Annotated in this window: 52 protein-coding genes and 1 tRNA gene (2 of these 53 only partly in view); 37 read left to right on the forward strand and 16 right to left on the reverse strand. The window is 71.3% G+C overall.

The window, feature by feature from the left end:
- On the reverse strand, positions 1–282 hold the 5' portion of the coding sequence (locus ACIBCJ_RS30670; protein ID WP_362104366.1) for a gluconokinase. Its footprint begins 246 nt before the window's first position; 282 of the gene's 528 nt are visible here — the first part of the coding sequence; its start codon is at positions 280–282; its stop codon lies off the left edge, out of view.
- A 137-nt stretch (positions 283–419) separates the two neighbouring features.
- On the opposite strand from ACIBCJ_RS30670, the gene ACIBCJ_RS30675 reads away from it, so the two are divergent.
- On the forward strand, positions 420–1,121 hold the full coding sequence (locus tag ACIBCJ_RS30675; RefSeq protein ID WP_362104368.1) for a FadR/GntR family transcriptional regulator: 702 nt from the start codon (positions 420–422) through the stop codon (positions 1,119–1,121).
- Between the two features lie 20 nt (positions 1,122–1,141).
- Here the strand turns inward: ACIBCJ_RS30675 and ACIBCJ_RS30680 are convergent, their stop codons facing one another.
- Together ACIBCJ_RS30680 and ACIBCJ_RS30685 are read right to left on the reverse strand one after the other, a co-directional pair.
- Complete coding sequence (locus ACIBCJ_RS30680) at positions 1,142–1,513, reverse strand: YchJ family metal-binding protein (RefSeq protein ID WP_365980626.1); 372 nt, start codon at positions 1,511–1,513, stop codon at positions 1,142–1,144.
- A 92-nt stretch (positions 1,514–1,605) separates the two neighbouring features.
- Positions 1,606–1,693, reverse strand: a tRNA-Leu gene (locus ACIBCJ_RS30685).
- Between the two features lie 173 nt (positions 1,694–1,866).
- Between ACIBCJ_RS30685 and ACIBCJ_RS30690 the strand changes: the two genes are divergently transcribed.
- From ACIBCJ_RS30690 to ACIBCJ_RS30700, 3 genes are all read left to right on the forward strand, one after another.
- A complete protein-coding gene (locus tag ACIBCJ_RS30690; protein WP_365980625.1) occupies positions 1,867–3,192 on the forward strand; it encodes a M20/M25/M40 family metallo-hydrolase in 1,326 nt (441 codons plus the stop codon).
- Between the two features lie 130 nt (positions 3,193–3,322).
- Complete coding sequence (gene chpH / locus ACIBCJ_RS30695; protein ID WP_003977150.1) at positions 3,323–3,556, forward strand: chaplin ChpH; 234 nt, start codon at positions 3,323–3,325, stop codon at positions 3,554–3,556.
- 178 nt (positions 3,557–3,734) lie between these two features.
- A complete protein-coding gene (locus ACIBCJ_RS30700; protein WP_365980624.1) occupies positions 3,735–4,613 on the forward strand; it encodes a chaplin family protein in 879 nt (292 codons plus the stop codon).
- A 95-nt stretch (positions 4,614–4,708) separates the two neighbouring features.
- On the opposite strand, the gene ACIBCJ_RS30705 is transcribed toward ACIBCJ_RS30700, so the two are convergent.
- Positions 4,709–4,897, reverse strand: coding sequence for a DUF5703 family protein (locus ACIBCJ_RS30705; RefSeq protein WP_007388288.1), 189 nt, complete (start codon positions 4,895–4,897; stop codon positions 4,709–4,711).
- 47 nt (positions 4,898–4,944) lie between these two features.
- Between ACIBCJ_RS30705 and ACIBCJ_RS30710 the strand changes: the two genes are divergently transcribed.
- Positions 4,945–5,688 (forward strand): hypothetical protein, encoded by a 744-nt coding sequence (locus tag ACIBCJ_RS30710; RefSeq protein WP_365980623.1) that lies wholly within the window; start codon positions 4,945–4,947, stop codon positions 5,686–5,688.
- 370 nt (positions 5,689–6,058) lie between these two features.
- On the opposite strand, the gene ACIBCJ_RS30715 is transcribed toward ACIBCJ_RS30710, so the two are convergent.
- Positions 6,059–8,377, reverse strand: a complete 2,319-nt coding sequence (locus ACIBCJ_RS30715) for a helix-hairpin-helix domain-containing protein (RefSeq protein WP_365980622.1) — start codon at positions 8,375–8,377, stop codon at positions 6,059–6,061.
- Positions 8,374–9,360: an aldo/keto reductase gene (locus tag ACIBCJ_RS30720; RefSeq protein WP_362104381.1), complete on the reverse strand. Its 987-nt coding sequence runs from the start codon at positions 9,358–9,360 to the stop codon at positions 8,374–8,376. Before ACIBCJ_RS30720 ends, ACIBCJ_RS30715 begins: the two co-directional genes overlap by 4 nt.
- 113 nt (positions 9,361–9,473) lie before the next feature.
- Here ACIBCJ_RS30720 and ACIBCJ_RS30725 point away from each other — a divergent pair, with 113 nt between their 5' ends.
- Both ACIBCJ_RS30725 and ACIBCJ_RS30730 read left to right on the forward strand, forming a co-directional pair.
- The gene (locus ACIBCJ_RS30725) at positions 9,474–10,529 is read left to right on the forward strand and encodes an LLM class F420-dependent oxidoreductase (protein ID WP_365980621.1); all 1,056 of its coding nucleotides are present in this window, start codon (positions 9,474–9,476) and stop codon (positions 10,527–10,529) included.
- Between the two features lie 234 nt (positions 10,530–10,763).
- The gene (locus ACIBCJ_RS30730) at positions 10,764–11,552 is read left to right on the forward strand and encodes a ferritin-like domain-containing protein (RefSeq protein WP_362104386.1); all 789 of its coding nucleotides are present in this window, start codon (positions 10,764–10,766) and stop codon (positions 11,550–11,552) included.
- Positions 11,553–11,564: 12 nt separating this feature from the next.
- Here the strand turns inward: ACIBCJ_RS30730 and corA are convergent, their stop codons facing one another.
- Positions 11,565–12,560, reverse strand: a complete 996-nt coding sequence (corA, locus tag ACIBCJ_RS30735; protein WP_362104388.1) for a magnesium/cobalt transporter CorA — start codon at positions 12,558–12,560, stop codon at positions 11,565–11,567.
- Positions 12,561–12,621: 61 nt separating this feature from the next.
- On the opposite strand from corA, the gene ACIBCJ_RS30740 reads away from it, so the two are divergent.
- The 4 genes from ACIBCJ_RS30740 (at position 12,622) to mshC (ending at position 16,110) form a co-directional block, all read left to right on the forward strand.
- A complete protein-coding gene (locus tag ACIBCJ_RS30740; RefSeq protein ID WP_362507226.1) occupies positions 12,622–13,308 on the forward strand; it encodes a histidine phosphatase family protein in 687 nt (228 codons plus the stop codon).
- Positions 13,309–13,393: 85 nt separating this feature from the next.
- Positions 13,394–13,984, forward strand: coding sequence for a DUF3090 domain-containing protein (locus ACIBCJ_RS30745; RefSeq protein WP_007447870.1), 591 nt, complete (start codon positions 13,394–13,396; stop codon positions 13,982–13,984).
- The gene (locus ACIBCJ_RS30750) at positions 13,948–14,778 is read left to right on the forward strand and encodes an SCO1664 family protein (RefSeq protein WP_365980620.1); all 831 of its coding nucleotides are present in this window, start codon (positions 13,948–13,950) and stop codon (positions 14,776–14,778) included. The genes ACIBCJ_RS30745 and ACIBCJ_RS30750 overlap by 37 nt, the downstream gene beginning before the upstream one ends.
- 102 nt (positions 14,779–14,880) lie before the next feature.
- Positions 14,881–16,110 (forward strand): cysteine--1-D-myo-inosityl 2-amino-2-deoxy-alpha-D-glucopyranoside ligase, encoded by a 1,230-nt coding sequence (mshC, locus tag ACIBCJ_RS30755; RefSeq protein WP_362507232.1) that lies wholly within the window; start codon positions 14,881–14,883, stop codon positions 16,108–16,110.
- A 67-nt stretch (positions 16,111–16,177) separates the two neighbouring features.
- Here mshC and parJ read toward each other — a convergent pair whose 3' ends face one another.
- The 5 genes from parJ to ACIBCJ_RS30780 all read right to left on the reverse strand — a co-directional run bounded on the left by parJ (position 16,178) and on the right by ACIBCJ_RS30780 (position 22,492).
- Entirely contained in the window at positions 16,178–17,185 is a 1,008-nt protein-coding gene (parJ, locus tag ACIBCJ_RS30760; protein WP_133887987.1) for a filament polymerization regulator ParJ, read from the reverse strand.
- A gap of 150 nt (positions 17,186–17,335) precedes the next feature.
- The gene (locus ACIBCJ_RS30765) at positions 17,336–18,952 is read right to left on the reverse strand and encodes a glycerol-3-phosphate dehydrogenase/oxidase (RefSeq protein ID WP_362104398.1); all 1,617 of its coding nucleotides are present in this window, start codon (positions 18,950–18,952) and stop codon (positions 17,336–17,338) included.
- Between the two features lie 8 nt (positions 18,953–18,960).
- Positions 18,961–20,520 (reverse strand): glycerol kinase GlpK, encoded by a 1,560-nt coding sequence (glpK, locus tag ACIBCJ_RS30770; protein ID WP_393525028.1) that lies wholly within the window; start codon positions 20,518–20,520, stop codon positions 18,961–18,963.
- An 84-nt stretch (positions 20,521–20,604) separates the two neighbouring features.
- Positions 20,605–21,399 (reverse strand): MIP/aquaporin family protein, encoded by a 795-nt coding sequence (locus tag ACIBCJ_RS30775; protein WP_362104400.1) that lies wholly within the window; start codon positions 21,397–21,399, stop codon positions 20,605–20,607.
- Positions 21,400–21,727: 328 nt separating this feature from the next.
- The gene (locus tag ACIBCJ_RS30780) at positions 21,728–22,492 is read right to left on the reverse strand and encodes an IclR family transcriptional regulator (RefSeq protein ID WP_133887990.1); all 765 of its coding nucleotides are present in this window, start codon (positions 22,490–22,492) and stop codon (positions 21,728–21,730) included.
- 578 nt (positions 22,493–23,070) lie between these two features.
- Between ACIBCJ_RS30780 and metH the strand changes: the two genes are divergently transcribed.
- The 3 genes from metH (at position 23,071) to ACIBCJ_RS30795 (ending at position 29,491) form a co-directional block, all read left to right on the forward strand.
- Positions 23,071–26,583, forward strand: coding sequence for a methionine synthase (gene metH, locus ACIBCJ_RS30785; protein WP_365980619.1), 3,513 nt, complete (start codon positions 23,071–23,073; stop codon positions 26,581–26,583).
- 127 nt (positions 26,584–26,710) lie between these two features.
- Positions 26,711–27,412 carry an HAD family phosphatase gene (locus ACIBCJ_RS30790; RefSeq protein ID WP_362097403.1) on the forward strand — a complete coding sequence of 234 codons (702 nt, stop codon included), beginning with the start codon at positions 26,711–26,713 and terminating at the stop codon, positions 27,410–27,412.
- A 477-nt stretch (positions 27,413–27,889) separates the two neighbouring features.
- Positions 27,890–29,491 carry an ABC transporter substrate-binding protein gene (locus tag ACIBCJ_RS30795; RefSeq protein WP_362097400.1) on the forward strand — a complete coding sequence of 534 codons (1,602 nt, stop codon included), beginning with the start codon at positions 27,890–27,892 and terminating at the stop codon, positions 29,489–29,491.
- An 89-nt stretch (positions 29,492–29,580) separates the two neighbouring features.
- Here ACIBCJ_RS30795 and ACIBCJ_RS30800 read toward each other — a convergent pair whose 3' ends face one another.
- A complete protein-coding gene (locus ACIBCJ_RS30800) occupies positions 29,581–30,252 on the reverse strand; it encodes a response regulator transcription factor (RefSeq protein WP_007447882.1) in 672 nt (223 codons plus the stop codon).
- 22 nt (positions 30,253–30,274) lie between these two features.
- A complete protein-coding gene (locus ACIBCJ_RS30805; protein WP_365980618.1) occupies positions 30,275–31,267 on the reverse strand; it encodes a RecB family exonuclease in 993 nt (330 codons plus the stop codon).
- A gap of 173 nt (positions 31,268–31,440) precedes the next feature.
- Between ACIBCJ_RS30805 and ACIBCJ_RS30810 the strand changes: the two genes are divergently transcribed.
- From ACIBCJ_RS30810 to ACIBCJ_RS30820, 3 genes are all read left to right on the forward strand, one after another.
- Complete coding sequence (locus tag ACIBCJ_RS30810) at positions 31,441–33,270, forward strand: site-2 protease family protein (protein ID WP_365980617.1); 1,830 nt, start codon at positions 31,441–31,443, stop codon at positions 33,268–33,270.
- 58 nt (positions 33,271–33,328) lie between these two features.
- Positions 33,329–34,231: a tRNA (adenine-N1)-methyltransferase gene (locus ACIBCJ_RS30815; protein WP_030404677.1), complete on the forward strand. Its 903-nt coding sequence runs from the start codon at positions 33,329–33,331 to the stop codon at positions 34,229–34,231.
- Between the two features lie 310 nt (positions 34,232–34,541).
- Positions 34,542–35,132, forward strand: a complete 591-nt coding sequence (locus tag ACIBCJ_RS30820; RefSeq protein ID WP_362097389.1) for a hypothetical protein — start codon at positions 34,542–34,544, stop codon at positions 35,130–35,132.
- Positions 35,133–35,206: 74 nt separating this feature from the next.
- Here ACIBCJ_RS30820 and ACIBCJ_RS30825 read toward each other — a convergent pair whose 3' ends face one another.
- Positions 35,207–35,512, reverse strand: coding sequence for a ferredoxin (locus ACIBCJ_RS30825; RefSeq protein WP_133888219.1), 306 nt, complete (start codon positions 35,510–35,512; stop codon positions 35,207–35,209).
- A 246-nt stretch (positions 35,513–35,758) separates the two neighbouring features.
- Here ACIBCJ_RS30825 and arc point away from each other — a divergent pair, with 246 nt between their 5' ends.
- The 6 genes from arc (at position 35,759) to prcA (ending at position 41,920) form a co-directional block, all read left to right on the forward strand.
- Positions 35,759–37,525, forward strand: a complete 1,767-nt coding sequence (gene arc, locus ACIBCJ_RS30830) for a proteasome ATPase (protein WP_007447848.1) — start codon at positions 35,759–35,761, stop codon at positions 37,523–37,525.
- A gap of 231 nt (positions 37,526–37,756) precedes the next feature.
- The gene (dop, locus tag ACIBCJ_RS30835) at positions 37,757–39,268 is read left to right on the forward strand and encodes a depupylase/deamidase Dop (protein WP_362097384.1); all 1,512 of its coding nucleotides are present in this window, start codon (positions 37,757–37,759) and stop codon (positions 39,266–39,268) included.
- A 177-nt stretch (positions 39,269–39,445) separates the two neighbouring features.
- A complete protein-coding gene (locus ACIBCJ_RS30840) occupies positions 39,446–39,664 on the forward strand; it encodes a ubiquitin-like protein Pup (protein ID WP_043374843.1) in 219 nt (72 codons plus the stop codon).
- Positions 39,665–39,703: 39 nt separating this feature from the next.
- Positions 39,704–40,297, forward strand: coding sequence for an endonuclease VII domain-containing protein (locus ACIBCJ_RS30845; RefSeq protein WP_399283876.1), 594 nt, complete (start codon positions 39,704–39,706; stop codon positions 40,295–40,297).
- A complete protein-coding gene (gene prcB, locus ACIBCJ_RS30850; protein ID WP_362097380.1) occupies positions 40,249–41,094 on the forward strand; it encodes a proteasome subunit beta in 846 nt (281 codons plus the stop codon). The genes ACIBCJ_RS30845 and prcB overlap by 49 nt, the downstream gene beginning before the upstream one ends.
- 61 nt (positions 41,095–41,155) lie before the next feature.
- Entirely contained in the window at positions 41,156–41,920 is a 765-nt protein-coding gene (prcA, locus tag ACIBCJ_RS30855) for a proteasome subunit alpha (RefSeq protein WP_362097377.1), read from the forward strand.
- Between the two features lie 14 nt (positions 41,921–41,934).
- Here the strand turns inward: prcA and ACIBCJ_RS30860 are convergent, their stop codons facing one another.
- Entirely contained in the window at positions 41,935–42,945 is a 1,011-nt protein-coding gene (locus ACIBCJ_RS30860) for a LacI family DNA-binding transcriptional regulator (RefSeq protein ID WP_365980616.1), read from the reverse strand.
- A gap of 104 nt (positions 42,946–43,049) precedes the next feature.
- On the opposite strand from ACIBCJ_RS30860, the gene ACIBCJ_RS30865 reads away from it, so the two are divergent.
- From ACIBCJ_RS30865 to ACIBCJ_RS30930, 14 genes are all read left to right on the forward strand, one after another.
- Positions 43,050–44,309 carry an MFS transporter gene (locus ACIBCJ_RS30865; RefSeq protein WP_365980615.1) on the forward strand — a complete coding sequence of 420 codons (1,260 nt, stop codon included), beginning with the start codon at positions 43,050–43,052 and terminating at the stop codon, positions 44,307–44,309.
- 9 nt (positions 44,310–44,318) lie between these two features.
- Complete coding sequence (pafA, locus tag ACIBCJ_RS30870) at positions 44,319–45,680, forward strand: Pup--protein ligase (RefSeq protein WP_133888002.1); 1,362 nt, start codon at positions 44,319–44,321, stop codon at positions 45,678–45,680.
- 163 nt (positions 45,681–45,843) lie between these two features.
- Positions 45,844–46,848, forward strand: a complete 1,005-nt coding sequence (locus ACIBCJ_RS30875) for an FKBP-type peptidyl-prolyl cis-trans isomerase (RefSeq protein ID WP_365980614.1) — start codon at positions 45,844–45,846, stop codon at positions 46,846–46,848.
- Positions 46,849–46,906: 58 nt separating this feature from the next.
- Positions 46,907–47,278, forward strand: coding sequence for an FKBP-type peptidyl-prolyl cis-trans isomerase (locus tag ACIBCJ_RS30880; protein WP_362097364.1), 372 nt, complete (start codon positions 46,907–46,909; stop codon positions 47,276–47,278).
- 137 nt (positions 47,279–47,415) lie between these two features.
- A complete protein-coding gene (locus ACIBCJ_RS30885) occupies positions 47,416–48,369 on the forward strand; it encodes a WYL domain-containing protein (RefSeq protein WP_362097361.1) in 954 nt (317 codons plus the stop codon).
- A gap of 18 nt (positions 48,370–48,387) precedes the next feature.
- Complete coding sequence (locus ACIBCJ_RS30890; RefSeq protein WP_362097358.1) at positions 48,388–49,458, forward strand: WYL domain-containing protein; 1,071 nt, start codon at positions 48,388–48,390, stop codon at positions 49,456–49,458.
- Complete coding sequence (locus ACIBCJ_RS30895; protein WP_399283883.1) at positions 49,455–49,811, forward strand: hypothetical protein; 357 nt, start codon at positions 49,455–49,457, stop codon at positions 49,809–49,811. The genes ACIBCJ_RS30890 and ACIBCJ_RS30895 overlap by 4 nt, the downstream gene beginning before the upstream one ends.
- A gap of 10 nt (positions 49,812–49,821) precedes the next feature.
- Positions 49,822–50,016 (forward strand): hypothetical protein, encoded by a 195-nt coding sequence (locus ACIBCJ_RS30900; protein WP_133888006.1) that lies wholly within the window; start codon positions 49,822–49,824, stop codon positions 50,014–50,016.
- Between the two features lie 277 nt (positions 50,017–50,293).
- Positions 50,294–50,581, forward strand: coding sequence for a Sec-independent protein translocase subunit TatA (gene tatA, locus ACIBCJ_RS30905; RefSeq protein WP_102930518.1), 288 nt, complete (start codon positions 50,294–50,296; stop codon positions 50,579–50,581).
- A 47-nt stretch (positions 50,582–50,628) separates the two neighbouring features.
- Entirely contained in the window at positions 50,629–51,579 is a 951-nt protein-coding gene (gene tatC / locus ACIBCJ_RS30910) for a twin-arginine translocase subunit TatC (RefSeq protein ID WP_362097354.1), read from the forward strand.
- 67 nt (positions 51,580–51,646) lie between these two features.
- Positions 51,647–54,499: a DEAD/DEAH box helicase gene (locus ACIBCJ_RS30915; protein WP_365980612.1), complete on the forward strand. Its 2,853-nt coding sequence runs from the start codon at positions 51,647–51,649 to the stop codon at positions 54,497–54,499.
- Between the two features lie 369 nt (positions 54,500–54,868).
- Positions 54,869–56,497 carry an ATP-binding protein gene (locus ACIBCJ_RS30920; RefSeq protein ID WP_365980611.1) on the forward strand — a complete coding sequence of 543 codons (1,629 nt, stop codon included), beginning with the start codon at positions 54,869–54,871 and terminating at the stop codon, positions 56,495–56,497.
- Positions 56,498–56,523: 26 nt separating this feature from the next.
- On the forward strand, positions 56,524–56,901 hold the full coding sequence (locus ACIBCJ_RS30925; protein ID WP_167308645.1) for a roadblock/LC7 domain-containing protein: 378 nt from the start codon (positions 56,524–56,526) through the stop codon (positions 56,899–56,901).
- Positions 56,898–57,134, forward strand: partial view of a DUF742 domain-containing protein gene (locus tag ACIBCJ_RS30930; protein ID WP_362511016.1) — the 5' portion only. 198 nt of this gene lie beyond the right edge of the window; the window shows 237 of its 435 coding nt (coding positions 1–237); its start codon is at positions 56,898–56,900; its stop codon lies beyond the right edge, outside the window. Before ACIBCJ_RS30925 ends, ACIBCJ_RS30930 begins: the two co-directional genes overlap by 4 nt.

The following is a 57,134-nucleotide window of genomic DNA, read 5'->3' on the forward strand; positions in this document are numbered from 1 at the left end:
CCGGTCGCGGTACGACCGCTTCAGCGCCGAACTGCTCACCACCCCACCGAGCCCGGCCCGCCCGTGCGCCCAGCCGCCGATGGCGTCGAGCCAGGGCCACCGGTCCTCGTCGGTGAGGGGGGTACCGGCCGTCATCTTGGTGATGTTGGCCGGCGGGTGGAAGTCGTCGCCCTCGGCATAGGGAACGCCGAGCCGGGCCGCGAGCAGGGGACCGATGGTGGTCTTCCCGGTGCCCGCTACGCCCATGACCACGACGACATGGGGGGTGTGCAGTTGCTGCATCGCACTCTCGCTGTCTGCTGTCTTCGTCGACACGTGATGTCGACGCAACTGAAACCCATTAGGTACGACGAATTCAAGAGTCTGTGACATATAAGTCTGACTTTTTGATCCCGTGACGCGCCCCGTACGCTGAGTGCATGAGCACACCGGGCCGGGGGCTGCACGGCCGCGTACTGGACACCCTCGGCCCCGCGATCACAGCGGGCGCATACCCCGCCGGGAGCGTTCTGCGCACCGACGAGCTGGCGCAGCGCTTCGAGGTGTCGCGTTCCGTGATGCGGGAGGCGGTCCGGGTGCTGGAATCCATGCACCTCGTCGAGTCACGCCGCCGGGTGGGCGTCACCGTCCTGCCCGAGTGCGAGTGGAACGTCTACGACCCGCAGGTCATCCGCTGGCGGCTGGCCGGGTCCGAGCGCCCCCGGCAGCTGCGCTCGCTGACCGTGCTGAGGTCGGCCGTGGAACCGGTGGCAGCGGGCCTGGCGGCCCGCCTCGCCACGCCGGAGCAGTGCGCCGAGCTGACCGAGTGCGCGCTCGGCATGGTCGCCAACTCGCGCGGTCACCGGCTGGAGGAGTACCTCTTCCACGACGTGGCCTTCCACCGCGTCATCCTCACCGCCTCCGGCAACGAGATGTTCGCCCGCCTCGGCGGCGTCGTCGCCGAGGTGCTGGCCGGCCGCACCCACCACGACGTGATGTTCGAGGACCCCGACCCGGCCGCCGTCACCCTGCACGTCCGGGTCGCCGAGGCGGTCCGCGCCCGTGACGCGGAGCGGGCGGAGCTGCTGACCCGGGAGATCACCGAGGGCGCGCTGCAGGAGCTGGACATCCTGGCGCCGTAGGGCGCCGGGACGCGGAGGTGTCAGTCGAGGAACTCCCCGTCCACGTACACCCACGCCCCGTCCACGCGCTCGAAGCGGCTCCGCTCGTGCAGCGAGCCACCCCGGTAGGACGCCCGGAACGTCACCGTCCCGGTGGCGTGGAAGGCGGAGCCGTCGGCCGTGCCCAGGATCTCCAGACCGGTCCACCGCATGCCCGGATCCAGGTCGAGCCGCGCCGGCCGCGTCCGCGGGTGCCAGGTCCGCAGCAGGTACTCGGCATCGCCCTTCACGAAGGCGCTGTAGCGCGAGCGCATCAGGGCCTCGGCCGTCGGGGCGGCTGCTCCGGCGTGGAAACGGCCGCAGCACTTCGCGTACGGCTCGGGCCGCCCGCAGGGGCAGGAAGGCGTGGTCATGACGGCCATTGTGCCCGTCCGCCGGAGCGGCCCCGGCACCGGGAAACCCGCACCGGAAAAGCAGAAGACCCCTGCTCGGCAGGGGTCTCAGCTGGTGTCCGAGGGGGGACTTGAACCCCCACGCCCGATAAAGGGCACTAGCACCTCAAGCTAGCGCGTCTGCCATTCCGCCACCCGGACAAGGTGTCTGTCGTGCGGGTGTTTCCCCGCGGCGACGACATAAACATTACCAGGCTTTCCGGGGTGGCCGATCACCCCCTCCTTGGGCCCGGGCGGTCCAGGGAGGAGGATGAGGGGGACCCACCAGCAGTGACATCGGCACTGACATCGGCAGTGACAGCGGGAGGAACCACGTGAGCGACTCGGGCACGGCCAGGAGCGTCACCGGCGAGGACGAGGTCGTCGACCTCTGCCGCGAGCTGATCCGGATCGACACCAGCAACTACGGCGACCACTCGGGGCCGGGCGAGCGCAAGGCCGCCGAGTACGTCGCCGAGAAGCTCGCCGAGGTGGGACTCGAACCGAAGATCTTCGAGTCCCGCCCCGGACGCGCCTCCACGGTGGCCCGGATCGAGGGCGAGGACCCGTCCAGGCCCGCGCTGCTCATCCACGGCCACACCGACGTCGTCCCGGCCAACGCGGACGACTGGACCCACCACCCCTTCTCCGGGGAGGTCGCCGACGGGTGCGTGTGGGGGCGCGGCGCCGTCGACATGAAGGACATGGACGCCATGACCCTCGCGGTCGTCCGCGACCGGCTGCGCAGCGGGCGCAAGCCCCCGCGGGACATCGTGCTGGCCTTCCTCGCCGACGAGGAGGCCGGCGGCACGTACGGCGCCCGTCACCTCGTCGACAACCACCCCGACCTCTTCGAGGGCGTCACCGAGGCGATCAGCGAGGTGGGCGGCTTCTCGTTCACCGTGAACGAGCAGCGCCGCCTGTACCTCATCCAGACCGCCGAAAAGGGCATCCACTGGATGAAGCTGACCGTGGCCGGCACCGCGGGACACGGGTCGATGATCCACCGCGACAACGCCATCACCGAGCTGTCGGAGGCCGTCGCACGCCTCGGCCGGCACAAGTTCCCCGTCCGCGTCACCAAGACGACCCGGGCCTTCCTCGACGAACTGGGCGACGCGCTCGGCACCGAGCTGGACCCGGAGGACATGGAGGGGACGATCGCCAGGCTCGGCGGCATCGCCAAGCTCATCGGCGCGACCCTGAGCAACACCGCCAACCCGACCCAGCTCGGCGCGGGGTACAAGGTCAACGTGATCCCCGGTGAGGCCACCGCGCACATCGACGGGCGCTATCTGCCCGGGTACGAGGAGGAGTTCCTCGCCGACCTCGACCGCATCCTCGGACCGCACGTGCGGCGCGAGGACGTGCACGCCAACAAGGCCGTCGAGACCACCTTCGACGGAGCGCTGGTCGATGCGATGCAGTCCGCGCTGGTGGCGGAGGACCCGGCCGCGAAGGCGATCCCCTACATGCTCTCCGGCGGCACCGACGCCAAGTCCTTCGACGACCTGGGCATCCGGGGCTTCGGCTTCGCACCGCTCAAGCTGCCGCCGGAGCTGGACTTCGCGGGCATGTTCCACGGGGTCGACGAGCGGGTGCCGGTCGACGGACTCCAGTTCGGCGTGCGGGTGCTCGACCGCTTCATCGACGCGTCCTGAATCGCCCGCGTGTACGGCGGGTGACCGGGACGAGTGAATGCGCTCATAAGCTCGTAGCCTCATTACTCCCTCCTCGTTACAGCTAATGCGATCGGCAATACGGGATCGCGTTTGCCAACTAGGAGGAACAATGCTCAAGAAGGTCGTCGCCGCTGCGGCAGCCACCGGTGGTCTGGTTCTCGCGGGCGCGGGCATGGCCGTCGCCGACTCCGGTGCGCAGGGTGCCGCCGTGCACTCGCCCGGCGTCCTTTCCGGCAACGTCGTTCAGGTTCCCGTGCACGTGCCGGTGAACGTCTGCGGCAACACGATCTCCGTGATCGGTCTGCTGAACCCCGCCTTCGGCAACGTCTGCATCAACAAGTGACGTTGTGCCTCGCCCCGTGAGGATCTGATTCCGTCGGCCCCGGAGTGCACGCCATGCGCTCCGGGGCCGACGGCCTTTCGGGGGACATGCGAGGCGAAAGGACGACGGCAGCGCCGGTATTCCGGCACGCTCGGCATGCGCGGTACCACGGGACCAGGACAAGGCAGGTATTCAGGAAATGCGACAGGTCACCCGCAAGGGCCTGATGACGATGGCGGCGGCCACCGGCGTGATCGCCGCCGCCGGCGGCGCCGCCCACGCGGACTCCGGCGCGTACGGCGGTAGTTCGGGTTCGCCCGGCGTACTGTCCGGCAACACGGTGCAGGCCCCGGTGCACGTGCCGGTGAACGTCTGCGGCAACACGGTGGACGTGGTCGGCGTCCTCAACCCGGCGATGGGCAACAAGTGCGCCAACAAGGGCGGCGGTGCCCACGGCGGGCACGGCGGCTCCGGCGGTTACGGCGACTCCGGGAGCTACGGGGGGTCGCACGGCGGCTCGCACGGAGGCGCCCACGCCGGCGGTCACGCGACGGACTCGCCGGGTGTCGGCTCCGGCAACCACGTCCAGGTGCCGGTCGACGTGCCGGTGAACGTGTGCGGCAACAGCGTGAACGTCGTGGGCGCCCTCAGCCCGGCCCTGGGCAACGACTGCGACAACAAGGGCGGACGCGGCGGCCACTCGACGCCGCCCGGTGGCCACGAGACTCCTCCCGGCGACCACGAGACGCCCCCGGGAGACCATGAGACGCCTCCGGGCGACCACGAGACGCCTCCCGGAGACAACGAGACGCCTCCCGGTGAGCCGGACAACCCCGGCAACCCCGGTACGCCGGACCACCCCGGCACCCCGGGCAACCCGTCCGGTCCGGACGGTGGGACGCCGGGCGGCCCCACGGACGGCGACCAGCCGGGCGGCCGGACCGTCACCCACCCCCGCGACGACGCGGCGCTCGCCGAGACCGGCAGCGATCTGCCGCTGGGCCTCGCCCTGCCGGTGGGTGCCGGCGCGCTGCTCGCGGGCACGGTGCTCTACCGCAAGGCGCGTGCCGCGGCCTGAGACGGGCGCACCGGTACACGCAGCGGGCTCCGCACACCGGCGGGGCCCGCTGCGTGTCCGCCTCCGTCACTCGCGCCCGGCCGGGCCCGGCCACCTCACCAGGTGGCGCGCACCTGGCGGATGATCCGGCGCCGCAACCGCACCTTGCGGCTGCCGTCACGCAGCAGGGTCAGGCGGTACAGCTCCCAGTGTCCGTACTCGGCATGGTCCGTCAGCTGGCGTGTCGCCTCCTTGCGGGTGACCCCGCGCGGTAGGTACACATCGACAAATTCGTATTCCGGCATCGAATCTATTGTGCGGGCTGGGGCCCGGTACGGATAGCGTCTGCACTATGTCTGATGCTGCGCAGCCCACCGCTGCCGAGGTACGCGCCGCCGCCGAGGCGGTCAAGACCGCGCTCGACCGCCACCTTGCCGCGGTCGAACGCCGGTCGGGAGAGGAAGACCCGGCCGTCTACGACGCGTTCAACGAGCTGGCCGCGGCCGCGGAGGCGTACGACGAACTGCTCTACGACCGGTACGACGAGGTCACCCCCTTCGAGATCCCCGGCGAGGACACGCTGCCGCCGTACACGGGCCCCGAGGAACCGAGCGCCCTGAGCGTCCTGATCCGCCGCGACTACGCCGTGGCGGAGCCGCAGCGGCTGATGGCCCAGGCCAGAAGGGTGGAGGCGGCGGACGACGAAGCGCCGGACGTGGAGACGTCGGGCACGGTGCACGGAGCCCTGGGGCTCCTCTTCGGTGAGTTCGAGCCGGACGAGATCGCCTCCCGGCACAAGGAGTTCGGGCTGGAGGAGGGCGACTCCACGCTCTGGGTGACGGCCGCCGACGAGAGCGCCGAGCCCGGAGAGTGGCTGGAGGCACCCTTCGAGCAGGTCGACCCGCAGCGGGTGGTCTGCCGCTTCGACGTCAGCGCGGTGTTCGACGAGGAGTTCGACGACGACCTCGACGACGAGGACGAGGACGGGGACGCCCTGGCCGAACTGGACGAGGACCTCGACACGGACCCGGACGAGGACCTCGACACGGACCCGGACGACGAGGGCGAACCGGTGCGGCTGGAGGCGGACCGCTGAGCGGTGCGAGCGCGCCGCACCGGCCGGCCTGACGGCCGCGGAGGCGTTCACGGCGGCGGTCACGGGACACCCGGCGACCGCCGCCGTCGTCTGCGTCGGAGGCACCCGCGCCGGCCGCCCAGCCGCGCGCGACACCGCCGGCCGTCGGCCGCGTGCCGGGACCAACCATCACGCTCCGGGCAGAGCCCAGCGGACGCAGCCGCCGCAGCGGTCGATCGGGTGAGCGGGACGGACTGTCCCGGCCGTCCGGTCTGCTGACGCCCGCCGCGTGAGCAGACCGGACGGCGTCTCCAAGCCGACCCCGGCCCCCCCCGCGGCCCGAGGCGGTGGGCCCGGCGGCGGGGCGGTGCCCCGGGGCCGGAGGGCCGGGTCAGTCGGTGGAGGGGACCTGGGGCCTGAGCAGCACCGGCAGGCGGGTCGTGCGTGGCTTGGCCGGGACCTCCGCCACGGCCCGGGGAAGCGCCTGCTCCACGCCCTGCACCACGGACAGGTGCCGGGCGGCGCGGCCGAAGGCGGTGTAGATCCAGGGACGGCTGAGGGCCGGCACAGCGTCGCCGGGCAGCACCACGACCACCGCGGGCCAGCGTCCGCCGAGCGCCTGGTGCGCGGTCAGCGCCCAGCCGTGCCGCACGGTCCCCTCCACCCGGTCCCGGGGGACGACCACGGTGGTCCCCGCGCACGACAGGTGCAGTCCGTCGGCGTCGGCCTGCACCACCCGGCCCGGCAGCACCCGGCCCGGGGCGGGGGTGTGGACGACACGGTCGCCGGGATCGAAGCCGCCGAAGCGACCCGGGCCCGGGTGCAGCCGCTCCTTCAGCGCCGCGTTGAGCACCCGGGTGCCCGCCGCACCGCCGTGGCCCGGCGTGATCACCTGGGTGTCCTCGGCCGGGACGCCGATCGCGCGCGGCACCGAGTCCACCACGAGCTGGACGGTGCGGTGCACGGCCTCGCCCGGGTCACGCACCGGAACGATGACGATCTCCTTGCCGGGCGCCTCCACCTGGCCCAGCTCACCGATGCCGACGCCGGAGACCAGCTCGCCGAGCGGACCCGGGTCCGGGCGCCGCGAGGCGACCTGGGGGCACACCCGTGCCGCCAGCAGGTCCGCGAAGACCCGCCCGGGGCCCACGGACCAGAGCACCGCCGGGTCACCGGCCAGCACCAGCCGGGCCCCGTCCGGCAGCGACTCCGCGAGCAGGGCACCCGCCTCGACGTCGAGCTGCGGTGCGTCGAGCACGACGAGCAGGTCGAGGTCCAGGGCCCCGTCGGTGTCCCGCCCCGGTCCCTCGGCGCCGGTCAGCAGCCCGGTCAGGGTGACGGCGCCGGGGAAGGGCGCGGACGGTGTCGCGGAGGCCGGCACGGACGACGGGTCGCCGAGCAGGGCGGCGAAGCGGTCGCGGCCCAGCGGACCCGGCGCGGCGGCCCAGGCGCGCAGCCCCAGGGAGTGTGCCGCGTGCAGCAGGGCGGCGGGCTCGGCCAGGGACGCCTCGCCACCGGTGTGCAGGACCAGCCCGTGACCCGCGACGGCGCGGATCAGCTCGGCGGCGGAACCCTGCGCGGACGCGGCGGCCTGCTCCCAGTCCGCGGCGGAACCGTCCTGCTTGGGCGTCGAACTGACCAGGCGGGCCAGTCCGTCCGCGAGACTCTCCTCGGCCAGCGTGTACCGCTCGAGACCGATCAGCACCCGGACGGGCCGCTCCTCGTCCGCACCGCCCGCCCCGTCTTCTCCGTCCGTGCCCTCCGCCCCGCCCGCCGCGCGCTCCGGGCGGGCGCCGGGCTCGTCTAGGGCGTCCTGGAAGGCGAGCGCCTCGCCCTCGGCGAGCGTGCTCTGCACCGCCGCGTCGGGGTCGGGAACGCCCCGCTGGGCGAGCGTGGCGGTGAGCCGCGGCAGCTCCAGCGCCGTGTGCCCGGCCAGGGCCGCCTGGTCCAGGAGCCAGACGGTGACGGCACGGCCGCGCCGCTCGTCGTCCGGGCCGCACTCCGCGCCCAGCAGCGCGCGGGCGAACCCGTCGGCCTGCTCGGGCCGCACTCCGCCGACCCGGAGCAGCTGCCAGGGGTCGGCGCGCAGCGTCTCCTCGGCGCCCTCACCGAGGAGCGCGGCGGTCTGCGGGGCGAGCGCTTCGGGGGCGCCGCCCTCGGCGAGCACACGCCGCACCGACTGCACCGTCTCCGGCGCGGGCCCCACGGGCCCGGCGGACGCGACGGCCGGCTCGGCGGGCTCCAGCCGGGGCCGTCGTACCGGCTCGGGCGCGGGGCGGCGCGCGGGCTCCGGGGCACCGAAGACCGCGGCCGCCGGCTTCTCACCGCTCTCCACGGCGCGTACGGCGGCGAGCAGGTCGGCCGCCGTCCCGCTCAGCTTCCCCCCGGCCTCGATCGGTCCCTGCTTCTCGGCCTTCCGCCGCTCGATCCGCTCCCGCTCGACGCGCTGCGCGGCCAGCTCGGCCTCGACCTCGGACACCTGCCCGGAACCCTCGTCGCCGTCCCCGGCGGCCGCCTCGCTGCCCTCCCCGACGTCCGCCCCGGGGCCCGCGGATTCCTCCGGCTGCCCGCCGGAGGCGGCCCCGGCCTCCGCCGGGCCGCCCGGCTCGGACGCGTCCGGCGCGGAGGCCTCCACCGTGCCCGGGGTCTCCGGCCCGGTCCCCACGGCGTCCGCGGTGTCCTTCGAGGCGGGCTCGGGCTCCGTGCTCACAGCGTGCTCCAGTCGTGATCGGGATAGCGGTGCACGGGCGCCGACACGTCGTCGAGCGCCCGGCAGATCTCGTCAGGAAGACTAAGGGTCTCCACTGACAACGCCGCCGTGAGCTGCTGCGCGTTGCGCGGGCCGATGATCGGGGCGACCACCCCGGGCCGGTCGCGGACCCAGGCCAGTGCCACCTGGAGCGGGGTCACCGCGAGTCCGTCCGCCGCCGTCGCCACCGCGTCGACGATGTGCCCGGCCGTGTCGTCGAGGTAGGGCTCGACGAACCGGGCCAGATGGTCCGAGGCGCCCCGTGAGCCCTGCGGCGTGGCGTCCTTGCGGTACTTGCCCGTGAGCACCCCGCGGCCCAGCGGGGACGACGGCAGCAGGCCGATGCCCAGGTCCAGGGCGGCCGGCAGCACCTCCCGCTCCACGCCCCGCTGGAGCAGCGAGTACTCCATCTGGGTGCTCGCCACCCGGTTGCGCACGCCCGGCGCCGCCAGCTGCCAGGTGGCCGCCTTGGCCAGCTGCCAGCCGCAGAAGTTGGAGACCCCCGCGTAGCGCGCCCGGCCGCTGCTGACCGCCACGTCGAGGGCGTGCAGCGTCTCCTCCAGCGGGGTGTCCGGGTCGTAGGCGTGCAGGTGCCACACGTCGACGTGGTCCGTGCCCAGGCGGGCCAGGGAGGCGTCCAGCGCGGAGAGCAGATGGGCGCGTGAACCGTCGAACCGGCGGTCGGGATCCGGAACGCTGCCGGCCTTCGTCGAGATCACCAGGTCCCGGCGCGGCACCAGGCCCTCCATCAGCCGTCCGAGCAGGTACTCCGACTCGCCGTCGCCGTACACGTCCGCCGTGTCGACGAGGGTCCCGCCCGCTTCCCAGAACGTCTTCAAGAGGTCCGCGGCGTCGTGCTCGTCCGTGTCCCGGCCCCAGGTCAGGGTGCCGAGACCGATGCGGGACACGCGCAGGCCGGTGCGGCCGAGATGCCTCTGCTCCATGAACGCCGACATTACTGGCCACGGCTTGCCCTGTGGGGGCCTGTGGACAACCGAATTCCGCGCGCTAAGGTCGGGGCACCAGCCACGTTACTGATCGGTAAGGGGAATCGGCCATGCAGCTCGGGATCAACCTCGGCTACTGGGGTGCCGGAATGGACGCGGACAACCTGGCCGTCGCCCAGGAGGCCGACCGGCTCGGATACGCCGTGTGCTGGGCCGCCGAGGCCTACGGCTCCGACGCGGCCACCGTACTGACCTGGGTCGCCGCCCAGACCGAGCGCATCGACGTGGGCTCGGCCATCTTCCAGATCCCCGCCCGCCAGCCCGCCATGACCGCCATGACGGCCGCCACCCTGGACTCCCTCTCCAAGGGCCGCTTCCGCCTCGGACTCGGCGTGTCGGGCCCGCAGGTCTCCGAGGGCTGGTACGGCGTCAAGTTCGACAAGCCCCTCGCCCGCACCCGCGAGTACGTCGACATCGTGCGCAAGGCGATGACCAGGGAGCGGCTCTCCTACGAGGGACAGCACTGGACGCTGCCGCTGCCCGGCGGCCCCGGCAAGCCGATCAAGCTGACCGTGCACCCGCAGCGCGAGCACATCCCGCTGTACATCGCCGCGATCGGCCCGAAGAACCTGGAGCAGACCGGCGAGATCGCCGACGGCGCCCTCCTCATCTTCCCCTCCGCCGAGCACCTGGAGGAGACCGCCGTCAAGCACCTGCGCGCCGGGCGCGAGAAGGCCGGCAAGACCCTCGACGGTTTCGACGTCTGTCCGACGGTGCCGCTCGCCCTCGGCGACGACAAGGACGTCACCGCCCTCGCCGACACCTTCCGCCCGTACACCGCGCTCTACGTCGGCGGCATGGGCAGCCGCAAGCAGAACTTCTACAACCAGCTCGCGGGGCGGATGGGCTACGAGCGGGAGGCCGCCGACATTCAGGACAAGTACCTGTCCGGCGACAAGGCGGGCGCCGCCGCGGCCGTGCCGCACGACCTGATCGACCAGACGACGCTGCTCGGCTCCGTCGACCGCATCGCCGACCGGATGAAGGCCTACGCCGCGGCCGGCGTCACCACCCTGACCCTCGCCCCCGCCGGCTTCACCCTGGACGAGCGGCTCGCCGCGCTGCGCGCCGGCACCGACGCCTTGGAGCGCGCCGGACTGGCGTAGCGCCGCGGGAAGGTTCTGCGGCCGTGGTGGGGGCTCGGGGGTCTTCCCCGCCACGGCCGTCACGAGGAACAACGCGCCCGGGCGCGCGGGGTTACGCCCCCTCGTGTGCCCGGCGTCCTTCGTTCGGCGGAGTCCGCCGCCGCACCTGTTGCCGGGCACCCTCTCCCGCATTTGACTCGGCCTCGCGGAGTGTGCGGAACCCGCGGACCACGCAGCGGCAGAGAGGTGCCCCCGATGCTTTCGGCGAAGAGCCTTTTCCAGGAGATCCTCGACAACGACGAGTCGTTCCGTCTCTTCTGCTCCATCGCGGCCAGCGGCGAGTCCCAGGGCGGCTGGGAGAACGCGCGCATCGCGGCGCTGGTGCCGGAGAGCGAACGCGCCCTCGCCCCCAAGATCACCCGGCACGGGGCTGACGAGGACAAGCACGGCCGGATCTTCAACGCCCTGCTGAAGAAGCGCGGCCTCGAACCCGTCGAGGTACCGCCGGACACCGACTACACGATGCTCCTGGAACGCCACGGCATCGGCCTCGCCCACGACAAGCTCAAGGCCGACCGGCCCCTCACCGTGCGGGACGTCATCACCTACCTCGCCCACAGCAGGGTCACCGAGCAGCGCGCCGCCGAGCAGATGGCGATGCTCGTGAAGTACTTCGCCGACCACCCCGACCTCGGCCGGGCGGTCCGGATGATCTCCGCCGACGAGGACAACCACCTCGCCTACTCCCACGAGGAGCTGCTCCGTTTCGCCGCCGCCGGGCACGGCCCGTACATCCGGCGGACGCTGCGCGAGTGCGCGCACGCCGAGATCCGCGTCCACCGCGACGTCAGCCTCGCCGTCATGGCCCGCATGGGACGGCTGCTGGGCTGGTCGCGCGCCAGGTCGGCGCTGCTCGCGGCTGGCATCCACGCGGTGTACGCGGCCGAGCGGGCGGCCGGCTGGCGGCGCATGGTGACCCTGCGGACGCCCGAACGGCGCGACGCGCTCGGCGGACCCGCCGCCGCGGCCCCCGAGATCGCCTGAGGGTCCCGGGCCCTACAGCCAGCCGCGGCGCTTGAACTGCCGGTACAGCAGTACCTCCAGGACGGCCATCACCACGATCACCGCCGGGTAGCCCCACACCCAGTGCAGCTCCGGCATGTGGTCGAAGTTCATGCCGTAGATCCCCGCGAGCATCGTGGGGACCGCCGCCATGGCCGCCCACGCCGAGATCTTCCGCATGTCGTCGTTCTGCCGGACGCCGGTCTGCGCCAGATGCGCCGACAGGATGTCCGAGACCAGCCGGTCCAGGCTCTCCACCGACTCGTTCACGCGCGTGAGGTGGTCGCTGACGTCCCGGAAGAACGGCCGCGCCTTGTCGTTCACGAACGGCACCCCGCCGCCGTACGTCCCCGTACCGGCCAGCCGGGACAGCGGCGGCGCGAGCGGGCCGGTCGCCCGGCGGAACTCCAGCACCTGCCGCTTGAAGTTGTAGATCCGCGACGCCGTGTGCCGGGAGCCGCCGCCGTCCGGCGAGAACACCTCCGCCTCCAGCTCCTCCAGGTCCGTCTGGAGCTCCACGGCCACGTCCAGGTAGTGGTCGACGGTCGCGTCCGCGATCGCGTAGAGCACCGCGGTGGGGCCCTTGCCGAGGAGTTCCGGCTCGTGCTCCAGCCGCTGCCGCACCGCCTTCAACGGAGCACCCTCGCCGTGCCGGACGACGACCGCGAAGCCGTCCCCCAGGAAGATCATGAGTTCACCGCTGGAGACGGTGTCGCTGTCCGGCTCGTACACCACCGGCTTCAGGACCGCGAACAGCGAGTCGTCGTACACCTCCAGCTTGGGCCGCTGGTGCGCCTTGAGGGCGTCCTCCACGGCCAGCGGGTGCAGCGCGAACTCCTGGCTGACCAGGTCGAACTCCTCCTCCGTCGGCTCGTGCAGCCCTATCCACACGAAGCCGCCGGCGTCCCGCGCCTCACCGAGCGCGTCGGAGAGGTCCTCGGGCCCGTCCGTGCGGTGCCCGTCCCGGTAGATGGCACAGTCGACGATCACCGGACCCATTCTCCCCTCGCCCCGGCGCCCCTGCGCCGCGCCGTACGCCTACCCTGGCCGCATGCCCACGCTGATCCTCGTTAGGCACGGACGTTCCACCGCCAACACCGAGGGGCTCCTCGCCGGCTGGACGCCCGGCGTCGCCCTCGACGAACGCGGCGCCCGGCAGGCCGCCGCACTGCCCGGACGGCTCGCCGGCCTGCCGCTCTCCGAGATCGTCACCAGCCCGCTGCAGCGCTGCCAGGAGACCCTCCGGCCGCTGCTCGACGCCCGGCCCGGACTGCGGGCACACACCGACGAACGGATCGGGGAGTGCCACTACGGCGACTGGTCCGGCCGCAAGCTCGCCGAACTCAAGGACGAGCCCCTGATGGAGGTGGTGCAGACGCACCCCTCCGCGGCCGCCTTCCCCGGCGGCGAGTCGATGCGCGCCATGCAGACCCGAGCCGCCGAGGCGGTACGCGAGTGGAACGCGCGCGTGGAACGCGACCACGGGCCCGACGCCGTCTACCTCATGTGCTCCCACGGCGACATCATCAAGTCCCTCGTCGCCGAGGCGCTCGGCCTCCACCTCGACCTCTTCCAGCGGATCTCCGTCGAGCCCTGCTCCGTCACCGTCATCCGCTACACCCGGCTGCGCCCGTACCTCGTCCGCCTCGGCGACACCGGCGACTTCGCCTCCCTGGCGCCGCGCGAGGAGCCGTCCGGTGACGAAGCCCCGGTCGGGGGTGGTGCGGGCGCACCGTGATCGTCCGCCGCAGTAGGGTGAACCGGTCGCGGCAGTGTCCCCGATCCCGATCTTCCGCTTTCCCCGACTCCCATGGAGACAGGACGTGTCCCGTCAGGTGTTCCTCTACGACCAACCGGAACGTTTCGTGGCCGGTACGGTCGGGCTGCCCGGGCGCCGTACGTTCTTCCTCCAGGCCACCGCGGGCTCCCGGGTGACCAGCGTGGCCCTGGAGAAGACCCAGGTCGCTGCCCTCGCCGAGCGCATGGACGAGCTCCTGGACGAAGTCGTACGGCGCAGCGGCGGCAGCACCGTCGTCCCCGCCACCGCACCCACCGGGCCCGCCGACACGGCGCCGCTGGACACCCCCGTCGAGGAGGAGTTCCGCGTCGGCACCATGGCGCTGGCCTGGGACGGCGAGGACCAGCGCATGATCGTCGAGGCGCAGGCCCTGGTGGAGCTGGACGCCGAGTCCGAGGAGGACCTGGCCGAGGCCGAGGAGCGGCTCCTCCAGGACGAGGAGAACGGCCCGCCGATGCTCCGGGTCCGCCTCACCGGCGCGCAGGCCAGGGCCTTCGCCAAGCGCGCCCTCGACGTCGTCAACGCCGGGCGGCCGCCGTGCCCGCTGTGCAGCCTCCCGCTCGACCCGGAAGGACACGTATGTCCGCGCCAGAACGGATACCGCCGCGGAGCGTGACCACCGACGCGGCGGCGGCCGAGCTGCTCGCCCGGGGCGAGCTGACCGTGCGCGGACGCATCCCCGACGCGTCCAACGCGGCGCTGTACTGCACCGTGACCCACCAGGGGCGCGAGGCGGCATGCGTCTACAAGCCCGTCGCGGGCGAGCGTCCGCTGTGGGACTTCCCCGACGGCACCCTCGCCCAGCGCGAGGTCGCCGCGTACGCGGTGTCCGAGGCCACCGGCTGGGGCCTCGTCCCGCCCACCGTGCTGCGCGACGGCCCGTACGGCGAGGGCATGGTCCAGCTGTGGATCGAGGCGGTGCCGGACACGGAACTGCTCGCCCTGGTGGACCAGGAAGAGGCCGGCCCCGGCTGGAAGGGGATCGCCCTCGCCGAGGTCGGCGAGGGCCGCACCGCCCTGCTCGTGCACGCCGACGACGAACGGCTGCGCCGGCTCGCCGTCCTGGACGCCGTCATCAACAACGCCGACCGCAAGGGCGGCCACCTGCTGCCCGCGGCGGGGGAGCGGCTCTACGGCATCGACCACGGGGTCACCTTCAACGCCGAGAACAAGCTCCGCACGCTGCTGTGGGGCTGGGCGGGCGAGCCGCTCACCGCGGAGGCGCTGGCGGTGCTCGACGCGCTGGGTCAGGCACTGAAGGACGGCGGCGCCCTGGCCGCCCGGCTCACCGCCCTCATCACCGCCGCCGAGCTCGACGCCACCCGCGCGCGGGTCGAGGCACTGCTGGTCTCCGGCAAGCACCCCGAACCGAGCGGCGAGTGGCCGGCCATCCCCTGGCCGCCCGTGTAACCGCCCGGAGGCACACCGGCCGCTCCCGCGCAAGAACGCCTTACCGGCCATCCGGCCCGGTCCGGTTCGTGGACGGAACATCCGTCCGGTTAGGCTCATGACATGCATGCCTGGCCCGCTTCCGAGGTCCCCGCCCTGCCTGGTCAGGGCCGCGACCTGAGGATCCACGACACCGCGACCGGCGGCCCGGTCACCCTCGACCCCGGTCCCGTCGCCCGTATCTACGTCTGCGGCATCACGCCGTACGACGCCACCCACATGGGGCACGCGGCGACCTACAACGCGTTCGACCTCGTGCAGCGCGTGTGGCTCGACACCAAGCGGCAGGTCCAGTACGTCCAGAACGTCACCGACGTGGACGACCCGCTCCTGGAGCGGGCCGTGCGCGACGGGGTCGACTGGACCGCCCTCGCCGAGCAGGAGACCGCCCTGTTCCGCGAGGACATGACGGCACTGCGGATGCTGCCGCCGCAGCACTACATAGGTGCCGTCGAGGCCATACCGGGCATCGTCCCGCTCGTCGAGCGGCTGCGCGACGCCGGCGCGGCCTACGAGCTGGAGGGCGACACCTACTTCTCCGTCGAGGCGGACCCCCACTTCGGCAGCGTCTCCCACCTCGACGCAGCGGCGATGCGGCTGCTCTCCGCCGAGCGCGGCGGCGACCCCGACCGGCCCGGCAAGAAGAACCCGCTCGACCCGATGCTGTGGATGGCCGCCCGCGAGGGCGAGCCCAGCTGGGACGGCGGCACGCTCGGCCGCGGGCGCCCCGGCTGGCACATCGAGTGCGTGGCCATCGCCCTCGACCACCTCGGCATGGGCTTCGACGTCCAGGGCGGCGGCTCCGACCTCGCCTTCCCGCACCACGAGATGGGCGCCTCGCACGCCCAGGCCCTCACCGGCGAGTTCCCCATGGCCAAGGCGTACGTGCACGCCGGCATGGTCGGTCTCGGCGGCGAGAAGATGTCCAAGTCCAAGGGGAACCTGGTCTTCGTCTCCCAGCTCCGCCGCGAGGGCGTCGACCCGGCCGCCATCCGGCTCACGCTCCTCGCCCACCACTACCGCTCCGACTGGGAGTGGACCGACCAGGTCCTCGAGGACGCCGTCGCCCGCCTCGACCGCTGGCGCGCCGCCGTCTCCCGCCCCGACGGCCCGCCCGCCGAGGCCCTCGTCGAGCAGATCCGCGAGGCCCTCGCGAACGACCTGGACTCCCCGGCCGCCCTGGACGCGGTCGACCGCTGGGCCGCACTCCAGCAGGAGACCGGCGGCACGGACACCGGCGCGCCGGGCGTGGTCTCCCGCGCGGTGGACGCCCTCCTGGGCGTGGCGCTGTAAGGCTCTCCCCACCGACCACTGAGGGGCGCTCCCACCGGGAAGCGCCCCTCATCACGTTCGGCGGCTCTCAGTCCTCCGACGACTCCTCGTCGTCCCCGCCCGCCTTCGGCGGCTTCGGCGGCCGCGTCCGCCCACCCGGGTTGTCCCGCAGGAACGGCGCCCCGGACGGCCCGTCGCCCCCGTCCGCCGTGGCATGCCCGCCCGGACTCCCGGGTCCGGGACCTCCCGGCCCCGCCCCGTCCCGCCGCCGCAGGTACCGCTCGAACTCCCGCGCGATCGCCTCGCCCGACGCCTCCGGCAGCTCCGCCGTGTCCCGGGCCTCCTCCAGCGACTGCACGTACTCGGCGACCTCGGTGTCCTCCGCGGCCAGCTGGTCCACGCCCACCTGCCAGGCACGCGCGTCCTCGGCCAGCTCGCCCAGCGGGACCCGCACGCCGATCAGGTCCTCCAGCCGGTTCAGCAGTGCCAGCGTGGCCTTCGGGTTCGGCGGCTGCGACACGTAGTGCGGCACGGCCGCCCACAGCGACACGGCCGGCACCCCCGCGTGCGCGCACGCCTCCTGGAGGATGCCGACGATGCCCGTCGGCCCCTCGTACTTGGTCTCCTCCAGGTCCATGCGCCGGGCCAGGTCCGCGTCCGACGTGGTCCCGCTGATCGGGACCGGCCGGGTGTGCGGCGTGTCGCCCAGCAGGGCGCCCAGGACGACCACCAGCTCGACGCCCAGCTCGTGGGCGAAGCCGAGCAGCTCGTTGCAGAACGAGCGCCAGCGCATGGACGGTTCGATGCCCCGGACGAGCACCAGGTCGCGCGGCTTGTCGCCGCCGACCCGGACCACCGAGAGCCTGGTCGTCGGCCAGGTGACCTTGCGGACACCGTCCTCGATGAACACCGTGGGACGGTTGACCTGGAAGTCGTAGTAGTCCTCGGCGTCCAGCGCCGCGAACACCTCGCCCTTCCACTCCTTGTCGAGATGCGCGACCGCCGTGGAGGCGGCGTCACCGGCATCGTTCCAGCCCTCGAACGCGGCCACCATGACCGGGTCGACCAGCTCGGGAACCCCCTCGAGCTCGATCACCCAGCGCCTCCTTCCGACGTGCCCTCGCGTACCCCCCAACCTTACGGCGTGCCGAGGGGCCGCCCGCAGCCCCTTCGTACGGGGCAGTGAACGGATCACTGCCCCGTACCCGGTGTGCGGACACCCACCGCCCGCCGTCGGAACGCGGGGCTACTTCTTGTCGAGCACGTCCTGGACCTGCGCGCGGACCTCGTCCGTGGCCAGGCCCCGGATCGTCAGCGTCGTACGGCGGCGCAGCACGTCGTCCGCCGTCTCGGCCCACTCGTTGTCCCGGGCCCACACGACCTGCGCCCAGATCTCCGGGGCGTCCGGGTGGACGCGCTGCGCCAGCTCCGGGCTCTCGTTGGCGAGCCGGGCGATGTCGAAGGCGAGCGAGCCGTAGTGCGTGGCCAGGTGCCTGGCGGTGTCGGCAGCCATGCGCGGGCCGGGCGCCGAGCCGTCCACCAGCAGCCGGTGGGCCACCGCGCGCGGGTTGGCCACGCCGGGCAGCGGCAGCTTCTTCGGCAGCGACGCGATGGGCTCGAAGCCGTCGCCGAGCGGGTGGCCGGGCAGCGCCTCCAGCTTCTTCATCACCGTACGGCCGATGTGGCGGAAGGTGGTCCACTTGCCGCCCGCGACGGACAGCATCCCGCCCCGGCCCTCGGTGACGACCGTCTCGCGCTTGGCCTTCGCCGTGTCGCCGGGACCACCCGGCAGCACGCGCAGACCCGCGAAGGAGTACGTGATCAGGTCGCGGTCCAGCTGCTGGTCGCGGATGGAGAACGCGGCCTCGTCGAGTATCTGGGCCACGTCCTTGTCGTTGACCGCGACGTCCGCCGGGTCGCCCTCGAACTCCTCGTCGGTGGTACCGAGCAGCAGCATGTCCTCCCAGGGGAGGGCGAAGGTGATCCGGTACTTGTCGATCGGGGTGGCCAGCGCCGCCTTCCAGGGCGCGGTGCGCTTGAGCACCAGGTGCGCGCCCTTGGACAGGCGGATGGACGGGGCGGCGGCCGGGTCCTCCATGCGGCGCAGGTGGTCGACCCACGGGCCGGTCGCGTTGAGCACCAGGCGCGCGTTCACCCCGAACTCGTCGCCGGACAGCCGGTCCTTCAGCTCGGCGCCGGTGACCCGGCCGCCGGTGAAGCGCAGCCCGGTGACCTCGGCGTGGTTGAGGACCACGGCGCCGGAGTCGACCGCCGCGCGGACCGTCATCAGCGCCATGCGGGCGTCGTTCATCTGGTCGTCGCCGTACACGGCCACGGCCTTGAGGTTGTCGGTGCGCAGCTCCGGCACGTCCTGCGCGGCCTTGGCCGGGGAGAGCAGGTGGCCGACGCCGTCGCCGAAGGCGGACAGCGCCGAGTACGCGAAGACGCCGGCCCCGAGCTTCGCCGCGCCGTGCGGCCCGCCCTTGTACACGGGGAGGTAGAACGTGAGCGGGTTCGCCAGGTGGGGTGCCACCTGGCGGGAGACCGCACGGCGCTCGAAGTGGTTCTCCGCCACCAGCTTCACCGCGCCGGTCTGCAGGTAGCGCAGTCCGCCGTGGAGCAGCTTGGAGGAGGCGGAGGAGGTGGCGCCGGCGAAGTCGCCGGCGTCGACCACGGCCACCCTGAGGCCGGACTGCGCGGCGTGCCAGGCGGTGGAGATGCCCAGGATGCCGCCGCCGATCACGAGAAGGTCGTACGACGCCTTGGAGAGCTGCTCCCGGGTCTCGGCCCGGCTCGGGTTCGAGCCGGAGGCCGGGTGCGTCCCCAGGGCAGGCACGGACTGCAGGGTGGACTGAGTGGTCATGGTGGTTCTTACTCCTCGTCCTCGAGCCAGCCCATGGTCCGCTTCACGGCCTTGAGCCAGCTCTTGTACTCACGGTCGCGGGTCTCCGCGTCCATGCGGGGGGTCCACTCGGCGGCCCGTCGCCAGTTGGCGCGCAGGTCGTCGGTGCTGTTCCAGAAGCCGACGGCCAGGCCGGCGGCGTAGGCGGCGCCGAGGCAGGTGGTCTCGGCGACCATCGGGCGCACCACGGGGGCGTCCACGAAGTCGGCGAGGGTCTGCATCAGCAGGTTGTTGGAGGTCATGCCGCCGTCGACCTTGAGGGCGGTCAGCTCCACACCGGAGTCCTTCGTCATGGCGTCCGCGATCTCACGGGTCTGCCAGGCGGTGGCCTCCAGGACGGCGCGCGCGAGGTGCGCCTTGGTGACGTACCGGGTGAGGCCGGCGATCACACCGCGGGCGTCGGAGCGCCAGTACGGGGCGAACAGGCCGGAGAAGGCCGGGACGAAGTAGGCGCCGCCGTTGTCCTCGACCTGCATGGCCAGGGTCTCGATCTCGGCGGCGGTGGAGATCAGGCCCATCTGGTCGCGCATCCACTGCACCAGCGAACCGGTGACGGCGATCGACCCCTCCAGGGCGTAGACCGTGTCCTGGTCGCCGATCTTGTAGCCGACCGTGGTCAGCAGGCCCGAGTAGGAGTTGATGAGCTTGTCACCGGTGTTCATCACCATGAAGGTGCCGGTGCCGTACGTCGACTTGGTCTCGCCCTCGGAGAAGCAGGTCTGGCCGAACAGGGCCGCCTGCTGGTCGCCGAGCGCGGAGGCGACCGGGATGCCGCCGAGCAGCTCGCCGAGACGGCCGCCCTTGATCTCGCCGTAGACCTCGGCGGAGGAGCGGATCTCCGGGAGCATCCGCATCGGCACGCCGATCGACTCGGCGATCTTCTCGTCCCACGCCATGGTGTGCAGGTTCATCAGCATGGTGCGCGAGGCGTTGGTGACGTCGGTGACGTGCTTGCCGCCGTCCACGCCGCCGGTGAGGTTCCAGATGACCCAGGTGTCCATGGTGCCGAACAGCAGGTCGCCCGCCTCGGCGCGCTCGCGCAGACCCTCGACGTTGTCGAGCAGCCAGCGGGCCTTGGGACCGGCGAAGTAGGAGGCGAGGGGGAGTCCGGTCTCGCGGCGGAAGCGGTCCTGGCCGACGTTGCGGCCCAGTTCACGGCAGAGGGCGTCGGTGCGGGTGTCCTGCCAGACGATGGCGTTGTGGACGGGCTCGCCGGTGTTCCTGTCCCAGACGAGGGTGGTCTCGCGCTGGTTGGTGATGCCGATGGCCTTGATGTCGTCGCGGGTGATGCCCGCCTTCTCCACGGCCCCGGCGACGACCTCCTGGACGTTGGTCCAGATCTCGGTGGCGTTGTGCTCGACCCAGCCGGGCTTGGGGAAGATCTGCTCGTGCTCCTTCTGGTCGACGGAGACGATGCGCCCGTCGCGGTCGAAGACGATGCAGCGCGAGGAGGTGGTGCCCTGGTCGATCGCGGCGATGAACGGTCCGTGGCCGTGGGAGGAGATGCCTGCGGTGTGGTCGTCGGTCACTGTGTGCTCCTGGGGTTCCGTGGTGGGTGGCCGGTACGTACGGCGCGTGGTCTGCGGCTCGATGATCGCCGAGCGGGGGCCCGCTCAGGCGAACGCGACGTTGTAGACACCTCCGGCGATCGCGCCGCCGATCAGCGGACCGACGACCGGGATCCAGGCGTAGGACCAGTCGGATCCGCCCTTGTTGGGCAGGGGCAGCAGGGCGTGCACGATGCGCGGACCGAGGTCGCGGACCGGGTTGATCGCGTATCCCGTCGGACCGCCGAGCGAGAGACCGATCGAGACGACCACGAACGCGGTGACCAGGGCGCCCAGGATGCCGAGGCCGTTGCCCTCGTCGTTCAGGCCCTGGGTGAGGATGGCGAGCAGCAGGACGAAGGTGCCGATGATCTCGGTGGCGAGGTTCTGGACCGTGTGCCGGATCTCGGGGCCGGTGGAGAAGATGCCCAGGACGGGGCCGGCGCCCTTCTCCTGCGCCTCGACGGACTTGGCCGTCGCGTCCTTCGTGTCGGTGACGCCGACGATCTCCCGGTCGGTGAGGTGGGCCTGGAACTGGCCGTAGTAGGTGATCCAGACCAGGACCGCGCCGATCATGGCGCCGAGGATCTGGCCCGCGAAGTAGGTCGGCGTGTTGCTCCAGTCGCCGTCCTTGATCGCGATGCCGACGGTGACGGCCGGGTTGAGGTGGGCGCCGGAGAGCGGACCCGATATGTAGGCCGCCGTCATGACGGCGAAGCCCCACCCGAGGGTGATGGCGACCCAGCCGGCGTTGCGCGCCTTGGAGGCCTTGAGCGTCACGGCGGCACACACACCGCCGCCGAGCAGGATGAGTATGGCGGTACCGATGGTCTCGCCGATGAAGATGTCGGAGCTGGACACCCGCGACTCCTTTGTCCTTCGTCCAGGGGAAGCCGAACCCCCGGGTCCCTCCGGGTGTTCCGGCGCCCTCGGTATGAGAGCGATGGCGGCCCTTGGCACTGTCACACTCTAACGCTTATTGCCGGTAGGTGTTCGACAATGCCGACCGATGGACGCGAGTCTCGTTCGGCGTCAGGCGCGCGTCAAGAGCTGTGTTATCGAAAGCACGATCGTTATTGATCGCCACGGGCTATCGGTCGGCCCGCGGTGCCGGCGCGGACCGGCACCGGACACGGCGAAGGCCGGGGCGCCTCGGGCGTCCCGGCCTCGATCAGTCCGTCGGCGGGCCCTAGAACCGTCCGGCGCCCAGGTCGCGCGACACCGCGCGGGCGCAGTCCCGCACCGCCGCGACCAGCTCGGGCCGCAGCTCGCCCTCCCGGCACACCCGCTCCACGGCCCCGGTGATCCCGACCGCGCCGACCGGCATGCGCCTGCGGTCGTGGATCGGGGCGGCGATGGAGGCGATGCCCTCCCAGGTCTCCTCGACGTCGGCGGCGTACCCCCGCGCGCGCGTGATGTCCAGGACGTGCTCGAAGCCCTCCGGCTCGTGCACGGTCCGGTCCGTGAACGCCTTGCGGTCGGCCTCCAGCGCCTCGCTGTGCGCGACCGGGTCGTACGCCGACAGCACCTTGCCGAGCGCCGTGGAGTGCAGCGGCTGCATGGCCCCGATCTCCAGGACCTGCCGGCTGTCGTCGGGGCGGAAGACGTGGTGCACGATCAGGACGCCCTGCTGGTGCAGGACGCCGAGGTGGACGCTCTCGCCGCTGGAGCGGGCCAGGTCGTCCGTCCACACCAGGGCGCGGGCCCGCAGCTCGTGCACGTCCAGGTAGGTGGTGCCCAGGCGCAGCAGCTCGGCGCCCAGCTGATAGCGCCCGGAGGCGTCGTCCTGCTCGACGAAGCCCTCCTGCTGGAGGGTGCGCAGGATGCCGTGCGCGGTGCCCTTGGCCAGACCCAGTGACGAGGCGATGTCCGACAGGCCGAGCCGCCGCTCGCCGCCTCCGAGCAGGCGCAGCATCGCGGCCGCCCGTTCGAGCGACTGGATGTTCCGTGCCATCGACGTACTGCCTCCGTCCCCTTCGAGTGCCGACCTCGACGCCGTTGACGTCGTTCGGCAATGCCGAACACTACCGGTCGATGCCGACCTCCCGCCAATGGTCGGCGGGCAACTGTTGCACTTCGGCCCTCCGGCCGTGACCCCGCAGGCCCCGGATCGCGGACGACCCTCCGCGCGCTCGCGCCCCGCGCGCCCGCCGCGGCCCACCGTGACCTCGGACGCCCCCGCGGGACCGTGCACCGGCGTGGCCCCACCGGTGCCCGAGCGCGACCCTGCGTATGCCCGTGCCCGTGCCCGTGCCCGACCCTGCCGGTGCCCGGGCGCGTCACCGCCGGTGCCCCGGCGTGACCCCGCAGGTCTCCGGGCGGGGTCACCGCCGTCGTGGCCCGCTCCGGGCGGAGGAAGCTCGTCCGTTCGGCCGCTCTTCATCCGCCATCCTCGTCCGTCTCGTGGACGCCCCGACCATCCGCCCCCGGTCCCGGCTACCCTGACGACGTGCGTTCTCCCCGCGACGTCCACGGCGGACGGCCCCGGGCAGACGCAAAGCCGACAGCCGTCGCATCCTAGGGAGCCCTTTCATGGCCTCGTCGCCATCCACCCCGCCCGCCGACACCCGCACCCGCGTGTCCGCCCTCCGAGAGGCCCTCGCCACCCGCGTGGTGGTCGCCGACGGCGCCATGGGCACGATGCTCCAGGCCCAGAACCCCTCGCTGGACGACTTCGAGCAGCTGGAGGGGTGCAACGAGGTCCTGAACGTCACCCGGCCCGACATCGTCCGCTCGGTGCACGAGGAGTACTTCGCCGCCGGCGTCGACTGCGTCGGAACCAACACCTTCGGCGCCAACCACTCCGCCCTCGGCGAGTACGACATCCCCGAGCGGGTCCACGAGCTCTCCGAGGCCGGCGCCCGCGTCGCCCGCGAGGTCGCCGACGAGTTCGCCGCCCGCGACGGCCGGCAGCGCTGGGTCCTCGGCTCCATCGGCCCCGGCACCAAGCTCCCCACCCTCGGCCACGCCCCCTACACCGTCCTGCGCGACGCCTACCAGCGCAACGCCGAGGGCCTGGTCACCGGCGGCGCCGACGCCCTGCTCGTCGAGACCACGCAGGACCTGCTGCAGACCAAGGCCTCCGTGCTCGGCGCCCGCCGCGCCCTGGACGCCCTCGGGCTCGACCTCCCGGTCATCGTCTCCGTCACCGTCGAGACCACCGGCACCATGCTGCTCGGCTCCGAGATCGGCGCCGCGCTCACCGCGCTGGAACCGCTCGGCATCGACATGATCGGCATGAACTGCGCCACCGGCCCCGCCGAGATGAGCGAGCACCTGCGCTACCTCGCGCGCCACTCCCGCATCCCGCTGACCTGCATGCCCAACGCCGGACTGCCCGTCCTCGGCAAGGACGGCGCCCACTACCCGCTGACCGCACCCGAGCTCGCCGACGCCCACGAGACCTTCGTGCGCGAGTACGGCCTGTCCCTGGTCGGCGGCTGCTGCGGCACCACCCCCGAGCACCTGCGCCAGGTCGTCGAGCGCGTCCGGGGCGCCGAGCCCACCGAGCGCCGGCCGCGGCCCGAGCCCGGCGCCGCCTCGCTCTACCAGAGCGTGCCCTTCCGCCAGGACACCTCCTACCTGGCCATCGGCGAGCGCACCAACGCCAACGGCTCCAAGAAGTTCCGCGAGGCCATGCTGGAGGGCCGCTGGGACGACTGCGTCGAGATGGCCCGCGACCAGATCCGCGAGGGCGCGCACATGCTCGACCTGTGCGTCGACTACGTGGGCCGCGACGGCGTCGCCGACATGGAGGAGCTGGCCGGACGGTTCGCCACCGCCTCCACGCTGCCGATCGTCCTGGACTCCACCGAGGTCGAGGTCATCCGGGCCGGCCTGGAGAAGCTCGGCGGCCGCGCGGTGATCAACTCGGTCAACTACGAGGACGGCGCAGGCCCCGAGTCCCGCTTCGCGCGCGTCACGAAGCTGGCCCAGGAGCACGGCGCCGCGCTGATCGCGCTGACCATCGACGAGGAGGGCCAGGCCCGCACCGCCGAGAAGAAGGTCGAGATCGCCGAACGGCTCATCGAGGACCTCACCGGCAACTGGGGCATCCACGAGTCCGACATCCTCGTCGACTGTCTGACCTTCACCATCTGCACCGGCCAGGAGGAGTCCCGCAAGGACGGGATCGCCACGATCGAGGGCATCCGCGAGCTCAAGCGCCGCCACCCCGACGTGCAGACCACGCTCGGCCTGTCCAACATCTCCTTCGGCCTCAACCCGGCCGCCCGCATCCTGCTCAACTCCGTCTTCCTCGACGAATGCGTCAAGGCGGGCCTGGACTCGGCGATCGTGCACGCCAGCAAGATCCTGCCGATCGCCCGCTTCGACGAGGAGCAGGTCACCACCGCCCTCGACCTGATCCACGACCGCCGCCGCGAGGGCTACGACCCGCTGCAGAAGCTGATGCAGCTGTTCGAGGGCGCCACCGCCAAGTCGCTGAAGGCGTCCAAGGCCGAGGAACTGGCCGCCCTCCCGCTGGAGGAGCGCCTCAAGCGCCGCATCATCGACGGCGAGAAGAACGGCCTCGAACAGGACCTGGACGAGGCCCTCCAGGAGCGCCCGGCGCTCGACATCGTCAACGAGACCCTGCTCGACGGCATGAAGGTCGTCGGCGAACTGTTCGGCTCCGGCCAGATGCAGCTGCCGTTCGTGCTCCAGTCCGCCGAGGTCATGAAGACCGCGGTGGCCCACCTGGAGCCGCACATGGAGAAGACCGACGACGACGGCAAGGGCACCATCGTGCTGGCCACCGTCCGCGGCGACGTCCACGACATCGGCAAGAACCTCGTCGACATCATCCTGTCCAACAACGGCTACACCGTCGTCAACCTCGGCATCAAGCAGCCCGTCTCGGCGATCCTGGAGGCCGCCGACGAGCACAAGGCCGACGTCATCGGCATGTCCGGGCTCCTGGTCAAGTCCACGGTGATCATGAAGGAGAACCTGGAGGAGCTCAACCAGCGCAAGCTGGCCGCCGACTACCCCGTCATCCTCGGCGGCGCCGCCCTCACCCGGGCCTACGTCGAGCAGGACCTGCACGAGATCTACGACGGCGAGGTCCGCTACGCCCGCGACGCCTTCGAGGGGCTGCGCCTCATGGACGCCCTGATCGGCATCAAGCGCGGCGTCCCCGGCGCCAAGCTGCCCGAACTCAAGCAGCGCCGGGTGCGCGCCGCCACCGTCGAGGTCGACGAGCGGCCCGAGGAGGGCCACGTCCGCTCCGACGTCGCCACCGACAACCCCGTCCCCGAGCCCCCCTTCCGCGGCACCCGCGTCGTCAAGGGCATCCAGCTCAAGGAGTACGCCTCCTGGCTCGACGAGGGCGCCCTGTTCAAGGGCCAGTGGGGCCTCAAGCAGGCCCGCACCGGCGAGGGACCCTCCTACGAGGAACTGGTCGAGTCCGAGGGCCGGCCGCGGCTGCGCGGCCTCCTCGACCGGCTCCAGACGGAGAACCTGCTGGAGGCGGCCGTCGTCTACGGCTACTTCCCCTGCGTCTCCAAGGACGACGACCTGATCGTCCTCGACGACGACGGCAACGAACGCACCCGCTTCACCTTCCCGCGCCAGCGCCGCGGCCGGCGGCTGTGCCTGGCGGACTTCTTCCGCCCGGAGGAGTCCGGCGAGACCGACGTCGTCGGCTTCCAGGTCGTCACCGTCGGCTCCCGCATCGGCGAGGAGACGGCACGGATGTTCGAGGCCAACGCCTACCGCGACTACCTCGAACTGCACGGCCTGTCCGTCCAGCTCGCCGAGGCCCTCGCCGAGTACTGGCACGCCCGGGTCCGCTCCGAGCTGGGCTTCGCCGGCGAGGACCCGGCCGAGATGGAGGACATGTTCGCCCTGAAGTACCGCGGCGCCCGCTTCTCCCTCGGCTACGGCGCCTGCCCCGACCTGGAGGACCGCGCCAAGATCGCCGCCCTCCTGGAGCCGGAGCGCATCGGCGTCCACCTCTCGGAGGAGTTCCAGCTCCACCCGGAGCAGTCCACCGACGCCATCGTCATCCACCACCCCGAGGCGAAGTACTTCAACGCCCGCTAGCGGCTCCCTGCCGGCGCCGTCCGTCACACCGGGCGTTCGCATCCCGCACGACGTACACTGGTCGGTCCACCGCAGGCCGGCTCCCTTCGTGGGAGCCGGCCTGATCGTCCCTCAAGGAGGTACGTGGATGACCAGTACGGTCCCCGCGCTCGGAACCCGTACGGCCGAAGGCTCCACCCTGCAGGCCGTGCTCCTCGACATGGACGGCACCCTGGTGGACACCGAGGGCTTCTGGTGGGACGTCGAGACGGAGGTCTTCGCCTCCCTCGGCCACACCCTCGACGACTCCTGGCGCCACGTCGTGGTCGGCGGCCCCATGACCCGCAGCGCCGGCTTCCTGATCGAGGCCACCGGCGCCGACATCACCCTCGCCGAGCTCAGCGTGCTGCTCAACGACGGCTTCGAGCAGCGCATCGGCCGCGACCTGCCGCTCATGCCCGGCGCCGCCCGGCTGCTCGAGGAACTGTCCGCGCACGAGATCCCCACGGCCCTGGTCTCCGCCTCGCACCGGCGCATCATCGACCGCGTCCTGAAGTCACTGGGCCCCCAGCACTTCGCCCTCACCGTCGCCGGGGACGAGGTGCCACGCACCAAGCCGCACCCCGACCCCTACCTCGCCGCCGCGGCCGGACTCGGCGCGGACCCGGCCCGGTGCGCGGTCGTCGAGGACACCGCGACCGGGGTCGCCGCCGCCGAGGCGGCCGGCTGCCACGTCGTGGCGGTGCCCTCGGTCGCGCCCATCACCCCGGCCGCCCGGCGCACGGTGGTCACCTCCCTGGAAGAAGTCGACCTGGCATTTCTGCGCGGCCTGATGACACACACGCGCTAGCCGTTCACCGAACGCACGACGACGTCGGCACGGTGAATTCCCCGAAGGCGGCCCGGCGCGGTCCGGCAGAAGTCCACACGTGTTCACGCACTGTGTTCACGGGCCGAGTTCCCGGTATTTCCACCGCCTCGGCCGGCCGAATTCAGGCCCGGGCGGCCGAAGTGCAACTGTGACGTTCGCCACGCGGACAGGGGTCGACAGGCAGGGGTGGGTGTGCACATCCCGGCTTGGCGAACGTTGTCGAGGAGCCTTTGTGTCCTGATTGGTGAAACCCTGCACTAATCCTTCCACTGTCGGGTTTTCGGTGTGTCCACACCCGGTTTCGCTCCGTGATGAGCGCCCAACTCCGGTGGCTGCGAACCCCCGTGCGGGCGCGGACTAATCTCGTCGCGAGAACATCGGCCACTACCCCCGTGATCCGCCGCGACACCCCTGCATGCCGGATACACGGACCGACAGCTCTGGAGAAACTCGAGCATGAACCGCAAGACTTTGGTGCTGCCGGCCGTCGTCGGCCTGCTCGCACCGGTGCTCGCCGCCTGCGGAGGATCGGACGGCGGCAGCGGCGGGGACGCGATCGTCGTCGGCACCACGGACCGGTTCAGCGCCTCGGAGGAGACCCCCGCGCCGCTCGACCCGGCGTACGCCTACGACGTCGGCCTGTGGAACGTGCTGCGTCAGACCACGCAGACCCTCATGACGCAGCCTCGCGGCGACGGTGAACCCGTGCCGGACGCCGCCGAGAAGTGCGGATTCACCGACACCGGAAACGAACGGTACGCGTGCACGCTGCGGGACGGCCTGAAGTTCGCCAACGGTGACGCGATCACCGCGCAGGACGTGAAGTACTCCATCGAACGCGCTCTGGCCATCAAGGCCGACACCGAGGTGGCCACGCTGCTCAGCACCGTGGACACCGTCGAGACGCAGGGCGACCGCGAGGTCATCTTCCACCTCAAGACCGCGGACGCCACCTTCCCGTACAAGCTGTCGACCCCGGTCGCGGGCATCGTCAACCCGAAGCAGTACCCCAAGGACAAGCTGCGCGACGGCTGGGAGCTGGACGGCTCCGGCCCGTACACCATGAAGGCCGAGGTCAAGAACAACGAACTGACCAAGGCCGTGTTCACCAAGAACCCCGATTACAAGGGGAGCGTCGAGGTGAACAACGACAAGGTCGAGATGGTCTTCTTCGACGACGCGGACGCCATGGGCACCGCGATCGAGAAGGGCGACATCGACGTGATGACCCGCGCGATGACGCCGAAGCAGGTCCAGCAGCTCGCCCGGGCCACCGACGGCGACGTCGACCTCGTCGAGGTGTCCGGCCTGGAGATCCGCTACCTCGGCTTCAACACGGAGGCGCCGGAGGTCAAGGACAAGGCCGTGCGCAAGGCGATGGCGCAGCTGATCAACCGCAGCGAACTCGTCTCCACGGTGTACGGCTCGCAGGCCCAGCCGCTGTACTCGATGGTCCCCGCCGGCATCACCGGCCACTCCAACTCGTTCTTCAACACCTACGGCGACCCGAGCGTCGACAAGGCGAAGGCGATGCTGGAGGACGCGGACGTCACCACGCCCGTCAAGCTGACCCTGAACTACACGACGGACCACTACGGCGCCGCCACCAAGCAGGAGTTCGAGCAGATCCAGAAGCAGCTGAACGACAGCGGCCTGTTCGACGTCGACATCGAGGGCGCGCCCTGGACCAAGTTCCGCAAGGCGGAGCTGAACCGCCAGTACGCCGCCTTCGGCATGGGCTGGTTCCCCGACTTCCCGGACGCCGACAGCTTCATCGCGCCGTTCCTGGACAAGGGCAACACCCTCAACTCGCCGTACCAGAACTCGGACATCATCAACAAGCTGATCCCCGAGTCCCGCGGCGAGGCCGACCGGCTGTCCGCGGTGGACGTCCTCACCGACATCCAGGACATCACCGCCGAGGACGTGCCGCTGATCCCGCTGTGGCAGGGCAAGCAGTACGTCGCCACCCGCGACGACGTCACCGGCGCCGCCTACCTCCTCAACGCCTCCTCCACGCTCCAGCTGTGGGAGCTGGGCCGGGGCGTCAGCGGCTGACGCCGACCGGCACCGGACACGACCGAAGGGCGCCCTCCTCCCACCGGAAGAGGGCGCCCTTCGCCGTCCCGGCCGTGCCGGCCCGGACGCTACTGCGCGCCGGGACGGACCAGCCCGCTCTCGTAGGCGTACACCGCGGCCTGCACCCGGTCCCGCAGGCCCAGCTTCGTCAGCACATGGCCCACATGCGTCTTCACGGTGGTCTCGCTGACGAACAGGTCCGCCGCGATCTCCGCGTTCGACAGCCCGCGGGCCACCAGCTTCAGCACCTCGACCTCACGGTCCGTCAGCGTGTGCAGCGTGTCCGGCACCGGCTCGTCACCGGACGGCAGATGCGTGGCGTACTTGTCGAGCAGCCGCCGGGTGATGCTCGGCGCGAGCATCGCCTCGCCGCCCGCCACCACCCGGATCGCCTGCACCAGCTCGTTGGCCGGGGCGTCCTTGAGCAGGAAACCGCTGGCGCCCGCCTTCAGCGCCTCCACCACGTACTCGTCCAGGTCGAACGTGGTCAGCACCAGCACCTTCGCCGGACCGTCCCGCTCGGGCCCGGTGATCTGCCGGGTCGCCTCCACACCGTCCATCCGCGGCATGCGGATGTCCATCAGCACCACGTCGGGCTGCAGTGCCCGCACCTGGTCGAGAGCCTGAAGGCCGTCGCCGGCCTCGCCGACGACCGCGAGATCCTGCTCCGCCTCCAGAATCATCCGGAAGCCCGTGCGCAGCAGCGGCTGGTCGTCGACCAGTAGGACGCGGATGGCCACGTAAGTCTCCTTCGATGGGACCCTAGTCCGGCCCCATTCTGCCCTGCTCGCCGCCGCCGGAGCCGGCCGCCCTCACCGGCAGCGGATAGGGCGGGGGAGTGCCGCCGAACTCCGGACAGTGCGCCCGGTGGTCGCACCAGCCGCACAGCTTCGTGGGCCGCGGCCGCCAGTCACCCGTCTCGGTCGCCAGCCGGATCGCCTCCCACAGCGCCAGCAGCTTGCGCTCCACCCGCTCCAGGTCGGCCAGGACCGGGTCGTACGTGAGCACGTCACCGCTGCCGAGATACACCAGCTGCAACCGCCGCGGCACGACCTTCTTCAGCCGCCACACCACCAGCGCGTAGAACTTCATCTGGAACAGCGCGCCCTCCGCGTACTGCGGCCGGGGCGCCTTGCCCGTCTTGTAGTCGACGATCCGCACCTCGCCGGTCGGCGCGACGTCGACGCGGTCGATGATGCCGCGCAGCCGCAGCCCGGAGTCCAGCTCCGCCTCGACGAACAGCTCCCGCTCGGCTGGCTCCAGCCGGCTCGGGTCCTCCAGCGTGAACCAGCGCTCGACGAGCCGCTCCGCCTCGGACAGCCACTGCGCCAGCCGCTCGCCCTCCGGATCGTCCGCGAACAGCTCGCCCACCTCCGGCCTGCTCTCCCGCAGCCGGTCCCACTGCCCCGGCACCAGCGCCTTCGCCCTCGGCGCGGTGCGCTCGGCCGCCGGGGCGTCGAAGAGCCGCTCCAGCACCGCGTGCACCAGGGTGCCCCTGGTCGCCGCCTCACTGGGCTTCTCCGGCAGCCGATCGATGACCCGGAACCGGTACAGCAGCGGGCACTGCATGAAGTCACCGGCCCGGGAGGGCGAGAGCGAGGCGGGCGCCGTCGCCGCGGGCGCGGGTGAGAGGGCCGGCGCGTGCGGCGCCACGCCCTGCGGCTCCACCACCACGCCCGCCTGATCCGCCACTGCCGCCGCCGGCCGGGCGGATCCGCCCGCGTCCGGTGCGACGTCCTCGGTACTCGTCTCCATGCCCACAGACCTTACGGCCGACCACTGACAGCGACCCAGCCCGCGACCGTGACACCCGCGACAGAAGGCAGGCACGGGGGTGCCGGGGCTGAACGGGCCGCGACGGACGCATACCATCGACACGAGACCCTCCCGTCCGGCAGGTCGGGAGACGCTTCGAACGAGGGGACATCGTGGACGTGAGCGGCGGGAGCGGGCAGCCGCGGTCCGGCAACGACGAGTCGGCCGAGCCCCAGGCACATCCCACGGCCCCGGCCGCCGACCCCACCGACACCGCCGCGCCGGAACCCACCCGGCCCACGCCCGCCGACCCCGGCACACCGGACCGCGCGGCCACACCGTCCGCACCGCCGACCACCGGCACACCGGCACCCACGACGCCGGGGGAGAGCCCCGCCGGCGCCCCCACCGCACACCCCGGGCCCGACCGCGGCACCCCGGACGCGGCGACCGGCCGCCCGAACCCGCCCACCCCCGGCGCGAACCCCGCCACGGGCACCGCGACCCCGCCCGGCACCACCCCGCCCATCCAGGACCCGACCGGCCCCGGTGACCCCGCCGCGACCACCCCCGCCACCGCCGTGACCGCGCGCGGCCCGGAAGAAGACCCGACGCCCCGGCCGGCCCCCGGAAGCGACCGGACCCCCCGCCCGGACGGCACCACTCCTCCGCCGGCGGACACACCCCCCGGCGACGCGGCCGGCACCCGGCCGGCACCGTCCTCCCACGGCGACCACCCCTCCGGACCGGCCGCAGGGCCCCGGCACGCCGCCCACGGCACCGACGCCCCCCGCCACCGCGCCGAGGCCCACACCCACGGCACGAGCGGCCCGGGCCGGCCCCCGCAGCGCCGACCCGAGCCCGGAGGCGGCCTGCTCATGGGCCGCCCCTTCGGCGTCCCCGTGTACGTCGCCCCCAGCTGGTTCCTCGTCGCCGCCCTCATCACCTGGGTCTTCGGCGGCCAGCTCGACCGCGTACTGCCCGAACTCGGCGCCGCCCGCTACCTCGTCTCCCTCTTCTTCGCCGTCGCCTTCTACGCCTCCGTCCTCGTCCACGAACTCGCCCACACCGTCGCCGCCCTCCGCTTCAAGCTCCCCGTCCGCCGCATCCAGCTCCAGTTCTTCGGCGGCGTCTCCGAGATCGAGAAGGAAGCCGAGACCCCCGGCCGCGAATTCGTACTGGCCTTCGTCGGCCCCCTCCTCTCCCTCGTCCTCTCCGGCGTCTTCTACGCCGCCCTGCTGCCCGTCCAGGCCGACAGCGTCCCCGGCGTCCTCCTGGCCGGCCTCATGGTCTCCAACCTCCTCGTCGCCGCCTTCAACCTGCTGCCCGGCCTCCCCCTCGACGGCGGCCGCATGCTCCGCGCCGTCGTCTGGAAGATCACCGGCAAGCCCATGAGCGGCACCGTCGCCGCCGCCTGGGTCGGCCGCGCCCTCGCCATCGCCGTACTGATCGGCCTGCCGCTGCTCACCCAGTCCCTCGGCAGCGGCGCCGCCGACGACGTCGGCATGGACACCGTCATGGACGCCCTGCTCGCCGCCATCCTCGCCGCGATCATCTGGACCGGCGCCGGAAACAGCCTCCGCATGGCCCGCCTGCGCGAACACCTCCCCGAACTGCACGCGCGCGCCCTCACCCGGCGCGCCGTCCCCGTCCAGGCCGACACCCCCCTCTCCGAAGCCCTGCGCCGCGCCAACGCCTCCGGCGCCCGCGCCCTGGTCGTCGTCGACGCCGACGGCACCCCCGCCTCACTGGTCCGCGAGGCCGCCATCGTCGGCGTACCCGACCACCGCCGCCCCTGGGTACCGGTCAGCACCCTCGCCCAGGACCTCACCGACGGCATGCGCGTCTCCGCCGAGCTGTCCGGCGAGGAACTCCTCGACGCCCTGCGCGCCAACCCCGCCACCGAATACCTCGTCGTCGAGGAGACCGGCGAGATCTACGGCGTCCTGTCCGCAGCCGACGTGGAACGCGCCTTCGTCAAGGCCATGGCCCGCCCCGCCTGACGGCCACCGCCGCCCAGCGGTGGTCGGCGGCCCCGCCGGGGACCGGTAGGCTGGTCACATGTCCGAACCGACCGGTGCCGCCCGCAGGCGCGGGCCCTTCAAGGTCGGGGACCAGGTTCAGCTGACCGACCCCAAGGGCCGCCACTACACGTTCACGCTCGAGGCCGGGAAGAACTTCCACACCCACAAGGGTTCCTTCCCCCACGACGAACTGATCGGCGCCCCCGAGGGCAGCGTTGTCCGCACCACCGGGAACGTCGCCTACCTCGCGCTGCGCCCCCTGCTCCCCGACTACGTCCTGTCCATGCCCCGCGGGGCGGCCGTCGTCTACCCGAAGGACGCGGGGCAGATCCTCGCCTTCGCCGACATCTTCCCCGGCGCCCGCGTCGTGGAAGCCGGCGTCGGCTCCGGCTCGCTCAGCAGCTTCCTGCTGCGCGCCATCGGCGACCAGGGCATGCTGCACTCCTACGAGCGCCGCGAGGACTTCGCCGAGATCGCCCAGCAGAACGTGCAGCGCTACTTCGGCGGACCGCACCCCGCCTGGCAGCTCACCGTCGGCGACCTCCAGGACAACCTGTCCGACACCGACGTCGACCGCGTCATCCTCGACATGCTCGCCCCCTGGGAGTGCCTGGAGGCCGTCTCCAAGGCACTCGTGCCCGGCGGCATCCTGTGCTGCTACGTCGCCACCACCACGCAGCTCGCCCGGACCGTCGAGTCCATCCGCGAGATCGGCTGCTTCAACGAGCCGACCTCCTGGGAGACCATGATCCGCAACTGGCACGTCGAGGGCCTCGCCGTCCGCCCCGACCACCGCATGATCGGCCACACCGGCTTCCTCCTCACCGCCCGCCGCCTCGCCGACGGCGTCGAGCCGCCCATGCGCCGCCGCCGCCCCGCCAAGGGCGCCTACGGCGAGGACTACGACGGCCCCAACGCCGGCGGCGGCACCGGCCGCTGACCCGGCCCCCCGGCCCGTACAACACACAGACGCCGTGGTGGGGGTGGGGGCCCCGCCCGCGCCCCCCCCCCCCCGGCGCCGGGTGGGGGGGCCCCCCCCCCCCCCCCCCCCCCCCCCCCGCAACCCCGGCGCGGGCCCCCCCCCCCCCCCCCCCCCCCCCGGGCGTCCTCGTGTTGACGGGCCCCGCCCGACCCGGCGAACGCCGCACGGAAAACCCGGGCGAGTACCCACCCCGCCGTTCCCCCGCACTGTGACGTGTGGCACGATGCTGGGCACCCCACCGGCACAGCCCTCACAGGAGACACTCCTCGTGCAGCACCCCGCCGTTCCGGACCTCCAGCACACGCACACCCGGCCGATCCACTGGGTCGCCACCGCCACAGCCGTCGCCGGCGTGGTCGCCCTGTCCTCGGTCCTCCAGCCCGACGCCGCGACGGCGGCCCAGAGCGCCGACCGCGCCCCGGCCACCGGCCCGAAGAGCGCACCGGCACACATCGCGCCACCCGACCCCGCCACCGTCGCCTTCCCCCTGGAATGCGGCCCCGTCGACGCCGTCGTCCAGAAGAAGGCCACCGGCGACCTCGACGGCGACGGTGCCCCGGAAACAGTGGCCGTCGTGCACTGCGACGCACCCATGGGCACCCCGCCCGACGCCGTGTACGTCATCACCCACGACACCCGCGGCGGCAAGCCCCGCGTCGTCGCCACCCTCGTCGACCCCGGGGAACGCCGCACCGCCACCGCAATCGCGGTGCGCGACGGCGTCGTCCGCGCCACCCTCCTCGGCTACTCCTCGCCCGACGTGCCCAGTTGCTGCCCCGACGTCACCGACGACGCGAAGTGGCAGTGGAAGAACGGCACGTTCGTCGCCGACACACCCGCACAGGCACGCACCGTCTGACCGGTACCCCTGGGACACAAGGTGTGACGCACCGGGCGACGATCACGGAACGTACTCGTCACATCACGATTCGGTCACTCTGCGTCCGGACCGTACACCTCGGCCCTGTCCGAAACACGACGCACGTGAATGCACTCACCCGGACACTCCTTGGCGGAGTCGACCACGTCCGTGAGAAGCGGCAACGGCACGGGCGTTACCGCCCCCGGACTCTGCAACAGCTCGTCGTCCGCGCCCTTCACATAGGCCAGACCGTCGATGTCCAGCTCGAACACCTCGGGCGCGTACTGGGCACAGATGCCGTCGCCGGTACACAGGTCCTGATCGATCCAGACCTCCAGAGCCTCGTCACCGACTCCGGCCTCCTGCTGCACGCTCATCCGCTCCTGCCGTTTCCTGCGCCCAGCCGCCCGGGAATCCGGCCAGCTCTGACGGGTGTTGAACACTTCGACCCTACCTCCGCCTGGGTTCCATCCACGTTCCGTGGGTATTCCCCTGGCGTGAGGGAGAGCGCAAGGGTGAAGATCGGACACACCCCGACAGTCTTTGTGATCTAGGGGTTTCAATCGACACCCACCCAGGTAGGGTCTGGAAGCGTCCAGCTCCCCATGGAGGAGGTGAGGACCGTGGCAGCCCACGACGACGACATGAACCGCGGCATCCGCCCGGGACGCGGGTCCGAAGACCCGGCCGGGCAGGTGGCCTACCTTGAGCAGGAGATCGCCGTCCTGCGACGCAAGCTCGCCGAATCTCCGCGACACACGAGAATTCTCGAAGAGCGGATCGTCGAACTGCAGACCAACCTGGCCGGCGTGTCCGCACAGAACGAGCGACTCGCAGGCACACTCCGCGAGGCCCGCGACCAGATCGTGGCCCTCAAGGAAGAAGTCGACCGGCTGGCCCAGCCACCGGCCGGCTTCGGAGTCTTCCTGCAGGCCAACGAGGACGGCACCGCCGACATCTTCACCGGCGGCCGCAAACTCCGGGTGAACGTCAGCCCGAGCGTCGAGCTCGACGAGCTCCGACGCGGCCAGGAAGTGATGCTCAACGAAGCACTCAACGTGGTCGAGGCCATGGAGTACGAGAGCGTCGGCGACATCGTCACCCTCAAGGAGATCCTCGAGGACGGCGAGCGCGCCCTGGTACTCGGCCACACCGACGAGGAAAGAGTGGTACGGCTCGCCGAACCCCTGCGCGGACTCACCATCCGCCCCGGCGACGCCCTCCTGCTCGAACCCCGCTCCGGCTACGTCTACGAGGTCGTCCCCAAGAGCGAGGTCGAAGAACTCGTCCTCGAAGAGGTCCCCGACATCGGCTACGAGCAGATCGGCGGCCTCGGCGGACAGATCGAGATGATCCGCGACGCGGTCGAGCTCCCCTACCTCTACCCCGACCTGTTCCGGGAGCACGAGCTGCGGCCCCCCAAGGGCGTCCTGCTCTACGGACCCCCCGGATGCGGCAAGACGCTCATCGCCAAGGCCGTCGCCAACTCGCTGGCCAAAAAGGTCGCCGAGGTCACCGGCCAGGCCGCCGGCAAGAGCTTCTTCCTCAACATCAAGGGACCCGAGCTCCTCAACAAGTACGTCGGCGAGACCGAGCGGCAGATCCGCCTCGTCTTCCAGCGCGCACGGGAGAAGGCCAGCGAAGGCACACCCGTCATCGTCTTCTTCGACGAGATGGAATCCCTCTTCCGCACCCGCGGCTCCGGCGTCAGCTCGGACGTGGAGAACACCATCGTCCCGCAGCTGCTCGCCGAGATCGACGGCGTGGAAGGCCTGCAGAACGTGGTCGTCATCGGCGCCTCCAACCGCGAGGACATGATCGACCCCGCCATCCTGCGACCCGGCCGCCTCGACGTGAAGATCAAGATCGAACGTCCGGACGCCGAAGCGGCCAAGGACATCTTCGGCAAGTACCTCACCGAACGCCTCCCCCTCCACTCCGACGACCTCGCGGAACACGAGAAGGACAAGGCAGCCACCGTCTCCAGCATGATCCAGACAGCGGTGGAACAGATGTACGCCGAATCCGAGGAGAACCGCTTCCTGGAAGTCACCTACGCCAACGGCGACAAGGAAGTCCTCTATTTCAAGGACTTCAATTCCGGCGCCATGATCGAGAACATCGTGGGCCGCGCCAAGAAGATGGCGATCAAGGACTTCCTCGACAAGAACCAGAAGGGCCTCCGCGTCTCCCACCTCCTCCAGGCCTGCGTGGACGAGTTCAAGGAGAACGAGGACCTGCCCAACACCACCAACCCGGACGACTGGGCCCGCATCTCCGGAAAGAAGGGCGAACGGATCGTGTACATCCGTACGCTCGTCACCGGAAAACAGGGCGCGGACACCGGACGCTCCATCGACACGGTGGCAAACACCGGTCAGTACCTGTAAAAGCAGGGCGGCTGCGGGTGCCCTCACCGGGTACCCGCAGCCGACTGTTTTCCGGAGCCCCGGCTGGAGCAAGGCAATGACGCAAATGATCTCCCCGCGAGCGCAAAGGCGTTCTAGGCTCTTCCATACCGCCGAGTCGCGCACTGCGGGGACGGGCACCGCACACGCATCGGAGCGCCAGCGGTACTTGAGCGACGCCCACTACGGGCGCTGCCGGGCAAGGAGGGCCGCATGACCGTACGGCGAGTAATGGGCATCGAGACCGAGTACGGGATCTCCGTCCCCGGCCACCCCAACGCCAATGCCATGCTCACCTCGTCCCAGATCGTCAACGCCTACGCGGCGGCGATGCACCGGGCCCGCCGGGCCCGCTGGGACTTCGAGGAGGAGAACCCGCTCCGGGACGCGCGAGGCTTCGACCTCGCCCGCGAAAACGCCGACAACAGCCAGCTCACCGACGAGGACATCGGCCTCGCCAACGTCATCCTCACCAACGGAGCACGGCTCTACGTCGACCACGCCCACCCCGAATACAGCGCTCCGGAAGTCACCAACCCCCGCGACGCCGTCCTGTGGGACAAAGCCGGCGAACGCATCATGGCCGAAGCCGCCGAACGCGCCGCCCAGCTCCCCGGCGCCCAGCCCATCCACCTGTACAAGAACAACACCGACAACAAGGGCGCCTCCTACGGCACGCACGAGAACTACCTGATGAAGCGCGAGACCGCCTTCTCGGACATCGTGCGCCACCTGACCCCCTTCTTCGTCTCCCGCCAGGTCATCACCGGCGCCGGCCGCGTCGGCATCGGCCAGGACGGCCACGAACACGGCTTCCAGCTCAGCCAGCGCGCCGACTACTTCGAAGTCGAGGTCGGCCTCGAGACCACACTCAAGCGCCCCATCATCAACACCCGCGACGAACCCCACGCCGACGCCGAGAAATGGCGCCGCCTGCACGTGATCATCGGCGACGCCAACCTGTCGGAGATCTCCACCTACCTCAAGCTCGGCACCACGGCCCTGGTCCTCTCCATGATCGAAGACGGCTTCATCGCCGTCGACCTCGCCGTCGACCAGCCCGTACGCACCCTCCACCAGGTCTCGCACGACCCCACGCTCAAGCGTCTCGTCACCCTGCGCAGCGGCCGCACACTGACCGCCGTACAGCTCCAGATGGAGTACTACGAGCTGGCCCGCAAATACGTCGAGGAACGCTACGGCGCGGACGCCGACGACCAGACCAAGGACGTCCTCGGACGCTGGGAGGACACCCTCAACCGGCTCGAGAACGACCCCATGAGCCTCGCCGGCGAACTCGACTGGGTCGCCAAACGGGAACTCATGGAGGGCTACCGCCGCCGCGACAACGTCGACTGGGACGCCGCCCGGCTCCACCTCGTCGACCTCCAGTACGCCGACGTACGCCCCGACAAGGGCCTCTACAACCGCCTGGTGGACCGCGGCCGCATCAAGCGCCTCCTCGACGAGAACGAGGTCGAGCGGGCCCGCACCAAGCCCCCGGAGGACACCCGCGCCTACTTCCGCGGACGCTGCCTGGAGCAGTACGCGGACGACGTCGCCGCGGCCTCCTGGGACTCCGTGATCTTCGACCTGCCGGGCCGGGACTCGCTCCAGCGGGTGCCAACCCTGGAACCGCTTCGCGGAACGCGTAATCACGTCAAGGAGCTCCTGGACCGCTGCCGCACCGCGGAAGACCTGGTCAGGGTACTGGCCGGCGGGTAGTCGGGCCGAGCGGGTACACGAAGGAGACCGCCGGACGGGGTGGAAACCCACCCGGTCCGGGAACCATCGAGATGGCCCCCGTTCGTTGGAGAAACGCGGGGCCGATGTCGGACCCGGCTTGTAGGGTCTGATCTTGACCGAGCAACTGTGTCGGGCGAACCGAGCGGGGTGAGGGTTATGGCGACCAAGGACACCGGCGGCGGGCAGCAGAAGGCCACGCGGTCCACCGAGGAGGTCGAGGAGCAGGCGCAGGACGCGCAGGCCTCCGAGGACCTCAAGGAGCGCCAGGAAAAGCTGAACGACGACGTGGACTCCGTCCTGGACGAGATCGACGATGTCCTGGAGGAGAACGCAGAAGATTTCGTGAGGTCCTTCGTTCAGAAGGGTGGAGAGTGACTTCACCTGCGAAGTGAAGGTGGAGTTGGGGGCGGATGAGTGATTGAAGAGGTGGCGGTCAGGCGCTGCTCGCGGTGCAAGCAACACTTGCCGCGGGCGGCGTTCGCCAGCAACAAGTCCATGCCCGACGGTCTCCAGGCGTACTGCCTAGAGTGCTCCGCCGAGTACTACCGGCGGCGTCAGGAGGCCAAAGGCAAGAAGGTGCGCCCAAAGGTCTCCGTCCCCCCGGGCCATAAGCGATGTCCGCAGTGCAGCGAGACGAAGCCCCACGCCGAGTGGGAGCGAAACAAGACCACCTCCGACGGTTGGTCGAGTTACTGCCGTGAGTGTCGCGCGGAACGCAACAGGGCGAGCCACTTCAAGCGCAAGTACAACCTCACCGAAGCCGAGCGCGATCAATTGGTCGCCGACCAAGGCGGCGTCTGCTGCATATGTCTCGCGGCTCCCGCCGCGCATGTGGATCACTGCCACGAGACGGGTAGGGTCCGTGGCGTACTGTGCTTCAGCTGCAACGCTGCGCTGGGGCAGTTCAAGGATCGGCCCGATGCCATAAGGCGGGCTGCCGCTTACGTGGAAGGAATCGCGTGGAAGCCAACACTCGTAGCACCGGGCGTCTACCAGCTGCCTTCCTGACGCCCGGGTCCTCCTCCTTCATGGACTTCCTCGGTGAGCACCAGCCGGACATGCTCCCGGGCAACCGGCAGCTCCCGCCGGTGCAGGGCGTCGTCGAGGCACCGCACGGCACCACGATCGTCGCGGTCACGTTCCCCGGGGGTGTCGTCCTCGCCGGTGACCGTCGGGCCACCATGGGGAACATGATCGCCCAGCGGGACATCGAGAAGGTGTTCCCGGCCGACGAGTACTCGGCGGTGGGCATCGCCGGTACGGCCGGCCTCGCCGTGGAGATGGTGAAGCTGTTCCAGCTGGAGCTGGAGCACTTCGAGAAGGTCGAGGGTGCCCAGCTCTCCCTGGAGGGCAAGGCGAACCGCCTGTCGACGATGATCCGGTCCAACCTGGGCATGGCGATGCAGGGGCTGGCCGTGGTGCCGCTGTTCGCCGGGTACGACGTGGACCGGGGCCGGGGCCGCATCTTCTCGTACGACGTGACGGGCGGCCGGTCCGAGGAGCGGAACTACGCGACCACGGGGTCGGGGTCGGTCTTCGCGCGCGGTGCGATGAAGAAGCTGTTCCGCGACGACCTGACCGAGGAGCAGGCCACGACGCTCGTGGTGCAGGCGCTGTACGACGCGGCTGACGACGACTCGGCGACCGGTGGTCCCGATGTCGCCCGCCGGATCTATCCGATCATCACTGTGATCACCGAGGACGGTTTCCGCCGGCTCGGCGAGGACGAGGCCGCGGAGCTGGCCCGCTCGGTGCTGCAGGCCCGGCTCGAGCAGCCCGACGGTCCGCGGGCCGCGCTGCTGTAGCGGGCGCGGCTCTTCGTTGTCAGGTGGTTCAGTGATTTCGACAGGAAGGGACGGATAACCGGTGTCGACGCCGTTCTATGTATCTCCTCAGCAGGCGATGGCGGACCGGGCGGAGTACGCCCGCAAGGGCATCGCGCGTGGCCGCAGCCTGGTCGTGCTGCAGTACGCCGACGGCATCGTGTTCGTCGGTGAGAATCCGTCCCGTGCGCTGCACAAGTTCAGCGAGATCTACGACCGGATCGGCTTCGCGGCCGCCGGTAAGTACAACGAGTACGAGAATCTGCGGATCGGTGGGGTGCGCTACGCCGACCTGCGGGGTTACACCTACGACCGTGACGACGTGACGGCGCGCGGTCTGGCGAACGTGTACGCGCAGACGCTGGGCACGATCTTCTCCAGTCAGGCGGAGAAGCCGTACGAGGTGGAGCTGGTCGTCGCCGAGGTCGGTGACGGTCCGGACAGTGACCAGATCTACCGGTTGCCGCACGACGGGTCGATCGTCGACGAGCACGGCTCGGTGGCGGTCGGGGGCAACGCGGAGCAGATCAGTGGGTATCTGGACCAGCGGCACCGGGACGGTATGACGCTGGCCGAGGCGCTGAAGCTGGCGGTGCAGGCGCTGTCCCGTGACACGAACGGCAGTGAGCGGGAGATTCCGGCGGAGCGGCTGGAGGTCGCGGTGCTGGACCGGACGCGTCCGCAGCAGCGCAAGTTCAAGCGCATCGTCGGCGGTCAGTTGTCGCGGCTGCTGGAGTCGGGTGCGGGTGCCGACATCGCGAAGACGCCCGAGGCGGAGGAGACCGACTCCGGGTCGGACGAGGAGTAGTCGCCCACTTCACCTCATCGCGGCGGGGCGGTGGACCCCCGCACCACCAGGCTGACCGGCAGGTCCCCCTTCTCGGGGGGCCTGCCTTCCATTACGGCCAGCAGTGCGCGCATGCCGCGTTCGCCGAAGGCTTCCGCGTCGAGGCGGACGGTGGTGAGTTCGGGGTCGATGGCGGTGGCGAGGCCGAGGTCGTCGAGGCCGGTGACGGAGAGGTCGTCGGGGACGCGGAGTCCGGCGCGCCGGATGGCCTTGTAGGCGCCGGCCGCGAGTTTGTCGTCGTCGCAGACGAGTGCCGTGGGCCGGGGTCCGGGGGTGGCGAGGGCGGCCTGGGTGGCGGTGCGGGCACCTTCGATCGAGATCGGGGCGTGGACGGTGCGCAGTTCGGTGCCGGGGACGGTGGCGAGTCGTGTGGCCAGTTCGCGGGCGCGGACGTCGAAGGTCCAGGAGGGGACGTCGGCCGCGAGGTGGAGGAAGCTGCGGTGGCCGAGGGAGAGCAGGTGTTCGGTGACCTGGCGGATGCCGTCGGCGATGTCGAGGTTGACGGTGGCGGCGCCGAGGCTGCCTTCGGGGTCGCTGTCGAGCATGACGAGGGGGAGTTGGTCGCCGCGGATGGCAGTGAGTGCGTCGGCGGCCATGGAGGAGGCGATGACGCCGTCCAGGGCGGCTTGTGCGGAGGCGAAGGGGTCGCGGGCGGGTCCGATGCCTTCGGGTGAGGGGTAGAGGACCACGCCGAAGCCGTGGTCGGCGGCGACGCGTGCGGCGCCGGTGTAGACCTCGGCGAAGAATTCCGTGGTGAGTGCGGGGACGACGAGCAGGACGGTGCGGGTGCGGCCGAGGCGGAGGTTGCGGGCGGCGAGGTTGGGGCGGTAGCCGAGTGCGGTGGCGGCTTCGCGGACGCGTTGGGCCGTGGGTTCGGAGACGCGTCCGCGCCATTTGTCGCCGAGGACCAGGGAGACGGCTGCCTGGGAGACGCCGGCGGCCTGGGCGACGTCCCGGCTCGTGGGGCGGGTGCTGCCTCGTGCCACCGTTCGCCTGCGCTTTCGTCTGGACTGCTGGACAGGCGACATGGTACGTATGGCGAGGTTAGTTATACGTAACACGTGCGGGACCGAGGACGAGGAGCTGGGTCGTGGTCGCCGGGTATCTGGACATTCTCCGGGCGCGGCATGCCGTGCGGCTGCTGGCCGGCACGCTGGTCGGGCGGTTGCCCAACGCGACCGCGGCGATCGCGATCGTGCTGTTCGTGCGGGCCGAGGGCGGCTCGTACAGCCTGGCGGGGGTGCTGGCGGCGGTGTACGGCGTGGCCAACGCCGTGGGGCAGCCGGTGCTGGGCCGGCTGGTGGACCTGTACGGGCAGCCGCGGGTGCAGTTGCCGGCGGCGGTGCTGTCGGCGCTGGCGATGGCGGTGTTCGCCTTCGCGGGCACCGGGTCGGCCGTTCCGGCGTACGCCGCGGTGGGGGCGGCGGGGCTGTTCACGCCTCCGTTGGAGGGCGGGCTGCGGGCGTTGTGGCCGAGTGTGCTGGGCGAGGAGGACCAGGTGCACGCGGCGTACGCGATGGATGCCGTGGCGCAGGAGGTCATGTTCACGGTCGGGCCGCTGCTGGTGACGGTGTGCGTGTCGGTGTGGTCGCCGCAGGCGGCCCTGCTGGTGCTGAACGGTCTGGGTGTGCTGGGAGCGCTGTCCGTGGTGGTGTCGCCGCCTTCGCGGGTGTGGCGGTCGGCGCCGCGTGAGGCGCACTGGCTGGGCGCGTTGCGTTCGGGTGGGCTGCTGGCGCTGCTGGGGGCCTTCCTGTTCATCGGGATGGCGCTCGGTTCGATCACGGTCGCGTCGGTGCCGTACGCCGACGACCACGGTGGGGATGCCGTGTACGGCTGGCTGATGGCCGCGCTGGGGCTGGGTGCGCTGGTCGGGGGAGTGGTCTACGGGGCGCGGCGGTGGGCCGGTGAGCCGGCGCGGCGGCTGCGGGTGCTGGTGGCTCTGCTCACGGTCTGTTATCTGCCGTTGTTGCTGACGCCCGGTGCGGTGGCCATGGTGCTGCTCACGGTGGTGGCGGGTGTGTTCCTGGCGCCGTGCATCGCGTGTGCCTTCGTGCTGGTCGATGCGCACGCGCCGCGGGGGACGGTGACGGAGGCGTTCTCGTGGCTGGTGACGACGTTCACGGTGGGTGCCTCGGTGGGGACGGGCCTGGCGGGGCCCGTGGTGGAGCACGGTGGGGCGCTGTGGGGCTTCGCGCTGCCGGGGGCGGCGGGGTGTGTCTCGTTGCTCGTGCTGGCGTGCACCGGGCGGGTCCTCGCAGCTCCCGTGCGGGGAGCGATGGTTGCGGCTTCATCGGAAAATGATCCAAACCGTGCCGTCGAACCCCGTTTCAGTTCGGGTCATCAGGCGTAATGTTCAGTCATGGACCGCCGCATTTTCGGGCTGGAGAACGAGTACGGCGTCACGTGCACGTTCAGGGGACAGCGCCGCCTGTCGCCTGACGAGGTGGCGCGGTACCTCTTCCGCCGTGTCGTGTCATGGGGCCGAAGCAGCAATGTCTTTCTGCGCAACGGGGCCCGCCTGTATCTCGACGTGGGATCACATCCGGAATACGCGACACCCGAATGTGACAACGTGATCGAGCTCGTCACCCACGACAAGGCGGGCGAGCGCATTCTCGAGGGACTCCTGGTGGACGCCGAACGACGCCTGCACGAGGAGGGAATCGCGGGCGACGTCTACCTCTTCAAGAACAACACCGACTCCGCGGGCAACTCCTACGGCTGTCACGAGAATTACCTCGTGGCCCGGCACGGGGAGTTCTCGCGGCTCGCGGACATCCTGATCCCGTTCCTGGTGACGAGGCAGTTGCTGTGCGGTGCGGGCAAGGTGCTGCAGACGCCGCGCGGGGCCGTGTACTGCGTCAGTCAGCGGGCCGAGCACATCTGGGAGGGCGTCTCCTCGGCGACGACGCGTTCCCGGCCCATCATCAACACGCGTGACGAGCCGCACGCGGACGCCGAGCGTTACCGGCGTCTGCACGTCATCGTGGGCGACTCGAACATGTCGGAGACGACGATGCTGCTCAAGGTCGGCGCGACCGACCTGGTGCTGCGCATGATCGAGGCGGGCACGGTGATGCGGGACCTGACCCTGGAGAACCCGATCCGGGCGATCCGCGAGGTCAGTCATGACATCACCGGGCGCCGCAAGGTGCGTCTGGCCAGCGGCCGGGAGGCGTCGGCGCTGGAGGTGCAGCGGGAGTACTACGAGAAGGCCGTGGACTTCTGCGAGCGCCGTGGTATCCGCACCGGCACCGTCGAGCGGGTGCTGGAGTTGTGGGGCCGCACCCTGGAGGCGATCGAGGCCGAGGACCTGGACCGCATCGGCACCGAGATCGACTGGGTCATGAAGTACAAGCTGCTGGAGCGGTACCGGGCCAAGCACAACATGACCATGTCGCACCCGCGAGTGGCGCAGATAGACCTCGCCTACCACGACATCCACCGGCGTCGTGGTCTGTACTACCTGCTGGAGAAGAAGGGCCAGGCCGCCCGGGTGGCCAACGACTTGAAGATCTTCGAGGGCAAGTCGGTGCCGCCGCAGACCACTCGGGCCCGGTTGCGCGGTGACTTCATCCGGCGTGCTCAGGAGCAGCGCCGGGACTTCACGGTCGACTGGGTGCATCTGAAGCTCAACGACCAGGCGCAGCGCACCGTGTTGTGCAAGGACCCGTTCCGTTCGGTGGACGACCGGGTGGAGAAGCTGATCGCCGGCATGTGAGCCGCGCGGGGTGAGTCCGGACGGGTGAGACACGCGTCTCCGTGCGAAAGGGCGGAACGCCACACGGGCACCGTACGTTAGCCGTGCGGTGCCCTTCTCACGTCGTAGAGTTGCGCGCACCCAGCCATCAGGACCGACCCGACACCGATACGAGGCCCCCACCGTGCGCCGACGTTCCCTTCTCATCGCCGTCCCCGCGGGACTGGTCACGCTCGCCGCCTGCGGTGACGACGACTCCGGCTCATCGAGCAATGCGAGCGACAGCGCGTCGCCCGAGCCGTCGGGGACCTCGGCGGCGCCTGCCCCGAAGATCGTGGACGGTCCGCTGCCGGCGATCACCGCGGGGACGAAGTTCGACGAGAAGCCGACCGTGGCCAAGGGCAGTGGTGAGCCTTCGAAGGACCTGGCGGTCAGGACGGTCATCGCGGGCGGCGGCAAGGCGGTCGCGGAGAACGACTTCGTCTCGGCGAACTACCTCGGTCAGATCTGGCAGAGCGCGAAGGTCTTCGACAACTCGTACGACCGCAAGACCCCGCTCGTCATCCAGCTCGCGCAGGGCAGCATCATCGACGGCTGGCGGTACGCGCTCACGGGCAAGAAGACCGGCAGCCGCGTCCAGTTCTCGGTGCCGCCGACGTGGGGGTACGGACAGCAGGGCAACGAGCAGGCGGGTATCAAGGGGGACGACACGCTGGTGTTCGTGGTCGACGTCCAGGACACCTTCAACGCCAGGAGCAGCGCCGACGGCGAGAAGGTCGCGCAGGACGACGCCGCGCTGCCGAAGGTCGGCACGAACACGGACGGCAAGGCGCCCTCCATCGAGGTGCCGGACGGCGCCGCGCCGAAGAAGCTCGTCGCGGAGTACGTCCTGGAGGGCGACGGCGCCGAGGTGGGCGCCCAGGACAGTGTGCTCGTGCAGTACAAGGGTGTGCTGTGGGACGGAGGCAAGGAGTTCGACTCCACGTACGCCAGGAAGCAGCTGACGTCGTTCTCGCTTCAGCAGGTCGTCAAGGGCTGGGCGCAGGGGCTGACCGGCAAGAAGGTCGGCAGCCGCGTCCTCGTCGTCATCCCGCCGGACCTGGGCTACGGGGACAACCCGCCTCAGGGCAGCGACATCAAGAAGGACTCCACCCTCGTCTTCTCCGTGGACATCCTCGCGAAGATGTGATGTCCGGGGATGTAAGACTTGGGCGTTGCCTTTCCGCAGACAAGCAGGAGCTGAACACGTGAGCATCGACAAGCCCGAGGTCGACTTCCCGGGCGGCGAGCCGCCGGCGGACCTCGAGATCAAGGACATCTGGGAGGGCGACGGCCCGGTTGCCGAGGCCGGTCAGACCGTGACCGTCCACTACGTGGGCGTGACCTTCAGCACGGGTGAGGAGTTCGACGCCAGCTGGAACCGCGGTGCGCCGTTCCGCTTCCCGCTCGGTGGCGGCCGTGTCATCGCGGGCTGGGACCGGGGCGTGCAGGGCATGAAGGTCGGCGGCCGCCGTCAGCTGACCATCCCGGCGCACCTCGCCTACGGCGACCAGAGCCCGACTCCGGCGATCCCGCCCGGCTCGACGCTGATCTTCGTGGTCGATCTGCTCGGAGTCTGATCGAAGTCCGAGCGGACGGCGATCGGAGCCGGTCACCTGGGGCCCATGCCTGTCCGGGCATGGGCCCTCGGCTTTTGCCGCGCCACCGCGGGGCGGTACGGTCATCCGTCGTAAGCACCATAGGGAGAAGGGCGTCGATGGCCATTGCCAAGGCCGAGCGGCTGATGAACCTGGCGCTGTGTCTGCTCGGGACACGGCGGCCACTCAGCAAGCGCGAGCTGCGCGAGTCCGTCGAGGCGTACCTCGAAGCGGGCTCCGACGACTCCTTCAACCGCATGTTCGAGCGCGACAAGGACGACCTGCGCGAACTCGGACTGGTCATCGAGACCGTGGAGAGCCTGGACGGCGAGATCGGCTATCTGGCCCGCCGGGACAGCAACCGGCTGCCGCCCATCACCCTGGACGCCGAGGAGGCCGCCGCGCTCGGGCTGGCCGCGAAGGTGTGGCAGCAGGCGCGGCTCGCCGGTGCCGCGAGCGGCGCGCTGCAGAAGCTGCGGGCGGCGGGGCTGCCCGAGGACGTCGACCCGTACGAGGTGCACGGTGCGCTGGAGCCGCGCATCCCGGTGCACGAGGCGGCCTTCGAGCCGCTGATGCTGGCCTGCCGGGACCGCCGGCCGGTCGTCTTCGACTACCGCAAGGCGAACGCCGCCCAGCCCGAGGCGCGGCATGTGGAGCCGTGGGCGCTGGAGTGCTGGCGCGGGCACTGGTACCTGGCGGGTTTCGACCGCGACCGGGGTGCCGAGCGGGTGTTCCGGCTGTCGCGGATCACGGGGAAGGTGCGCTCGCGCGGCGCCCGGTTCACCGCCGACGTGCCCGACGTCGTCACGGTGCGGGAGACGGTCGCGAGCTGGGCGGGGGAGACCGCCGACCGTTCCGCGCTGATCCGGCTGCGGACGGGCGCCGGCTACCCCCTTCGGGCGAAGGCCACCGGGGTTCGGGAACTCGGTGACGGCTGGGACGAGTTGGAGATTCCGTACGGGCACGGCCTGGACGCCTGGCTGGTGGAGTTCGGGCCGGACGTGGTGGTGCTGGAGCCGGCGGAGTTGCGTGCGGACGTGGTGGACCGGCTGCGTGCCGTCGCCAAGGGCTGAGGGGGAGCGGACAACACAGTGGCAGGCAAACCGGTCAGGCCCGTGAACGCCATCGACCAGACCCGACGGATGCTGTCCCTGGTGACGTATCTGCGTGAGCGTCCCGGGGCCCGGGTCGAGGACGTGGCGCGGGCCTTCGGCATCACCGAGGACGAGCTGGTCTCCGACCTGGACGTGCTGCCGATGTGCGGGACGAGTTTCCGCGGCGGCGACCTCCTCGACATCGACACCGACGGCGAGCGCATCTGGTGGCACAACCCGGCCGCCCTGGGCGCGGACGCCGCCGAGCCGCTGCGGCTGGCCGCCGACGAGGCGACGGCGCTGCTGGTCGCCGCCCGGGCCGTCGCGACGCTGCCGGGCCTGCGCGAGAGCGACCGGCAGGCGCTGCTGCGGGCGACCGCGAAGGTGGAGACCGCGGCCGGTGAGGCGGCCGGTGCCAGTTCGCGCCTGTCCGTGACCTTCGAGTCCGAGGGCGGTGTCTTCGCCGACGTCGACCGGGCCATCTCGGAGCGCCGACGGCTGTGGATCCGCTACTACTCGCCGGCCCGCGACGAGGTCACCGAGCGGGAGATCGACCCGATCCGGCTGGTCAGCGTGGGCCACACGTACGTGGAGGCCTGGTGCCGCCGCTCCGAGGCGCGGCGCACGTTCCGGCTCGACCGCGTCGCCGAGATCCGCATCCTGGACGAGCCGTCCGCGCCGCCCGAGGTGGAGCTGCGGGACCTGTCGGAGGGGCTGGTGCAGCCCGCCGCGGAGGACCCCGAGGTGGTCGTGGAGGTCGGTCCCGGCGGACGCTGGGTCGCCGAGTACTACCCGCACGACAGCGCGGAGGAGCTCCCCGACGGCGGCCTGCGCATCACCCTGCGCACACCCGACCCGGCCTCCCTGCGGCGACTCGGACTGCGGCTCGGGCGCGACGGGCGGATCGTCTCCCCGTCCGCGCTCGCCGACAGCGCCCGGCAGGCCGCCCGCGAGGCGCTGGCCGCGTACGACGGGATCGAGGCGGCCGCAGCGCCCGGCGGAGCCGGCGTGTGCCACGGCGGTGCGGCGGCCGAGGGGCGGCACGACAGGCAGGAGCAGGCACTGTGAGCGACCCCCTGGGGCCGGCCGGGCCCGCTGGACCGGGCGGGCCGGGCACGACGGCGGCGGCAGGCGCACCGGGCGGACCGGCGGGGCCGGGCATGACGGCGGCGGCCGCGTTCGCCGGGATGCGGCGGGTGTCACCGGTCGTGTTCAAGGCGGGCTGCCCGGACTGCCGGGGCCGTTTCGAACTGGCCGCGAGCGCCCTGCGCCTGGCCATCGGCGCCACCAGCCGCACCACTTTCTACTCGTTCACCTGCCCCGACTGCGGATCGGCGGTGCGCAAGCCGGCGGGCGAGCGGGTGGTGGAGCTGCTCACCGGCGGCGGGGTCAGGACGCTGCGGCTGCACCCGACCGTCTAGTCTCGACGTCATGTTCTGGCCGATGCTCGCGGTTGCCATGGGTTTTCTGGGTCTCGCCGTCCTCGCGGTGTTCGCCGTGCAGGTGTTCGTGGAGGCGCAGCGCCTCGGCCGGCAGGTGACGGATTCGGCCCGCAGGATCAGCCGGGCCGCCGAGGACCTGGAGCGGGCGAGCGAGAGCGCCGCCCGTGCCGTGGACGCCTTGTGACCGTGTGAACCCGGGTGCGGGGCGGCGTGAGTGACCCGGCGGAGCGGAGCGCGACGCGTTTTGGGGCACTTCGCCCTGTCACCTCACGGGTTGCGGACGGTACGCTGCTGGTCGCGGTCCGGAAAACGAGGCCCGGTCGCGGACGGGAGTACGCACAGGGATTGCCTCACGTTTACCCCTGAGCGTTACGATCGCTGCACAGACGATCGATCGGACAGCTGTCCGGCCGGTCGGACAGCACCCCCACCCAGCCGTCTCGGTGAGAAGGTAAAGACTTATGTTCGGAAGGCTCGGCGCCCCCGAGATCATTCTCATCCTCGTCGTCATCATCCTGCTGTTCGGCGCGAAGAAGCTTCCGGACATGGCGCGGTCGCTCGGCAAGTCGGCGCGCATCCTCAAGAGCGAGGCCAAGGCCATGAAGAGCGAGGGCAAGTCCGACGAGGCCGCCCCCGCCGACCCGCCGAACCCGGAGCAGTCCGCGGCGCAGCGCACCATCCAGGCCGCCCCCGGCGACGTGACCAGCTCCCGGCCGGTCACCGAGCCGACGGACACGACCAAGCGCTGACGCAGGGCCGGTGACCTCCGGCCCGCCGCACGAGATGGGAACGTGGGTTGCTGAAGCCTGCCCGCAACAAGGAGAAGGATCCCGAGGGGCGGATGCCGCTCGCGGAGCACCTTCGTGAGCTCCGCAACCGGCTCGCGAAGGCGCTGCTGGCCATCGTCGTCGTCACCGTCGCCGCCGCCTTCTTCTACCAGGAGATCATCAACTTCCTCACCGAGCCGATCCTCAGGTCGGTCGGCTGTGAGAAGTCGTTCGGCGAGCTGGCCGAGGCGACGGCCGGCTCCGAGCCGTGCGCGCAGATCACCATCAACGGTCTGCTCGGCCCCTTCACCCTCGCGCTGAAGGTGTCCCTGACGGCCGGTGTCGTGCTGGCGTCGCCTGTCTGGCTCTACCAGCTGTGGGCGTTCGTCGCCCCCGGGCTGCACAAGAACGAGAAGAAGTACGCCTACGCCTTCGTCGCCACCGGCGCGCCGCTGTTCCTGGTCGGCGCCTACTTCGCCTACGCGGTGCTGCCCACCTCCGCGAAGGTGCTGATCGAGTTCACCCCGAGCGACGTCGACAACCTGCTGCCGCTGGACGAGCTGCTCGACCTCGTCACGCGCATGGTGCTCGTCTTCGGTCTCTCCTTCGAGCTGCCGCTGCTGCTGGTGATGCTCAACTTCACCGGAGTGCTCACCGGCAGGCGGATGCTCGGCTGGTGGCGCGCGATGATCATGGGGATCACGCTGTTCGCGGCCATCGCCACGCCCAGCACGGACCCCCTGACCATGCTCATGCTGGCCGGCCCGATCTGGGTCCTGTACTTCGGCGCGGTCACCGTCTCCCTGCTGAACGACCGCCGCAAGGCCCGCCGCGAGGAGCTGGAACCCGACGACGACGAGGCGTCGGAGCTGGACCTCACGCCCGAGGACATCGGCGGGATCGAGCCCGTGACCACCGCCCGCGCCCTGCCCGAGCAGGCCACGAGGGACCGGGTCAACGGGTACGACGACGTGACCTGAGGACCGCCGGGGCGGTGACGCCGCACGTCGCCGCCCCCGCGCGAGCCCCACACGGCCGATCCCGATAATGATCGTCCGGTTGTCGGTGCGGCCCGGTACGCTCGAAAGCACGATGACAGAGGATCTCTCACCGGCCGAGCGGTACGCGGCAGCCCGTCAGCGCGCTGTCGAGCAGGCCACGGCGCTCGCCTCCTTCCGCGAGATGTACGACTTCGGCCTCGACCCCTTCCAGATCGAGGCCTGTCGGGCCCTCGAAGCGGGCAGGGGCGTGCTGGTGGCCGCACCCACCGGCTCCGGCAAGACGATCGTCGGCGAGTTCGCCGTGCACCTCGCCCTCCAGGAGGGCGGGAAGTGCTTCTACACGACGCCGATCAAGGCACTGTCGAACCAGAAGTACGCCGACCTGTGCCGCCGCTACGGCAGCGACAAGGTCGGCCTCCTCACCGGCGACAACAGTGTGAACTCCGAAGCGCCGGTGGTCGTGATGACCACCGAGGTCCTGCGGAACATGCTGTACGCGGGCTCCCGGACCCTCCTCGGCCTCGGCTACGTGGTCATGGACGAGGTGCACTACCTCTCCGACCGCTTCCGCGGCGCCGTGTGGGAGGAGGTGATCATCCACCTTCCCGAGTCGGTGACCCTGGTGTCCCTGTCGGCGACCGTGTCCAACGCGGAGGAGTTCGGCGACTGGCTCGACACCGTGCGCGGCGACACCGAGGTGATCGTCTCCGAGCACCGGCCCGTGCCGCTGTTCCAGCACGTGCTCGCCGGGCGCCGGATGTACGACCTGTTCGAGGAGGCCGAGGGCCACAAGAAGGCCGTCAACCCCGACCTCACGCGCATGGCCCGCCTGGAGGCGAGCCGCCCGTCCTACCAGGACCGCAGGCGCGGCCGCGCCATGAAGGAGGCGGACCGGGAGCGCGAGCGCAGGCAGCGCTCGCGGGTGTGGACGCCGAGCCGGCCCGAGGTCATCGAGCGGCTGGACTCCGAGGGACTGCTGCCCGCGATCACCTTCATCTTCAGCCGGGCCGGCTGCGAGTCCGCCGTCCAGCAGTGCCTGTACGCCGGCCTCAGGCTGAACGACGAGGGCGCCCGGGAGCGGGTCAGGGCGCTGGTGGAGGAGCGCACCGCCTCCATCCCGACCGAGGACCTGCACGTCCTGGGCTACTACGAGTGGCTCGAAGGGCTGGAGCGCGGCATCGCCGCCCACCACGCGGGCATGCTGCCCACCTTCAAGGAGGTCGTCGAGGAGCTGTTCGTCCGCGGACTGGTGAAGGCCGTCTTCGCGACCGAGACCCTCGCGCTCGGCATCAACATGCCCGCCCGCTCGGTCGTGCTGGAGAAGCTCGTCAAGTGGAACGGCGAGCAGCACGCCGACATCACCCCCGGCGAGTTCACCCAGCTCACCGGCCGGGCCGGCCGGCGCGGCATCGATGTCGAGGGCCACGCCGTGGTGCTGTGGCAGCGCGGCATGAACCCCGAGCACCTCGCCGGACTGGCCGGCACCCGCACGTATCCGCTGCGTTCCAGCTTCAAGCCGTCGTACAACATGGCGGTCAACCTGGTCGAGCAGTTCGGCCGGCACCGCTCGCGGGAGCTGCTGGAGACGTCCTTCGCGCAGTTCCAGGCGGACAAGTCGGTCGTCGGGATCTCCCGGCAGGTGCAGCGCAACGAGGAGGGCCTGGAAGGCTACAAGGCCTCCATGACCTGCCACCTCGGCGACTTCGACGAGTACGCCCGGCTGCGCCGCGAGCTGAAGGACCGGGAGAACGAGCTGGCCCGCCAGGGTGCCAACCAGCGCCGTGCCGAGGCCGCGACGGCGCTGGAGAAGCTGAAGCCGGGCGACGTCATCCACGTGCCGACGGGCAAGTTCGCGGGCCTGGCCCTGGTGCTCGACCCGGGACTGCCCGCCGGGCGGTCCAACGGCCACCGCGGGCTTGAGCACCACGACGGGCCGCGCCCGCTGGTGCTGACCGCCGAGCGGCAGGTCAAGCGGCTGGCGTCGATCGACTTCCCGGTGCCCGTGGAGGCGCTGGACCGGATGCGCATCCCGAAGACCTTCAACGCGCGTTCGCCGCAGTCCCGCCGCGACCTCGCCTCCGCGCTGCGTACCAAGGCCGGGCACATCCCGCCCGAGCGGGCCCGCAAGAAGCGTGCCCAGGCCGCCGACGACCGGGAGATCAACCGGCTGCGCAAGGCGATCCGCGCGCACCCCTGCCACGGCTGCGACGACCGCGAGGACCACGCCCGCTGGGCCGAGCGCTACCACCGGCTGCTGCGCGACACCTCGCAGCTGGAGCGCCGTATCGAGGGCCGGACCAACACCATCGCCCGCACCTTCGACCGGATCGTCGCGCTGCTGACGGAGCTGGACTACCTGCGCGGCGACGAGGTCACCGAGCACGGCAAGCGCCTGGCGAGGCTCTACGGCGAGCTGGACCTGCTCGCCAGCGAGTGCCTGCGCGAGGGCGTCTGGGAGGGGCTGTCCCCGGCCGAGCTGGCCGCCTGCGTCTCGGCACTGGTGTACGAGTCCCGGGCGGCCGACGAGGCGATGGCGCCGAAGGTGCCCTCGGGCAAGGCCAAGGCCGCGCTCGGTGAGACGGTCCGCATCTGGGGCCGGCTGGACGCCCTGGAGGAGGACTTCCGGATCAGCCAGACCGAGGGGGTCGGCCAGCGCGAGCCGGACCTCGGCTTCGCCTGGGCCGCGTACATGTGGGCGTCCGGCAAGGGCCTCGACGAGGTGCTGCGCGAGGCGGAGATGCCGGCCGGCGACTTCGTGCGCTGGTGCAAGCAGGTCATCGACGTCCTCGGCCAGATCTCGGCCGCCGCGCCCGGTGCGGGCTCCACCGTCCCGAGGAACGCGCGCAAGGCGGTCGACGAACTGCTGCGCGGGGTGGTCGCTTACTCCTCCGTGGGCTGAACCAGGCTCCGACACGCGGACGGGCCCGGCGGGTACACCCGCCGGGCCCGTCCGCGTTCCGGGCCGGTCCCGGCCCCCTTTCCCTCATCACGGTGAGTGAACTTCGCACAGCTGAACGCGCTACTCCATGTGTTCGAATGACTCCTCGGTGTGCAAATGGGTCCGACCATACTGCAGCCCCCGGGCCCGGTTCAGGCGGTTGCCGAATATGACACGGCGATGATCCCCCCGGACTAAGCTCGCCCGCAGCGCACCGAGTTGAGGCGAAATAGCGCGTTTGTTCCCCATGCGCCATAGCTCCCGACAACTCCCCGGCGTACCCCGCCGCAAGCTCCCCCATCCCAGCCGATTCGTTTTCAGAGGGCCTACATGGTGAGTGTTGATTCCCCTCCAGGTCGCCGTGAACTTCCCTACGCGCGAACCCTGTTGCTGCCGGCCATACTGATGGCCGCGGCCACCGGGGCCGCCGTCGCCCTGGTGACGGAACCGGCCCGGCTCGCCGTCGGCCTGTGCGGCGCCGTGGCCACCCTCCTGGTGATCACCGCGGCCGCCGAAGCGGTGCGCCGCGGCCGCGCGCTGCGGACCCTGCGCGCCGAGCACGCCCGTCACCGCGCGTATCTGGAGCACCGCGCCGCGAGCCACCACGACGAGATGGTCCGCCTCGGCGCCGAAGTCATCCCTAACGTCCTGCACTTCATGCGGGGCGGCGCCACACCGCGCGAGGTGATGAACCGGCTCGGCGAGGTGGACCCCTCCTACGCCGAGCTCGGTGAGCCGCAGCGCAAGCTGATCCGCATGGTCTGCGACATCGTCGACCACGAGGACTCCATGCGTGAGTCCGCGGAGCGTTCCTTCGTCGACATCGCCCGCCGCGTCCAGGCGATCGTCCACCAGCAGAACAAGGAACTGCGCGAGATGGAGGAGGACCACGGACGCAACCCCGAGGTCTTCGACGACCTCCTGCGCATCGACCACGGCACCTCGCTCATCGGCCGCCTCGCCGACTCCATCTCGGTGATCGGCGGCGGCCGCCCCGGACGCCAGTGGCCCGAGCCGGTCGCCCTCTACAGCGTGCTGCGCGGCGCCATGTCCCGGATCCTCGAGTACCGCCGGATCAACCTGGCCTCCATCGCCAAGGTCAACATCAAGGGCACCGCGGTCGAGCCGGTCATCCACGCCGCCGCCGAGCTCCTCGACAACGCCACCCGCTACTCGCCGCCCGCGGCCAAGGTGCACGTCACCGCCACCGAGGTGCAGAGCGGGGTCTGCATCGAGATCGAGGACGCGGGCGTCAGCCTCAGCGAGGAGTCCCGGGCCCGCATCGAGGGCCTGCTGGAGCAGGCCAAGCGCGGCACCGACGTGCAGGACCTCGCCCAGCACCCGCGCCTGGGCCTGTCCGTGGTCGGCCGGCTGTGCACGCAGTTCGGCATGGACGTCTCGCTGCGCGCCTCCGCGTACGGCGGGGTCCGCGCCATCCTCATCGTGCCCAGCAAGATGATGACCACCGAGCCCGGCGTCGGCCTCGCCCACGGCATCGGCGCCACCTCGATCCCGACGCCCGGCCCCGACGCCCTGCCCGGTCCGGAGCGCAAGCCCAAGAAGCGCCGCCCCACCAGTCCCCGCATCCCCGCCACGGTCTCCCTGGAGGACGACGTTCCCGAGGTGACCGAGTGGACGGCGGGCGGCCTCCCGCAGCGCCGCAGCCGGGTCAAGATGCCCCTCAGCCAGCGCCTCGCCGAGCAGGCGGCCTGGGAGCGCGAGGACGCCGAACGCGAGGCCCGCCGGGCCGCGGAGCGCGCCCGCAACGGCATTCCGGCACCCGCCGAGCCCGAGCCCGCGCCGGTCAAGGACCAGGGCGGCCTCCCGCCCGGCCACTTCATCGGCGCCTTCTGGGAGGGGCTCAAGCAGCACCCTGGCACCACCACCCAGGCCCACCAGCACGCCAGCAGCAACGAGCCGGCCCACGCCCCGGCAGACGACGAGGGGAACCTCAAGTGATCGAGCAGCAAGGCAAGTTCGACTGGATGCTCCGGGACCTCTACGACGGCGTCCCGGGCATCGAGATGATCGTGGTGCTCTCCGCGGACGGCCTGCGCATCGCACGCTACTCCGGGGACCCGGACGCCGCCGACCGGGTCGCCGCCGCCTGCGCGGGACTGCAGAGCCTGGCGAGCGCCGTCAGCCAGGAGATCCCCACCAGCGACGGCGACATGAAGATGGTGCTCATCGAGATGAACGGCGGCTACTTCTACCTGATGGCCGCGGGCCCCAACGCCTACCTCGCCGTGCTCTCCGACGTCCGCTGCGAACCCGGCCGGATGGGCCTGAGCATGGCCGACCTGGTCGCCCGGATCGGACCCCATCTCACCAGCCCCGCACGGCGCAACGGGCAGACCGTATGACTCCTCCCAGGCGCCAGAGGCGATCCCCCGGACCGGACCTGCCCGCCGCGCCCGCCCCGTCCGGCGCGCCCGCCCCGCCCGGCGCGCCCGCCGAGGAAGGCGAGCGGCAGAACCCCGAGCGGCTCTTCGTCATCGGCGGCGAAGGGGGCGGCGAACGCGCCGACCTCGACCTCGTCACCCTGATCGTGGCCCGCGCGGACCCCCCGGTGTCCGCCACACCGGAACAGGCCGCC

Origin of the sequence: Streptomyces sp. NPDC051136, assembly GCF_044455745.1 — a bacterium.
Lineage (GTDB): Bacteria > Actinomycetota > Actinomycetes > Streptomycetales > Streptomycetaceae > Streptomyces.

Excerpts from the sequence above, each read along its gene's own strand:
- ACIBCJ_RS30840 (WP_043374843.1), top strand. The coding sequence starts at position 39,446 with ATGGCGACCAAGGACACCGGCGGCGGGCAGCAGAAGGCCACGCGGTCC.
- ACIBCJ_RS30720 (WP_362104381.1), bottom strand. The coding sequence starts at position 9,360 with ATGGAGCAGAGGCATCTCGGCCGCACCGGCCTGCGCGTGTCCCGCATC.
- ACIBCJ_RS30680 (WP_365980626.1), bottom strand. The coding sequence starts at position 1,513 with ATGACCACGCCTTCCTGCCCCTGCGGGCGGCCCGAGCCGTACGCGAAG.
- ACIBCJ_RS30805 (WP_365980618.1), bottom strand. The coding sequence starts at position 31,267 with ATGGAGACGAGTACCGAGGACGTCGCACCGGACGCGGGCGGATCCGCC.
- ACIBCJ_RS30765 (WP_362104398.1), bottom strand. The coding sequence starts at position 18,952 with ATGACCACTCAGTCCACCCTGCAGTCCGTGCCTGCCCTGGGGACGCAC.
- ACIBCJ_RS30705 (WP_007388288.1), bottom strand. The coding sequence starts at position 4,897 with ATGCCGGAATACGAATTTGTCGATGTGTACCTACCGCGCGGGGTCACC.
- ACIBCJ_RS30675 (WP_362104368.1), top strand. The coding sequence starts at position 420 with ATGAGCACACCGGGCCGGGGGCTGCACGGCCGCGTACTGGACACCCTC.
- ACIBCJ_RS30725 (WP_365980621.1), top strand. The coding sequence starts at position 9,474 with ATGCAGCTCGGGATCAACCTCGGCTACTGGGGTGCCGGAATGGACGCG.
- ACIBCJ_RS30795 (WP_362097400.1), top strand. The coding sequence starts at position 27,890 with ATGAACCGCAAGACTTTGGTGCTGCCGGCCGTCGTCGGCCTGCTCGCA.
- ACIBCJ_RS30885 (WP_362097361.1), top strand. The coding sequence starts at position 47,416 with ATGGCCATTGCCAAGGCCGAGCGGCTGATGAACCTGGCGCTGTGTCTG.
- chpH (WP_003977150.1), top strand. The coding sequence starts at position 3,323 with ATGCTCAAGAAGGTCGTCGCCGCTGCGGCAGCCACCGGTGGTCTGGTT.
- ACIBCJ_RS30925 (WP_167308645.1), top strand. The coding sequence starts at position 56,524 with ATGCTCCGGGACCTCTACGACGGCGTCCCGGGCATCGAGATGATCGTG.
- tatA (WP_102930518.1), top strand. The coding sequence starts at position 50,294 with ATGTTCGGAAGGCTCGGCGCCCCCGAGATCATTCTCATCCTCGTCGTC.
- ACIBCJ_RS30900 (WP_133888006.1), top strand. The coding sequence starts at position 49,822 with ATGTTCTGGCCGATGCTCGCGGTTGCCATGGGTTTTCTGGGTCTCGCC.
- ACIBCJ_RS30815 (WP_030404677.1), top strand. The coding sequence starts at position 33,329 with ATGTCCGAACCGACCGGTGCCGCCCGCAGGCGCGGGCCCTTCAAGGTC.
- ACIBCJ_RS30750 (WP_365980620.1), top strand. The coding sequence starts at position 13,948 with ATGTCCGCGCCAGAACGGATACCGCCGCGGAGCGTGACCACCGACGCG.
- ACIBCJ_RS30710 (WP_365980623.1), top strand. The coding sequence starts at position 4,945 with ATGTCTGATGCTGCGCAGCCCACCGCTGCCGAGGTACGCGCCGCCGCC.
- ACIBCJ_RS30920 (WP_365980611.1), top strand. The coding sequence starts at position 54,869 with ATGGTGAGTGTTGATTCCCCTCCAGGTCGCCGTGAACTTCCCTACGCG.
- mshC (WP_362507232.1), top strand. The coding sequence starts at position 14,881 with ATGCATGCCTGGCCCGCTTCCGAGGTCCCCGCCCTGCCTGGTCAGGGC.
- dop (WP_362097384.1), top strand. The coding sequence starts at position 37,757 with ATGACCGTACGGCGAGTAATGGGCATCGAGACCGAGTACGGGATCTCC.
- ACIBCJ_RS30790 (WP_362097403.1), top strand. The coding sequence starts at position 26,711 with ATGACCAGTACGGTCCCCGCGCTCGGAACCCGTACGGCCGAAGGCTCC.
- pafA (WP_133888002.1), top strand. The coding sequence starts at position 44,319 with ATGGACCGCCGCATTTTCGGGCTGGAGAACGAGTACGGCGTCACGTGC.
- ACIBCJ_RS30700 (WP_365980624.1), top strand. The coding sequence starts at position 3,735 with ATGCGACAGGTCACCCGCAAGGGCCTGATGACGATGGCGGCGGCCACC.
- ACIBCJ_RS30740 (WP_362507226.1), top strand. The coding sequence starts at position 12,622 with ATGCCCACGCTGATCCTCGTTAGGCACGGACGTTCCACCGCCAACACC.
- ACIBCJ_RS30780 (WP_133887990.1), bottom strand. The coding sequence starts at position 22,492 with ATGGCACGGAACATCCAGTCGCTCGAACGGGCGGCCGCGATGCTGCGC.
- metH (WP_365980619.1), top strand. The coding sequence starts at position 23,071 with ATGGCCTCGTCGCCATCCACCCCGCCCGCCGACACCCGCACCCGCGTG.
- ACIBCJ_RS30915 (WP_365980612.1), top strand. The coding sequence starts at position 51,647 with ATGATCGTCCGGTTGTCGGTGCGGCCCGGTACGCTCGAAAGCACGATG.
- ACIBCJ_RS30730 (WP_362104386.1), top strand. The coding sequence starts at position 10,764 with ATGCTTTCGGCGAAGAGCCTTTTCCAGGAGATCCTCGACAACGACGAG.
- ACIBCJ_RS30825 (WP_133888219.1), bottom strand. The coding sequence starts at position 35,512 with ATGAGCGTGCAGCAGGAGGCCGGAGTCGGTGACGAGGCTCTGGAGGTC.